The 57,671-nt window shown below is 49.3% G+C and carries 49 protein-coding genes and 1 rRNA gene (1 of these 50 running past the window's edge); 7 read left to right on the top strand and 43 right to left on the bottom strand.

Annotated features, from left to right (window positions below):
* Window positions 1-71 (bottom strand): 16S ribosomal RNA (locus tag D3P08_RS03245); the annotation flags it as partial.
* 454 nt (window positions 72-525) lie between these two features.
* Here D3P08_RS03245 and D3P08_RS03250 point away from each other — a divergent pair.
* A complete protein-coding gene (locus D3P08_RS03250) occupies window positions 526-1,287 on the top strand; it encodes an SDR family oxidoreductase (RefSeq protein WP_119598558.1) in 762 nt (253 codons plus the stop codon).
* Window positions 1,288-1,430: 143 nt separating this feature from the next.
* Here the strand turns inward: D3P08_RS03250 and D3P08_RS03255 are convergent, their stop codons facing one another.
* From D3P08_RS03255 to D3P08_RS03300, 7 genes are all read right to left on the bottom strand, one after another.
* Complete coding sequence (locus D3P08_RS03255) at window positions 1,431-2,813, bottom strand: ABC transporter substrate-binding protein (protein ID WP_119598027.1); 1,383 nt, start codon at window positions 2,811-2,813, stop codon at window positions 1,431-1,433.
* Window positions 2,814-2,846: 33 nt separating this feature from the next.
* Entirely contained in the window at window positions 2,847-3,176 is a 330-nt protein-coding gene (locus D3P08_RS27635; protein ID WP_240647272.1) for an alpha/beta hydrolase, read from the bottom strand.
* A complete protein-coding gene (locus D3P08_RS27640) occupies window positions 3,173-3,637 on the bottom strand; it encodes an alpha/beta hydrolase (protein WP_240647274.1) in 465 nt (154 codons plus the stop codon). Before D3P08_RS27640 ends, D3P08_RS27635 begins: the two co-directional genes overlap by 4 nt.
* A 36-nt stretch (window positions 3,638-3,673) precedes the next feature.
* Complete coding sequence (locus tag D3P08_RS03265) at window positions 3,674-5,371, bottom strand: RICIN domain-containing protein (protein WP_119598028.1); 1,698 nt, start codon at window positions 5,369-5,371, stop codon at window positions 3,674-3,676.
* Window positions 5,372-5,513: 142 nt separating this feature from the next.
* Window positions 5,514-11,453 (bottom strand): family 43 glycosylhydrolase, encoded by a 5,940-nt coding sequence (locus tag D3P08_RS27645; RefSeq protein WP_240647276.1) that lies wholly within the window; start codon window positions 11,451-11,453, stop codon window positions 5,514-5,516.
* Between the two features lie 298 nt (window positions 11,454-11,751).
* Entirely contained in the window at window positions 11,752-13,263 is a 1,512-nt protein-coding gene (locus D3P08_RS03295) for a glycoside hydrolase family 43 protein (protein WP_119598029.1), read from the bottom strand.
* Entirely contained in the window at window positions 13,260-14,273 is a 1,014-nt protein-coding gene (locus D3P08_RS03300) for an endo-1,4-beta-xylanase (RefSeq protein WP_119598030.1), read from the bottom strand. Before D3P08_RS03300 ends, D3P08_RS03295 begins: the two co-directional genes overlap by 4 nt.
* A 212-nt stretch (window positions 14,274-14,485) precedes the next feature.
* Here D3P08_RS03300 and D3P08_RS03305 point away from each other — a divergent pair, with 212 nt between their 5' ends.
* Complete coding sequence (locus D3P08_RS03305; RefSeq protein WP_338068700.1) at window positions 14,486-15,700, top strand: SGNH/GDSL hydrolase family protein; 1,215 nt, start codon at window positions 14,486-14,488, stop codon at window positions 15,698-15,700.
* A gap of 138 nt (window positions 15,701-15,838) precedes the next feature.
* Here D3P08_RS03305 and D3P08_RS03310 read toward each other — a convergent pair whose 3' ends face one another.
* The 9 genes from D3P08_RS03310 to D3P08_RS03350 form a co-directional block, all read right to left on the bottom strand.
* Entirely contained in the window at window positions 15,839-17,365 is a 1,527-nt protein-coding gene (locus tag D3P08_RS03310) for a carboxylesterase/lipase family protein (protein ID WP_119598032.1), read from the bottom strand.
* Window positions 17,366-17,415: 50 nt separating this feature from the next.
* Complete coding sequence (locus tag D3P08_RS03315; protein WP_119598033.1) at window positions 17,416-19,056, bottom strand: helix-turn-helix domain-containing protein; 1,641 nt, start codon at window positions 19,054-19,056, stop codon at window positions 17,416-17,418.
* Complete coding sequence (locus tag D3P08_RS03320) at window positions 19,034-20,797, bottom strand: sensor histidine kinase (protein ID WP_119598034.1); 1,764 nt, start codon at window positions 20,795-20,797, stop codon at window positions 19,034-19,036. Before D3P08_RS03320 ends, D3P08_RS03315 begins: the two co-directional genes overlap by 23 nt.
* Window positions 20,798-20,864: 67 nt before the next feature.
* On the bottom strand, window positions 20,865-21,770 hold the full coding sequence (locus tag D3P08_RS03325; protein WP_119598035.1) for a carbohydrate ABC transporter permease: 906 nt from the start codon (window positions 21,768-21,770) through the stop codon (window positions 20,865-20,867).
* 11 nt (window positions 21,771-21,781) lie between these two features.
* Window positions 21,782-22,681 (bottom strand): ABC transporter permease, encoded by a 900-nt coding sequence (locus D3P08_RS03330; protein WP_119598036.1) that lies wholly within the window; start codon window positions 22,679-22,681, stop codon window positions 21,782-21,784.
* Window positions 22,682-22,762: 81 nt separating this feature from the next.
* A complete protein-coding gene (locus D3P08_RS03335) occupies window positions 22,763-24,511 on the bottom strand; it encodes an extracellular solute-binding protein (RefSeq protein WP_240647279.1) in 1,749 nt (582 codons plus the stop codon).
* 362 nt (window positions 24,512-24,873) lie between these two features.
* Complete coding sequence (locus D3P08_RS03340) at window positions 24,874-25,128, bottom strand: hypothetical protein (protein ID WP_119598037.1); 255 nt, start codon at window positions 25,126-25,128, stop codon at window positions 24,874-24,876.
* Between the two features lie 192 nt (window positions 25,129-25,320).
* A complete protein-coding gene (locus D3P08_RS03345; protein ID WP_119598038.1) occupies window positions 25,321-26,007 on the bottom strand; it encodes a DUF6199 family natural product biosynthesis protein in 687 nt (228 codons plus the stop codon).
* A 197-nt stretch (window positions 26,008-26,204) separates the two neighbouring features.
* Entirely contained in the window at window positions 26,205-26,576 is a 372-nt protein-coding gene (locus D3P08_RS03350; RefSeq protein WP_119598039.1) for a hypothetical protein, read from the bottom strand.
* A gap of 1,042 nt (window positions 26,577-27,618) precedes the next feature.
* On the opposite strand from D3P08_RS03350, the gene D3P08_RS03360 reads away from it, so the two are divergent.
* Together D3P08_RS03360 and D3P08_RS03365 are read left to right on the top strand one after the other, a co-directional pair.
* Window positions 27,619-28,575 carry a sigma-70 family RNA polymerase sigma factor gene (locus D3P08_RS03360; protein WP_119598041.1) on the top strand — a complete coding sequence of 319 codons (957 nt, stop codon included), beginning with the start codon at window positions 27,619-27,621 and terminating at the stop codon, window positions 28,573-28,575.
* 77 nt (window positions 28,576-28,652) lie between these two features.
* Window positions 28,653-29,078 (top strand): SRPBCC family protein, encoded by a 426-nt coding sequence (locus tag D3P08_RS03365; RefSeq protein ID WP_119598042.1) that lies wholly within the window; start codon window positions 28,653-28,655, stop codon window positions 29,076-29,078.
* Between the two features lie 75 nt (window positions 29,079-29,153).
* Here D3P08_RS03365 and D3P08_RS03370 read toward each other — a convergent pair whose 3' ends face one another.
* The 5 genes from D3P08_RS03370 to D3P08_RS03390 all read right to left on the bottom strand — a co-directional run bounded on the left by D3P08_RS03370 (window position 29,154) and on the right by D3P08_RS03390 (window position 32,875).
* A complete protein-coding gene (locus D3P08_RS03370) occupies window positions 29,154-29,585 on the bottom strand; it encodes a VOC family protein (RefSeq protein ID WP_119598043.1) in 432 nt (143 codons plus the stop codon).
* Between the two features lie 220 nt (window positions 29,586-29,805).
* Window positions 29,806-30,720 carry an alpha/beta hydrolase gene (locus tag D3P08_RS03375; protein WP_119598044.1) on the bottom strand — a complete coding sequence of 305 codons (915 nt, stop codon included), beginning with the start codon at window positions 30,718-30,720 and terminating at the stop codon, window positions 29,806-29,808.
* A gap of 103 nt (window positions 30,721-30,823) precedes the next feature.
* On the bottom strand, window positions 30,824-31,198 hold the full coding sequence (locus tag D3P08_RS03380; protein ID WP_119598045.1) for a YhfM domain-containing protein: 375 nt from the start codon (window positions 31,196-31,198) through the stop codon (window positions 30,824-30,826).
* 226 nt (window positions 31,199-31,424) lie between these two features.
* Entirely contained in the window at window positions 31,425-32,216 is a 792-nt protein-coding gene (locus tag D3P08_RS03385; RefSeq protein ID WP_119598046.1) for a class I SAM-dependent methyltransferase, read from the bottom strand.
* 299 nt (window positions 32,217-32,515) lie between these two features.
* Window positions 32,516-32,875: a winged helix-turn-helix transcriptional regulator gene (locus D3P08_RS03390; RefSeq protein WP_119598047.1), complete on the bottom strand. Its 360-nt coding sequence runs from the start codon at window positions 32,873-32,875 to the stop codon at window positions 32,516-32,518.
* A gap of 153 nt (window positions 32,876-33,028) precedes the next feature.
* Between D3P08_RS03390 and D3P08_RS03395 the strand changes: the two genes are divergently transcribed.
* Window positions 33,029-33,604, top strand: a complete 576-nt coding sequence (locus tag D3P08_RS03395) for an NAD(P)H oxidoreductase (RefSeq protein ID WP_119598561.1) — start codon at window positions 33,029-33,031, stop codon at window positions 33,602-33,604.
* Between the two features lie 300 nt (window positions 33,605-33,904).
* Here the strand turns inward: D3P08_RS03395 and D3P08_RS03405 are convergent, their stop codons facing one another.
* From D3P08_RS03405 to D3P08_RS03415, 3 genes are all read right to left on the bottom strand, one after another.
* On the bottom strand, window positions 33,905-35,062 hold the full coding sequence (locus D3P08_RS03405) for a winged helix DNA-binding domain-containing protein (protein WP_119598048.1): 1,158 nt from the start codon (window positions 35,060-35,062) through the stop codon (window positions 33,905-33,907).
* A gap of 307 nt (window positions 35,063-35,369) precedes the next feature.
* Entirely contained in the window at window positions 35,370-35,702 is a 333-nt protein-coding gene (gene csaA / locus D3P08_RS03410) for a chaperone CsaA (RefSeq protein WP_119598049.1), read from the bottom strand.
* Between the two features lie 87 nt (window positions 35,703-35,789).
* Window positions 35,790-36,230, bottom strand: coding sequence for a hypothetical protein (locus tag D3P08_RS03415; protein WP_119598050.1), 441 nt, complete (start codon window positions 36,228-36,230; stop codon window positions 35,790-35,792).
* 140 nt (window positions 36,231-36,370) lie between these two features.
* On the opposite strand from D3P08_RS03415, the gene D3P08_RS03420 reads away from it, so the two are divergent.
* Entirely contained in the window at window positions 36,371-37,618 is a 1,248-nt protein-coding gene (locus D3P08_RS03420) for a stalk domain-containing protein (protein ID WP_119598051.1), read from the top strand.
* 186 nt (window positions 37,619-37,804) lie between these two features.
* Here the strand turns inward: D3P08_RS03420 and D3P08_RS03425 are convergent, their stop codons facing one another.
* Window positions 37,805-38,419 (bottom strand): hypothetical protein, encoded by a 615-nt coding sequence (locus D3P08_RS03425; RefSeq protein WP_119598052.1) that lies wholly within the window; start codon window positions 38,417-38,419, stop codon window positions 37,805-37,807.
* A gap of 478 nt (window positions 38,420-38,897) precedes the next feature.
* Window positions 38,898-39,485, bottom strand: a complete 588-nt coding sequence (locus tag D3P08_RS03430; RefSeq protein WP_119598053.1) for a hypothetical protein — start codon at window positions 39,483-39,485, stop codon at window positions 38,898-38,900.
* A 195-nt stretch (window positions 39,486-39,680) separates the two neighbouring features.
* Between D3P08_RS03430 and D3P08_RS03435 the strand changes: the two genes are divergently transcribed.
* Window positions 39,681-40,037 carry an MmcQ/YjbR family DNA-binding protein gene (locus D3P08_RS03435; RefSeq protein WP_119598054.1) on the top strand — a complete coding sequence of 119 codons (357 nt, stop codon included), beginning with the start codon at window positions 39,681-39,683 and terminating at the stop codon, window positions 40,035-40,037.
* A gap of 40 nt (window positions 40,038-40,077) precedes the next feature.
* Here D3P08_RS03435 and D3P08_RS03440 read toward each other — a convergent pair whose 3' ends face one another.
* From D3P08_RS03440 to D3P08_RS03510, 16 genes are all read right to left on the bottom strand, one after another.
* The gene (locus D3P08_RS03440; protein WP_147381771.1) at window positions 40,078-40,674 is read right to left on the bottom strand and encodes a hypothetical protein; all 597 of its coding nucleotides are present in this window, start codon (window positions 40,672-40,674) and stop codon (window positions 40,078-40,080) included.
* 105 nt (window positions 40,675-40,779) lie between these two features.
* Window positions 40,780-41,406: a histidine phosphatase family protein gene (locus D3P08_RS03445; protein ID WP_162848347.1), complete on the bottom strand. Its 627-nt coding sequence runs from the start codon at window positions 41,404-41,406 to the stop codon at window positions 40,780-40,782.
* A gap of 249 nt (window positions 41,407-41,655) precedes the next feature.
* Window positions 41,656-42,144 (bottom strand): hypothetical protein, encoded by a 489-nt coding sequence (locus tag D3P08_RS03450; RefSeq protein ID WP_119598057.1) that lies wholly within the window; start codon window positions 42,142-42,144, stop codon window positions 41,656-41,658.
* 40 nt (window positions 42,145-42,184) lie between these two features.
* The gene (locus tag D3P08_RS03455; RefSeq protein ID WP_119598058.1) at window positions 42,185-42,664 is read right to left on the bottom strand and encodes a hypothetical protein; all 480 of its coding nucleotides are present in this window, start codon (window positions 42,662-42,664) and stop codon (window positions 42,185-42,187) included.
* 1,533 nt (window positions 42,665-44,197) lie between these two features.
* Window positions 44,198-44,524 carry a hypothetical protein gene (locus tag D3P08_RS03460; RefSeq protein WP_119598059.1) on the bottom strand — a complete coding sequence of 109 codons (327 nt, stop codon included), beginning with the start codon at window positions 44,522-44,524 and terminating at the stop codon, window positions 44,198-44,200.
* A gap of 41 nt (window positions 44,525-44,565) precedes the next feature.
* The gene (locus D3P08_RS03465; protein ID WP_119598060.1) at window positions 44,566-45,198 is read right to left on the bottom strand and encodes a hypothetical protein; all 633 of its coding nucleotides are present in this window, start codon (window positions 45,196-45,198) and stop codon (window positions 44,566-44,568) included.
* A 199-nt stretch (window positions 45,199-45,397) separates the two neighbouring features.
* Window positions 45,398-47,698, bottom strand: coding sequence for a glycoside hydrolase family 95 protein (locus D3P08_RS03470; RefSeq protein ID WP_119598061.1), 2,301 nt, complete (start codon window positions 47,696-47,698; stop codon window positions 45,398-45,400).
* Between the two features lie 40 nt (window positions 47,699-47,738).
* Complete coding sequence (locus tag D3P08_RS27835) at window positions 47,739-47,873, bottom strand: hypothetical protein (RefSeq protein WP_276311117.1); 135 nt, start codon at window positions 47,871-47,873, stop codon at window positions 47,739-47,741.
* Window positions 47,874-47,918: 45 nt separating this feature from the next.
* Window positions 47,919-48,689 carry a helix-turn-helix domain-containing protein gene (locus D3P08_RS03475; protein WP_119598062.1) on the bottom strand — a complete coding sequence of 257 codons (771 nt, stop codon included), beginning with the start codon at window positions 48,687-48,689 and terminating at the stop codon, window positions 47,919-47,921.
* Window positions 48,690-48,845: 156 nt separating this feature from the next.
* Entirely contained in the window at window positions 48,846-49,454 is a 609-nt protein-coding gene (locus D3P08_RS03480; RefSeq protein ID WP_119598063.1) for a methyltransferase domain-containing protein, read from the bottom strand.
* Window positions 49,455-49,509: 55 nt separating this feature from the next.
* The gene (locus D3P08_RS03485) at window positions 49,510-50,007 is read right to left on the bottom strand and encodes a DUF1854 domain-containing protein (protein ID WP_119598064.1); all 498 of its coding nucleotides are present in this window, start codon (window positions 50,005-50,007) and stop codon (window positions 49,510-49,512) included.
* On the bottom strand, window positions 50,007-52,199 hold the full coding sequence (locus D3P08_RS03490; protein WP_119598065.1) for an ABC transporter ATP-binding protein: 2,193 nt from the start codon (window positions 52,197-52,199) through the stop codon (window positions 50,007-50,009). The genes D3P08_RS03485 and D3P08_RS03490 overlap by 1 nt, the downstream gene beginning before the upstream one ends.
* A gap of 22 nt (window positions 52,200-52,221) precedes the next feature.
* A complete protein-coding gene (locus D3P08_RS03495) occupies window positions 52,222-53,511 on the bottom strand; it encodes an endo-1,4-beta-xylanase (protein ID WP_206098914.1) in 1,290 nt (429 codons plus the stop codon).
* A gap of 99 nt (window positions 53,512-53,610) precedes the next feature.
* Entirely contained in the window at window positions 53,611-54,558 is a 948-nt protein-coding gene (locus tag D3P08_RS03500; protein WP_119598066.1) for a carbohydrate ABC transporter permease, read from the bottom strand.
* Between the two features lie 16 nt (window positions 54,559-54,574).
* A complete protein-coding gene (locus tag D3P08_RS03505) occupies window positions 54,575-55,486 on the bottom strand; it encodes a carbohydrate ABC transporter permease (protein WP_119598067.1) in 912 nt (303 codons plus the stop codon).
* Window positions 55,483-57,671 carry the 3' portion of a DUF5696 domain-containing protein gene (locus tag D3P08_RS03510; RefSeq protein WP_119598068.1) on the bottom strand. The gene runs 367 nt beyond the window's last position, so 2,189 of the gene's 2,556 nt are visible here — the last part of the coding sequence; the start codon falls outside the window, past its right edge — the gene reads right to left on this strand; it ends in the stop codon at window positions 55,483-55,485. Before D3P08_RS03510 ends, D3P08_RS03505 begins: the two co-directional genes overlap by 4 nt.

Genomic DNA, 57,671 nt, shown 5'->3' on the forward strand with positions numbered 1-57,671 from the left:
CTCCGCTCGACTTGCATGTATTAGGCACGCCGCCAGCGTTCGTCCTGAGCCAGGATCAAACTCTCCATAAAGGTGTTTGATTGCTCATTCCGTTTGTTGCTTGAAGCTTTTCGCATCGGCTAAAGCCGAGTACGAAAACTTCTTATATCTATTAACTCGTTACCGAATTAACAGGGCAGTTTCGCTCGTTGTTCAGTTTTCAAAGAACAATCTTTTCTTTCGTTACCGACCGCCTATTTCGTGGCCGGACTAATAATGTATCACGAATCGTTATATGAAATCAACTGGAAATTGATGCCGTTCGATTCGTTTCTCATTTCCGAACCGCTTGTCTCGCGGCCGGTGTTATAATATATCATTCTGACTACCGAGGTGCAACAGGTAATATTTTCAAGGTAATCGAAAACTGCTTAACAATCGTTCCATTGTATGCTTACCACGACTAATACCCGGAGGAACAATTGGAAAAGCTACATAAGAGGAATCTTTATGCACCCGGGTAACAAGCGGAAGCGAGGAACTAGGATGAGACTTTCGGGCAATACCATTCTAATAACAGGCGGAAGCTCTGGAATTGGACTAGCTTTTGCTGAACGTTTTTTAAAAGCCGGAAACCAAGTTATTGTTACCGGACGACGCGACCAAGCGCTGCAGCTTGCAAAAGAAAAGCTCCCTGCTCTTATCACTCGTAAAAGTAATGTAGAAAGTGAACCGGAGCGCGCATCATTATTTGATTGGGTCACAGTTCACTATCCAGAAGTGAATGTGTTAGTAAACAATGCCGGGATTCAACAACGCTTTCATATTTTAAAAGCAGATGCCAAAAACGATTGGGATTATTATAGAAAAGAGATCGCAGTCAATTTGGAAGCCCCTTTCCATCTCTCCATGCTGTTTGCTCCGTTTTTTGCGGCAAAAGAAGAGGCGGCAATCCTTAACGTAACATCTGGATTAGCTTTTACACCGCTTGCCATTGCCCCGATCTATTCCGCGACGAAAGCAGCCCTTCATTCCTTCTCAATAAGTCTCCGGCACCAGCTGGCGGACACATCGGTAGAAGTCATTGAAATTGCCCCGCCTGCGGTAAATACTAACTTAGGAGGAGTAGGACTTCATTCAAATGGCGAGCCGTTAGATAACTTTGCGGATGGAATCTTTAAGGAGCTGGAAGAAGGAAAAGAGGAAATCGGATATGGCACTTCCGTAAACCGCTTGCGTATGTCGCGAGATGAAATGGATGAGCACGTAACTAAAATGTATAATGCGATGAGACACACAATCGAATAGCTAAAACATAAAAGAAAAACTCGCCGTATATCGACGAGTTTTCTTTTTATGCAAAATGTATATTGATATATGATAGTAAGGCGGTGACATGGGACTGACTCTTCTAAACATTCAACCAGAGGAACCGATTATCTATGAAACATCTACTTTTTCCAAACCTCGTCGATCGCTGCCTGGAATGGCTCTTTATACTTTTCGATCACCGTCGATACCGAAACCCCTTCTAAAATTTCACCGGTGAACTCATAATAAGGCATCGTTGGATACCCGTCGATGGTATCGATGATCTTAATGCTTTCGCCGGCGATTCTCGCATTGTTCAGATCGTCCTCATTACTGAAAAACGTCTCAAATCGGGATTGTTTCGGGTAATCGTACATCGATTCAATATCGTTAATCTTTTCGTAAATATAGACTAGCTGCTCTGGATTCTCGATAGCGCTTGGAATCGTCAAGTAGTTTGGAATCGTATTGTGAGAATGATACTGCGTAGCGCTCGGTCCTTTCGGGAACGGCAGGAAACCGATGTCATAGTCCGGCATATCCTTCTTCAAGTTTTCGATTTCGTAATCGCTGTTTGCCCACATCAGCGTATTGCCTTGGCGGAAAAATTGTCCCGGCTCCGTCCAGTCTCCGCCTTCCGTAGGTCTGCCAACAGCTTCGGTCGCGAGTCTCGACAGGAAATTCAACACTTCCAGCGTTTTCGGATCCTCTAGATTTTGTTTGTCTTCAGCGACTAGATTGGCTTCGTTCGAAGCCATAGCCTGCACGAGAATGGAAGAGCTTGCAAGTCCCCAAATATCCAGCTTGCCGTCATTATTCGTGTCTTTATTCGCTTCCTTCGCTACTTGAATGAAGGTCTCCCAATTCCAGTTGTCCTCGTTCACGTACTCCTGCAAAGGCTTTATGCCCAATTGATTCATCAGGGTTCGATTATAAAAGATGCCCGAGGATGCGCCGTTAATCCCCGCTCTAAATCCATAACCTCTGCCTTCGTATTGCGAGTATTCGTTCGTATATTGCTGAATGAACACTTTTTCGTTTTTCGTGTATTCATCAACCGGAGAGAACAACCCTTGCGAGACAAGCGACGGAATCATCCAGGGTCTCGCTAGACGGATAATATCGCCGATCGGCTCTCCCGCAACTAACGAGGCGGTAACCTTGTCGCGCAGCTCGGCGTAATCGACAACCACATATTCCATCTTGAAATTATGTTTTTCCATCAATGCGTCCAGGTTTTCCTTCATTTTAATGCTGTCTGGGTTGTCTTCCTTAATCGACTCATCATACCACGATACCCATTTAATTGTCCTGCCGCCCATGTCAAACTCCATTTCTGGCGTGCCGCTCGGTTCATCCTCGACGGTGTCGTTCCCGGTTTCCGCCGCATCCGTCGCCACGGGTGCATTCGTCGCATTGCCTGGTCCATTCGTGTCTGAGCCTACCCCTGAATTCGAGCTGCATGCCGCCATGAGCAGCAGCATGATACTGCAAAGCAATAGCAATGTCTTACGCTTCCACATTTAAATTACCCCCTATAATCATTGATTTTTTGTTTAATTAACCTTCGTGCTAAGGCTCCATTCCAACGCATCGCCGATGTGCTCGTTCCAGAAATCCCAAGTATGCGCCCCCGGGTTCTCCTTATACGTGTGCTCAACTCCCTCATCCTCCAAGAAACGCTGGAAACGCTGATTGACGTCAAGCAAAAAATCTTCGGTTCCGCAGGCTAAATAAATCGATGGAATGGGGAGTCCTTCTTTTTTTAAATGGCGAATCAGCTCCTCAGGATCCTTGTCGCTTCCCAGCACGTTATCCAAGTCTCCGAAAACCTTACGGTAATAGCCGTAGCCTGCAATGCCGTTATGGTAACCCGGCTGAATCAAGGCAGCAGCGCGGACGATAAAGCGATGATTCCTCCGAAAGTGTCCGAATAACGGAGACCGTTTCGAATGGCGCCATAACCGCCCATGGACAATCCGCCGATCATCGTGTCCTCCCGCAAACGCGATACCGGAAACATGCGCCGGGTGAATGCCACCAGCTCCTGTCCGACATACTCGCCCATTCTTTCGTCGCTTTCTTCGTCGTCCAAATAAAAACGATTCTCTCCGGCCGGCATAAACACCGCGATGCGATGCCGGTCCGAAAGCTCCCGAATGCGCGAGAAACTGATCCAGTCCGTATGGCTGCCGCAATAGCCGTGCAGCAAATAAAGAGACTTCAGCGGCTTGACGGACTCGCCCTCCGTATGCGGAGACTCCGGCTGGTCCAGCGGCAGCAGCGCGTTAAACGTTACCTCTCTCTTCATACATGCCGAAAAAAAATGAATCTGCATCATAGCCATGTGTACATTACTCCTCTGATGAGTGACATCGGTTCATTAATTGATCTTCACCAGCTGCCATTGCTGGTTCAAATCACCGCGGTACTGGTTCTGCTGGAGCTTCGCGCCGTCTGCCGTCGACGCTCCCGCTACCTCAACCGCTTTGTTGCTGTTGACATTCAGGATGCAATAAAAGCCGTTGCTCAGCTTGATGATACGGAAGCGCTGGGCGGTATTCGCATAGTCCTGCATTAGCTGAATCGCTTCCCCGTTGTTTTTTGAGCCATTGCGAACATCCATCACTTTGCCGTCACTGGAGCTTAAGCTTTTGATTCGATATTGATTGTTATAGGTGCCCATATCATCCACGACCCACTGCTGAGCGGTTGCATTATTGGTCTGCCATTGCTGAAGCTGCAGAGCGTTCGTGTTCTGTCCGCCAGGGACATCGATCGCCTTACCGGAAGCGCGGTTAATGAATGTGTACGTCGCCCCGTTCGTCAGACCGTTCCAGATTCCATTCCAAGGCAGCAGCTGCGCCCGCTCGTAATACCATTCGAATATAAAACGCGCCATGCCGTCCCTTGCCGTGTTGCCGTCGAACAGCAATCCCGCCGTCGGATCAGCGAATGAGCTTCTAGGGCCAGGCTGCAACAGGAAGCCGTTCATATGAACCGCAATGCTGACATTTCCTGCCGCCGTAAAAATCGCTTTTGTGTTTTTGCCGAAACCGGCATTGGTCCCGTCGAACAGCTTCCAATATTCGGAGTCACCCTGCTGCCATTTGAACCAGGTTGTCTCCGTAATGTTGATCGGATAGTTGTCGGCGCATGGCTTAATGTTTGTATCCCATTGCTGCTGCAGCGTCGCATAGTTGTCGTTTGCGCCGTAGCCCGGGTACCAATGAACCGAATACCCGACATTGTTTAACGGGTCGGAAAGCGGATGCGTAGCGCATAGCTGATAGTATTGATCCCAGCCGAGACCTGCCGCCCATATCACATTGTCTGCGCCTTGATTCCGAATCGTCGCAATCATGGCGTTTTGGAAGCTGCGAAGCGCGTTCCAATGCGCGACAAAATCAGGACTGGAAGGATGTCCTCCCCAGGTTCCGTTCGCGTACGCAAGAACGGGCTCGTTCACAAGCTCGAACATGACGTTGTCCGCGCTTTTGATACCGGGCCGGGATGCGAGATAGCCCCATATTTGATTAAATTTGTCCAGATTGGCCTGCGTTGTCGCCTGATTGTTCTGCAGCGTGAAGTCTAACCCAAGCGTGACGTATAGGCCTTTGGTTTTGGCGTATTCGATATACGGAATAATCACGTTTTGCGTGACAGCCTGTAAGCCGGCGAAATTGTAGGTTCCCGCCGCTACGTCGCCCATGTCCTCCCTGTCGATAAACAGGCGGACCTGGTTCATGTACCAGCCATGGTCGTTGCCATACTTTGGCGATGTGCTGGTGAAGGTATCCGTAATGTCCTTCAAATAAGCAAGTCTCGCGGCGTAACTGTTCCCTCCGTGCAAGTTCAAATAATAGTTGCTGTTCTGGTACGTCCAGTAGGAGCCCGTTGGCTGATGCCACCCGCTAAGAAGCACCGGCTGTCCGCTGCTGTTGACCAGCTGGTTGCCGCTGACATGCAGTTTCGTAGGGGTGATGCCCGACCAAGCGTTAGCTGAATTGCCGTTCGCCAAAAGCGGCGACAGCAGAAGCGCCACTAGCAGCAGCTTCATGGTCCAGCTCAATCTTTTCATTACTTACATCTCCTTTCAGTTCGAATGTTGTATGTGAATTCATGGTCGTACGGAATAACAGATGCGCCCTTTCCTCAATCACTTATCGATGGATAGGGCGCACCTCGCCGTTTGTTCTAAGCTGTTAATTGCCCTGCTGCCTTCATGTAATCCATTCAGACTGCTGAAGCAGCCGGTGCAAGATTTTCGCAGCCTCTGCTCTGGATATGTCCGCTTTCGGCGCCAGCGTATTGCCGCCTCGTCCGGCGATAATCTCCGCCGCTATACCCGCTGCAAAAGCTTCCTTCGCCCACACTGAAATGTCTCCTTCATCGAAAAACGGGGATAGGACGGCTATGCCTGCTTCGTCACTGACCGATTCGTATAAGCCCGTAAGCTTCATCGCGTTCGCCAGAATAACCATTGCCTGCTCCCTCGAAATGATGGCTGCAGGACGGAAGGTTCCGTCATCGAAGCCGTTAATTAATCCCGTTTCATAAGCCGTTAAGACATAGCTGCTGTACCAGTCTCCTGTCTCCACATCCGTAAAAGGAGACTTGCCGGAATCCGGCTTTAAGCCAAGCGCCCTCACCGCGATTTCGGCAAATTCGGCGCGGGTAATGGAATCATCCGGATAAAATAACCCGTCATCAGAACCTGTAATGACCATGCGCGAACCAAGATCGTTAACATAGGTCTTCGCCCAATGGTTTTCAGTATCGGGGAAAGCTGCCTCATGCTTTATGACAGCGTATATGCTATTCGTCAAACTATTTGCTTTGGCATAGTAGCTTCCGCCAACAACGACCACTGCGGACGGGATGTGGCGGACGGCGCCGTCAGGCTCGATAACAATGACCGTCGTTACCTTCCCTGGCTCCACATGTTCCGGTATAGGGATGAGCTTCTCCACGTAGCTGTCAAAACTAGCGATTTCCTCGCTTCTCGCTCCGGCAGATGCCGTCACCGTGAAGCGTACGGGCGGCGCGATCAACTCGAAGCTTTCGTTTTCGGCTGCTTCTTCCGCCGAGCTGAGCTGCTCCGTCGTGGGAGCGGCGATTTCTATACCAATTGTTAATTCATGAAGCTCTGAGCGTCCGCCAAGCACCTTGGTAATCTCGTGAAGATTGAGCGCCTTGGCGGGCAGCCTGTAAATGCCACGTTCGGTTCGAAGCTCCACTGCGGCTTCGGAAGCAATAAGCAGCTTCAGCAATTCACCGTTAAACTGCCCGACAACCCTATCGCTGCCACTCTGATCCGGGATGACGATTACCGAGCCTTTGCCGGCAGTAGCCAACCGTTTCTCAAGCTTGATCTCATCCAGCTCAATCGTTGTTATTGTTTGCCCGTTCCTTTCGGACTTCCATGCCGTTGCTCCAAGCCCGATGCTGCCATTTACTTCAATCTCGACATCCGTTCTACTGCTCGTTGCAGGCGGAACCGGCGTTGGCTGCCATGTCGGTGTTGGTGTTGGTGTTGGCGTCGGTGTTGGCGTTGGTGTCGGCGTTGGCTCCGTCCCTGGATCCGCTTCCGTGAACGACCAATAATCGATATCCATGATCGCCTCCTCCCCCGTTCCTTTGAACGTAAAGAAAAGATGGCGCACACCGCTAACCTCAGCTAATTCAGCGCTTACAACCTTCCAATCCGATTCGCTTTCGGATGGATCAATCTTCATCTCGCCGATTACCGTTCCGTTCGGGCTGTCCAATCGCATTTCCAGCGTGCCGCCGGCAGCAGCCCTGACGCTCGCCTCGAAAGCCTTGGCTCCGTTATTGCCGAAATCGACGTTGGCCGCCGCGAACCAGTCACCGTTTTGAATATCCGTCACATAAAGATTTACCGGCTGATCCACATTCGCCGGAGCATTCAACGCCGATGTGCGAATTCCCGCATTCCACGCAATCGTCTCCGCTTCATTTCTTTGGTAAGGATTCAAATTCGCGACCGGAGAGACACCTTCCATATCCGCTTTAATGCTGCGAATATGGCCGCTTTCGTAGATGTCCACTTTGTTGATATGGGTGGAGCGATAGCCTTTGCCGTCTCCCAATGCTGCTTTGCTTACGGTCTGGGCATGGTACGCAATATACCATTCGCCATGGAATTCGAAGATCGAATGATGATTATTGCCCCCTACTCCGAAGAATGTGCTTGGATTTTTTAAGATGGGAGCCGCGTATGTGAACGGGCCCATCGGGCTGTCGCTCACCATATAGGCGATTTCTCCGGGCGGCGGCGTGCCTTCCGGGTGAACCCCCGCAAAGTTCGAGCAATACGAATAGTAATATTTGCCGTTAAATTTGTGGATGCCGGAATCCTCGAACATGTAAGGAGCATCGATTGTCACCGCCGAGCCAACCGTCTCGATCATATTATCCGCAAGCTCGATGACCCGGCTTGTTTTCGGATTCGAAATTTGCGATGGGGAAGGATTGCCGCCACCCGGCAAGCCGCCGCCGAAGTACAGATAGCCTTTGCCGTCGTCATCGACCAGCACAGCCGGATCGAAGAGCCACACGACACCGTTCACGCCAGGCGTTGACCAGGAAATGAGCGGTTTACCGATCGGATCGGTCCATGGACCGACGGGACTGTCTGCGGTCAACACGCCGATGCCGCTGGCGTTGTTGGCGAAGTAAAGGAAAAACTTGTCTTTGCCGTCGATCACTTTATGCGCCGCTGCAGGCGCCCAAGAGTTGTTCGCCCATTTGGCCGCGCCGTTTGGACCCGCCACCGGAATCGCCCCGTGGTCCGTCCAATTCACCATGTCGGAGGACGAAATCACCGTAATCGTATTGATTTTGCCGTACGTATTGTTCACGATATTGCCGCTGGCGTCATATTCGTATTCGTCATTCGTCATGTACACGTATACTCTTCCGTCATACACCATGGCGAATGGATCGGCGCCGAACTTATGGCTGACAAGCGGATTATGATAACCCGGAACCTTCGCGAGCGCTCCCGTATTCAACGTTTTGAGGCCGATATTGGCTATTGCTCGATGGACGTTATAGACTGCGCTTCCGCCCTCAGCCTGAATATAGTCGGTTCGTATGACGACCGTGCGGTCGGTTGGCGCAAAATCCGCAACCTTCAAATGAATTGTCGCGAACAGATCGGATTCATGGTGGACGAAGCTCACCGCTTCGCCGCTAACTTGAAGCAACAGCCTATTGCCCTGAGCGCTGAATGCCGCTGCTCCTTTGAGATTCTCTTCATTGAACGTAACGCCGGTAACCTCAAGGGCATCCGGAATGTTGAAGGAAGCGGTTAGCGAATCATAATCGCCTGCAGGCAATTCATCCATGCGAATCGGAACGTCAAGCTCGATGTTCGGAACGCCGGTCACCTCGGATACATCGCCAAGCTCAGCTTGCAGGGTTACAGGCGCAAGCTCTCCGGTCAATTCGTCTCCGATTCGGTAATAATCGAAGTCGACGCTGCCTCCTACAGCAGCCGTAGCGTAGTTGAATAACGCGAAGCGGTAGCCCATAAAGTGAGGCAACGTATACCGCATTTGCAGCGTATCGCCGATTTTCGTCCAGCTCGTGCCGTCCAGACTGTAATAGAAGCTCGCCTTGTCGGTCTGATTCCGGAAATCCGCTTCGGCCTTGAAATAAACCCGGTCCTGCGTCAGCGGAATCGATGCCGCTTCGACGGCTGTGCCCGTGCTGCCGTTCACCATAACGATCGATTTGGCATTGCCGGACATCTTGACGCCGACATAGCCGTATTCCTTCTGCAGAAGAGCGAGTCCCGCATAATCGCCGTTTTTCATTTGGCCGACCTCGAGGGCGGTGCTCGCCGAGCTGACAGGTCCGAACGTTCTCTGCGTCAGCGTGTTTCTCGCGTCAAGCAAGCTTGTGCTTTTCTTGCCCGTCGTCAGGCGCAGATAGCCGGGGCGCTCCGTTAGCGACCAGTTGCGGTTATCCGGGTTATGGTTCCATTGCCAAGCTAACGCCAGATTGGAGCCGTTATGATCGTATTCGCCCGGCTGCGGCTTATCTAATCCGCCTGGAGGCGTTACATCGATGAAAGAAACGTCGTCCACGTAGAAATCCATTCGGTCCTTGACAGGGTCTTGCGCCGAAGTCCAGGACGTCTCAATGAAGATTAGCGGGTTGTTAAGCGCGGCATCAGCAGGAATGGTGTATTTCCCTTGGATGGTGGCCCACTGCCCTTTCGTCGCCGTTACAGATCCCATTACTTTGATGGTCTGCCAGTCGCCGTCTTGATAGGCGATATTGAACACCCGCGCAGCAGGTAACGTTTCGTCGCCATCGTACAGGACCTTAGCGGAAAATTCGTACACGCCTCCCGCCTTCGCTTTACCGGTAATAAATTGCTGCGGACCAGCGCCTGTAGCGGGACGGTTGCTGACGAACAGGCTGCTCGTGCCGCTGTAAGCCCGATCCGTCGTAACCGACACTGCCGCATTCTCGTGACCGGTCCATGGCGCAACCCCCTCCTCGAAGCCTCCATTCACCAGCAGGTTGGCATCAGGCGTCATATCGCGTATCGAAATATCGTCAACGTAAAAGTCCATGAGATCAAGGACCGGGTCTTGCGCCGATGTCCAAGACGTTTCTAGGAAGATGAGCGGATTATTCAAAGGCGCATCGCTCGGAATGGTGTACGAGCCTTGAATGGTCCCCCACTCGCCCTTCGTAATGGTCGCCGAGCCCATCACCTTAATCGTTTGCCAATCTCCGTCCTGGTACGCGATATTGAACACCCTCGTGGCAGGCAGCGTATCCTCACCGTCGTACATGACCTTCGCGGAAAATTGATACGTGACGCCGGCCTTCACCTTACCGGCCAGCAGCTGCTGGGGACCGGAGCCCGTTCCTTCGCGGCCGCTAACGAACAAGCTGCTCGTGCCGCTGAATTTCTGGTCCGTCGTCACGGCAACCGTCGCGTTTTGGTGTCCTGTCCACGGTTCTAAACCGCTTTCAAAACCGCCGTTCGCAATAATCTCTTTGCCCGAACCCGAACCAGCTGCAAGCGGCTGGACGGCCGACTCATCGGAAGCTGCTGCCGGCGTTAAAGCGTAATCGACATCCAGCTGGGATGAGCCGACTCGGGCAGCCGAGTTGTAAAATTCGTCGGAGCTTACCCAGTTATTCTCCGATGCGACTCCTTCTACAGGAATTGCCATCTGCTGCGGAACTTTCCCGTCTTCGCCGAATATCGGCCAGTTATCCTCCCATGTAACGGGAACCAGATACGGGATACGGCCTACGGAGCCTCGGTCGCCGAACAGCATCGCGTACCATTTGCCGTCCCGCGTATCGACCAGCCCGCCTTGGGCGATGCCGGCATCCTTTAACGCCACCTTGCCGGTGTAGGTCCCGTCGATTTTGTCAGAGCGGTGCACAATTTGCGTACGCATGCCTCCGCTTGGCCAAGTGATGTTGAATACGTAGTAATAACCGTTTATTTTCTGAATATGAGTGCCTTCCGCCTTAAGTCCAACGTTTTCCCCCGCAACCAGGCTCGCGTTCGGAATGATGACCTTGTCGAGCCCGCCCGGTTTGATCGCGGTCGCATCGGCGGTAAGCTCAATAATCCGGATATCGCCCCCGCCGTATGCCATATACACCCGTCCGTCATCGTCGAATAAGAGCGACATGTCGTGGTATACGCCGGCTAGCTCGGCATGCGTCCACGGCCCCTGTTCGATATCCGTTGTCTGGTAAATATAAGTTTTGCCCGTGTCATAAGAAGCGAATGCGAGGTAGAACTTGCCGCCATGGTATCTCAAGCTGCTTGCCCATGAGCCTTGACCGTAGTTGCTTTTACCGTTGCGAAGCGCTTGCTCGTCATTGTCGGCCAAAATGTCGTAAACGTAGTTCACGATTTCCCAGTGTACAAGGTCGTATGACTTCATAATCGGGACACCCGGATTCATATGCATCGTCGTACTGGACATATAGTATGCGTCCCCGACCCGGATAACGTCGGGGTCCGGTACGTCCGCCCATAGGAGCGGGTTCTCGAACATGACCGTCTCCTGCTCCGCCTGAAGCGAAGAGCGCGGCATTAGCGTCAACAGCATTGAAAACGCTAACAAAACTATGGATACTTTTTTAAACATAACTAATTTTTCCTCCTCTTATGTTTTTTGTAATGCAATTCGATTGTAAGTTATGGATAATAATTTCTCGATGTGATTTTTTATTTGAAAAGTATTATTTTTTGTGGATTTTTGAGGATGGAATGCGGATAATTTATCACAAAAAGTGTACACTTGATTACTCTTGCAAACAACCTGTTAATCCATACCACTATGACCTGTCAAAAGATAGTTGTTGGCATATCAAAGTCCGCTTTAAAATAACCGGGATACAAAAAAAGAACCAGCAGCGCAGCTGGTCCTTCTCGAAAACAACTATTTAGCAATATCTCTGGTAACGGAAATAATCGAAATCCGCGCAACCCCCGATTTCGCGTGTGGCGTACTGGTAGAGCCCTATTCGATAGCCCATAAAATGATCAAGCGTATATTTCATCTGGAGCGGTTCGCCGATTGCCGCCCATTCTGTTCCGTCCATAGAATAGTAGAAGACTGCTTGATCGATGCTGTCCTCGAAGTCAAAATGTATCTTCAAATGAACGACGCTGCCGTCGAATGGACAAGCCTCCAAAACCTTCTCTTCGCCAGCTCCTCCATTGACGCACATCGTGATGAACTTCTCGCCATTATCCGCCACTGCGACACCGACCGTGCCGTAATGGCTTTGCAGAGCAACAAGGCCGGCGCGGTCGCCAGGCTTCATGTGAGCCGTATCCAGCAAGGTCTCGCCCGTGCATGCGGGGCCTTCCGTTCGCTGCGTCAGCGTATTGCGCGCCTGAACGACGCTGTCTGCCAAGCTGCCGGTTCGCAATCGAAGATAACCGGGACGTTCCGTTACCGACCATAGCCGGTTGTCCGGATTATGATTCCATTGCCAATTTCGTGCAAGCCGGTCGCTCTGATAGTCAAATTCGTCGCTGATAACGAGCGGCATGGACTCCGACTCAGGCAGCCCTACCTCGAATTGTTCGGGAACCTTGCCGTCGATGCCGAACACCGGCCAATCGTCCTCCCAAGCAACAGGCACAAGACAGGGGATTCTCCCGACGGCGTCATGATCCTGGAACAGCATCGCGTACCACTCGCCATTCGGCGTATCCAATAGTCCCCCTTGGGCGACGCCCTTGTTATGATAGCCAAGGTCATCATCCAAGACGATCCTGCGTTCGTACGGGCCGAGCAGTTCTTTTGAACGGTAACAAATTTGCCGGCGGCGCATGTTCCCTGTCCGCGGCCATTCGATGAACAACAAATAGTAATAGCCGTTCAGCCGATAGGCATGACAGCCTTCGCACCGCAGACCAATGTCCTCCCGCTCCGTCTCGAATAACAGCTGATCAATTCCGCCGGGCTTCACGGCGGTTGCGTCAGCTGTCAGCTCGGTTATGTAAATACTGCCGTTACCCGAGAAAACGAACACGCGGCCTTCGTCGAACAGTAAACCGGGATCATGCCGCAAACCGTCGATGACGGAACGTTCCCACGGTCCGTTCACGACATCCTTCGTTCGGTACACATAGAAGCGCCGCGTATCGTTGCTCGAGAAGCAAACATAGAACGTATCGTTATGATGGCGCAGACTAGCTGCCCACGAGCCCTTTCCGTATATGTTTTTCCCGTTTTCTAGACGATGCGCTTCGTTATCCTCGAACGTGTCGTACACGTAGCTGACGATTTCCCAATGCTTTAAATCGGTCGATCTCATGATCGGGCAACCGGGCATGGAGTGCATGCTTGTGCTGACCATGTAATAACAGCTCCCGACCCGAATCGGATCCACATCGGGCACATCCGCCCACATGATCGGATTGGTTATGAGCGTTTTGTTCATTGCGCAGCCTCCAGCACGGTCTGGAAGGCAGCCTTCGGCTGATGCTGCGCGTCGAAGAGGAACGGCCAGTTTTTGCGGCCCCGCACCGGAAAATGGTCCAGCCACGTGTAATCGTCCGCGGCCCCCCAGAAGGTAACGGAAGTGAGATGCTCGCTATACTCTTTAAATAGCTTGAAGAAAGCCCCGTACCTCTCCGCTTGCCGTTCCAGCATTTCGGGCGTAGGAGCGATCAGATCGGTGCGCCTGTCTTCATGCGCGAAGACGGACACGTCCAGCTCCGTGATGTGCAGCTTGACGCCGAGGCTGGCATACCGTTCGATGGCTTCGCGGATATGATCCAGCGTCGGATGCTCCAGATTCCAGTGCGCCTGCAGGCCAACGCCGTGAATCGGCACCTCTCTCTCAGTGAGCGACTTGACGAGGGAATAGATTTTGTCCCTCTTCGCGGGTACGGACTCGTTGTAATCGTTATAGAACAACAGCGCGTCCGGATCAGCCGCATGCGCGAATTCAAAAGCTTTTGCGATAAAATCTTCGCCTGCAATTTCCAGCCATTTGGAAGGCCTCAGAAGCTGGTCCCCGCTGTCGGTCACCGCTTCGTTCACGACATCCCAAGCGTAAATGCGCCCTTTATAGCGACCGACCACTTCGTCGATATGCGATTTCATGCGGGACAGCAGCGTCTCGCGATCGGCAGCTCCGCCTGAACGGTTCTCGAAAACCCAGTCTGGCGTTTGATTATGCCACACAAGCGTATGGCCTCTTACCGCCATGTTGTTCTCCTTCGCGAAATCGATCAACCGATCCGCTTCTTCGAACGTATACCGCCCCTCTTCCGGATGGACGCTTACAAATTTCATCTCATTCTCCGCCGTTAAGCTATTGAAATGTCTCGTCAGCAAATCCTTCTGCGTTACGAGCGTTCTTGGATTAACGGCAGCTCCAATATGAAAATGTTCTCCAAAAACCTCGCGAAGCCTAGGTAATTCATTCGCGCGTTGATCCGTCATCTTCGTTCGCCTCCACTTCATCGATCCCACATGGTCGCCGGACAGACTATTGTCCGATTCCCCCACAGTGTAGCTGTTGCGGCAATAAGCGGGCAACCCGTCGATTGGTGGATAATGGCGGTTTTTATTTTAAAACCCATGCTTAGACAGGTGTTCTTTCTCCCCCTTGTCTATTAAAATAAGAGATTATACTTAAAAAGAGGAGAATGCCAATGAGCGACCTGCTGCATCCTGCCGATACAATCATTCCCCGTACGAAGGCTTATCGCGAAATGATCGCCAAATCGCTGCTCAGTCGAGGCAACAATAAAAGACTAAAAGCAGCTATCGACAAGGCTAGAAGAGGCGAGGAGGTCACGCTAGCTTTCATTGGCGGATCCATCACACATGGCGCGGGTGCCGTCCCTCTTCACACGAATTGCTACGCTTACCAGACCTATATGAATTTCAAAGAAAAATTCACCAGCAACGGCGGCAGTCCCATCCGTCTTATTAAAGCAGGCGTTGGCGGAACGCCTTCCGAGCTTGGCATGATACGTTACGAGCGGGATGTTCTGCGCAACGGCACCGTCCAGCCGGACATCATCGTCATCGAATTTGCGGTCAACGACGCGGATGACGAAACAAACGGCGTTTGCTATGAAAGCTTGGTCTTAAAGGCGCTGACCGCGGCTCATGAACCAGCTGTCATTCTGCTGTTCAGCGTTTTTGAAAGCGATTGGAATTTACAGGACCGCCTCTCCCCTGTCGGCATGCATTACGGACTTCCGATGGTGAGCATTAAGGACGCCGTAACGGAACAATTCCGCAAGACGCCTGTTGAAGGAGGCATTATCTCCAAAAAGCAATTTTTCGCGGACATCTATCATCCGACAAATGCGGGACATATGATAATGGCCGATTGCTTGACGTGGCTGTTCACCGAAACCGATCGTTCCGCTCCGGATCAAGAAACGATTCGCCTCGATCTGCCGCCGGTTATCGGAAACGACTTTGCCGGCGTGCGATTGCTGGACCGAGCTAGCAGGACAAGTATAGCTTTCATTGAGGAAGGCGGCTTCGGAAAGGTCGACGCCGAGCTGCAATTCGCCGAAATGGACGACCATCCGTACGGCACTGCGCAATTCCCTCATAACTGGATGCATACGGGCGATTCCGGCAGCGAGAGCTTTAAGATGACCATCCGCTGCAAAAGTCTTCTCCTCGTTTTTAAAAACTCGGGCAGCGACGATTTCGGCAATGCCGAAGTGAGGGTCGACGGGAAGCTTGTGAGGACGGCGGAATCTCATGCCGTGAACTGGACGCGCTGCCACGCCGTCATCCTGCTCCGGTCAGAGCAGTCGGAAGAGCATACCATCGAAATCCGAATGGCGGCCGGGCACGAGTCTAAACGTTTTACGATTCTAGGCTTTGGATACGTGGAATAGATGAAGCGCAGCAAAGTCCGTACCGATTCGGACAACATAAAAAGGGCCGTCCCTTTCGCTAAGCTCGACGCGAGGGGGACGGCCCTTTTTCCGGCACAGCGGGCTGCATTCAAGCGGCACCGCAAGTCAAATTTCAAATCAGTCCGCGCTAGTTTTAAAAAATTGTCTCGTTAGAAATTGCATGATCTCGCTCGGCTGTTCTCTGGCAAACTCTGCCCGGTCTGCGAACAGCATTCCGTAAGGCGCATCAGGCGTGTAAGGCTCCCAATGGGGCAGCTTCTCCCCTGTAGAATCCAGTCCGTTCGGGTCTCCGGTACAAATGAAATTCGCCCAGTAATTGCACATTTGGCGCGCCAAATCGTAGTGCTTGCCAACAAACGGCCTCCAGCACTTGGCAAGCGTCTCGAAGAAAAACCACAGATCCACCGAATGGAAGGTTCCAGGGTTATCCCAGCCCGGAATCTCGGCGTCGAAATTATAATAGTACATGGGGACTCCGGCCCCCGAATCGGCGTTAGCTTGCGCGGCTATCCGGATCGCGTATTCGATGCCGCTTACCGCGGCCTTCTTCTTGGCCTCCTCCAAGCTGCCTGACTGCGCGTTGCACAGGTTCAGGAACGTTTCGGCCTCCTCGCCGAACATCTCGTCAGCCATCCGCTTGAATTCATCGAGCGTGCTGACGCTCGGTACGCTAAAGAATTCGGTGGAGGTATGGCCAAGCATAATCGGCACCTTCCAGCCCTTATTCTGCAGGAACAACTCGAACGGAACGCCTACATTAAAGACGCCGTCTTCGACGGTGCCCCAGAATCCTCGATACTCCACCGCCTTATCCCGCAGATAGACCGCATCAAGCTGCCGGGCCTCCGCAAGCGTAGTAACACCTAAAAACTCGAAAAAAGCAACGCCTTCCTGCTCGGCTTCCGCAAGACGTCTCCAGAACCTAGGCATCCCGCTTGCCGGATAAAGCTTCGTGAATATTCCGCTTTGCACGATCGCTCTCTGAAAAAGCCCTTCGTTCTGCGGGGATACGAGCTGACTCATAACGCTCCCGCCGCCTGCGGACTGTCCGCCAATGGTTATTTGATTCGGGTCGCCGCCAAATGCCTCAATATTGCGCTTCACCCATCTGGTCGCGGCCTGCTGGTCGAGATGACCGAAGTTGGCGGGAGCTTCCGGCGCTTCCGCCGTAATCTCAGGATGACACAAAAACCCGAATGCGTTCAAACGATAATTGATCGTAACGACTACGATGCCTCGCCGCGCGATTCGTTCGCCGTCAAACTCCATCTCGGCCGTATGGCCGACCTGAAGTCCTCCGCCGAAATACCATACGTACACCGGCAGTTTCTCGCCAACGCGCTTGGCAGGCGTCCAGATGTTCAAGTATAGGCAATCCTCGTCCATGGCAATATCCGGCTCGACGGCCCATTCCCTGGTATAGATGTTGTTATCGTCCAGCTCTTGTCTCACTTGCATGGAGATCGGCGCGAACTCATACGCTTTCAGGACGCCGTCCCAGTCTTTTGCCGGCTGCGGAGCGCGCCAACGGTTTGCGCCGACCGGCGGCGCAGCGAATGGGATTCCCTTAAAGCTTGTAATTCGGGGGTCAGCCGCAGGCAGCCCCTGTACGATTCCGTTTTCAACTTTTGTTATCCTCAGCACGATGTTACGCCTCCTTTTAATAGGGTCTGGCTGCTTCCATGATCGATTGACTACTGAGCCGCCTCTCTACTGGACTCGCGAAATTCCTGCGGCGTCATTCCGGTCGCTTTCTTAAAAAATCGGGTGAAGGAATGCGGCGATTCGTACCCGACCCGCGCGCCGACTTCATGGACGCGAAGCTCGCCTGAAGCAAGAAGCCGCTTGGCGTTGCGTATCCTTGCCTCTTCAATATAATCGGACAAGTTCTGACCGCTGCCCTGCTTGAACAATCTCGATAAGTAAGCCGGATTGAAGTGGAACCGGCTCGCTAGACGAACAACGGATAAATCTTCATCGATGTGATCCTCGACATAGGAGCAAATCCCTTGAATCACGGTCTTCGCTCGACTGTACTCGCTTGTCCGTCTTAGCATGAACAGATGATCCGCGGTGCGAGATAAAAAGGCGAACGCATCCTGCCATGAGGCATGCCCCTCGAAACGCATAAGCTCGATTGCTGATATTTGATCGCTTAGCTTTCTACGATTGACGTAGGAGAGCAGCATCATTGCTATCGTATAGTAAAGCTCCATGACTTGTATCGCATCAACCGATGGGTCCCCCAAAACTTCGTCAGACAAATCGCCGAGCGTTTCCACGAATGCATCTCTTCGCCCCGCTTCCAGCAGTCCTGCAAGCGGCTCAAGCTTCTCCGCCCGCAGCCCTTCCCGCGTCTGCCTTGTCATGTCAACCGACTCGGACTGTATGGTCACGACCATGCTGCTGCCATCGCCGGCTCTAAGATGCTGCATCTGTCTAAGCCGGTCATAAGCGCCCGGAAGAGCTTCCCAATTAAACGGCGTACTGCAGATCGTAAACGTCGTCTCAATGCCCAGCGAATCGAGACACGCTCCCGATATAAGGTCCAGCGTCCCTTCAAGGAACCGAACAACGCCCTCGAACGAATCTCCGGCTTCCTGTTTATCCGCATACGGTTGGATCATCCAGAACAAATCGCCGTACCGGTCGATGATGCCGACGCATCTCGTCTTCTCGTGGAAATAGGTGTCTCCTAGCAGCTTAACCGCAAGGGCCGCTTCACGCCTTCCGGAATAGGAGGTATCGGATCCGGAATGTACCAGGTTTCCTAAGACGAGCATGACCGGCATTGCCGGATCGAGCGGAACGTTCAGCTTCCGGAAATCCTCCTGTAAACTTTCCGCCGTGCCGATTCCCGTGCCTAAAAGCAAATGCCGAAAATACTCGCCCTGCGCCAGCGTCTCCAGCGTATTGCGCTGTTCCCTCGCCTGTTGCAGCAACACCTCGGTCCGATGTCCTTCGTCCAGCTCACGGAGCGCCTCCTTCACTTCGGAAATAACTTTGTCGTAGCCTTCGGTCTTCAGCAAATACCGAACGCCCCATACCTGGATGGCTTGGTAGACCGAATCGAAGTCGTTATACCCCGTGAGGAAGATAACCCGGCAGCGCGGCCAGCCGCTACGGATAACCTCTAATAGCTCGAGTCCGTTGAGCTCGGGCATGCGAATGTCGGAGAGAACGATATCGATGCGCGTACTGTTCAGCCAATCAAGCGCCTCCCCGCCTGAATAGGCCTTGCAAATTTCGAGCCCTGGCAAGCCAAGTCTTCCAAATATTTCTGCAAGCCCGTCGGTGATAATCGCTTCGTCGTCAACGATTAGCAATCGCCGCATCTGCCGTTCCCTCCTTAAGCGGAATTCGTATCGTCACCTTTAGGCCGCCAAGGTCTCCTCGCGAGACGCGGATTCCGCTGCCCTCGCCGCATGAGATGACCAAACGGCGGTGAATATTGACAATACCGGTTGTTTCTGAAAACTCATCCTCTGAACCAAGCTTCTGCTCAATTGTCTTCAACAGGTCATCAGACAAGCTGTCGCCGTTATCTTCAACGATGATGCACAAGGAGGCTCCGCAGCGTTCGAAGCGAACCTCAATTCGTCCATTCCTCGCTTTTTTCTCCAGGCTGTGCTCGAAAGCATTCTCGATAATCGGCTGCACGATTAGACGCGGAACCATCAGCCGTTCGAACGCCTCCGGCAATTCTTCAAAATAAACCTCGATCCGCTTGTAGAACCGCAATTCCTGAATATCGGCGTACGTTCTGGCATGATGCACCTCTTGCTTAAGCGTGACATCGTCAGACGCATTGCGGGTCACAAACTGGAAATAATCCCCTAAAAGCGTCGTAAACATCTCAATCCGTTCCGTATCGCCTGTCTTGGCCATCGTGTTCATAATAAAAAAGCTGTTGTATAAAAAATGCGGATTAATCTGCGACTGAAGCTGCTTCAGCTCGGCGCGCTGCATAAGCACCTTCTGCCTCCAGGCCTGATCGATCAGCGTCCGCAATTTGACAACCATCTGATTAAAGCGCTCATAAATGTAACGGAATTCATCGTTCGCGTCGTGGGCAATCGCTTGTTCAAGGTCGCCGCTCTCTAGACGGCGGAACCCCTTGACCAGCTTGAGCAGCGGCTTGTGAATAAACTTGTAGGTGGACAGCGCATAAATCCCCATCATGATTAAAGCGCCAGCCGCGAAAAGCCATGCCCGCGCGTAGAACTTATCAAGCGGTTTGCGGATAACATCCTCCGGAATAAACCGGTAGATGGACGTATCAAGCCGTTCCGAATAGGCGTGCGATACGAAGTAACGCTGCTCCTCCAAAGCGATTGTGCCGGAACTGCCGCTTGCGATCAGGCCGAGCTTATTCTGCGTCCCTTCATCCAGCGTCTGTAAGAGCTTGCTGCCGATTAAGAAGCCCGTATGTCTCACCTTCATAATCGAACCGCTGCCTGTGTACGTATTGAATTGCTGGAGCGCCTCCTCCAGCTTGCGGCTGTCAAGCTCAATCTCAATAATGAACAGCGGCCCCTTCTCTTTCAAGCCGCTCTGTTTAGCCGCGCTTAGATAGATATTCCCGTTCCATACAATCGGCTTCGTTCCGTATTCTTCAATAGCTGCGCGCAGCGCCTCATACCGGTCGGCTTTAAAGACTCCCGCCCCGCTTAGAGATGACAGCGTTTTTTGAATCGGCCTTATGTGAACGCTTACATCCCGAATATAATGACTGCTGTTTTGAAGCGTGAAGGCGCGGTTCAGCACCAGCGTAATGCTTTCCATACGTTCAATGTCGCCCATCGTCTCCCACGTGAGGGCGAGCTTGTTCAAATCGGCGTCTTCAAGAAACCCATATTGGAGCAGCTTCATCCGCTCGATCTCGTTCTCAAGGTCATTCAAATAAAACGAAATTTGCGAGACGGCCGTCTTCGAAATGTCATTGCTCGCAGTCCGGATGCTCCATTGGTAGATGGAGACGCCAACCGTCACGATCGGCAGCATGATAAGCGTAAATGTGACGACCAAACGCAAAAAAATCGTATTGCGCAATGAATAATCCCGGCGCATGAACATCGCAGTCTCCTCCGGCCTTTTTCTCTACTATACACCACGCGCCTGCGCCGCTAACTAACAATTTTTTTTAACCCTTCACGCTGCCAAGCACAATGCCTTTCACGAAGTATTTCTGAAGGAACGGATATGCGCAAAGAATCGGCAGCGAGGCAAGGAAAATTTGCGACGATCTCAGCGTTCGGTCCGATATTTGGGCCAGGTTCATAATATCCTCGCGCGACACAGCCGTGAAGTTCTGTTGAATGACGATGGTCTGAATATAGCTCTGCAGCGGGTAGTTTGAAGGGTCACCCATCAAGATCAGCCCGTCAAACCAGCTGTTCCAATTCTCGACCATCGAGAAGAGCGCAAGCGTCGCGATCGCCGGCATGGAGATCGGCACATAGATCCGCCACAGCGTCATCCACTGGCCTGCACCGTCAATGATAGCAGCTTCCTCCAGTTCCTTTGGCACTTCACGGAAAAAGTTGAGCAGCAGGACGATACTGAATACCGGAACCGCGCCGGGAAGGACGAGCGCCCAGATTGTGTCCAATAGCCCCAATTCCTTGATCGTGATATACCAGGGGATCAAACCGCCGTTAAACAGCATCGTCAGGAAAAAAATCCAAGCATAGACGATGCGGAACCGGAACTGCTTCGATTCCTTGGAGAGCGGATACGCTACCAGAATCGTAAGGAGCAAATTCAGCGGCGTTCCGAGCGCAATCCGCTTCAGCGACGTGAGCATCGACAGCCAGAAACCATCTCGGCCAGCCGTGAACTCGTATGAGGCTAGCGTGAAGTCGACCGGCCATAGCTTGACATAACCTGCGGCCGCAGCGGTGCTCGAGCTGAAGGACACGGCGACAATATGAATAAGAGGCAAAATGCACACCAGCGCGACGATGATCAGAAACGTTGTATTAACGGCAGCAAACCAATCGATCGGCTTGCGGGAGGACGGGGCTGCTGCCGCCGGTTTATTGGACATGGTGTACCCTCCTAGAAGATTCTGTATCTGGCAAATCGATACGCGAAGAAATAAGAACCCGCGATGAGCACGAAGGAGACAATGGACTTGAAGAAACCGACAGCTGTAGCGACGCCGTATTGCGCATCGAGCAGACCGATTCGGTAGACGAACGTGTCCAAAATATCGCCGCTCTCATAAACTTGCGGACTATAAAGATTAAATACTTGGTCGAAGCCGGCGTTGAGCAGCTGGCCAAGGCTGAGCACGGAAAGCAGCACAATCACCATGCGCATGCCGGGCAGCGTAATATGCCATGCCTTCTTCCAGCGATTCGCGCCGTCGATCGTCGCCGCCTCGTACAAGCCTGGGTCTATACCCGTAATAGCGGCTAGATAGACAATCGTTCCGTACCCGAAGTTTTTCCAAATATCCGAACCGACCAATGTAGCGGGGAACCAGTTGTTGTCGCCTAGGAAGAAGACGGGCTCCAAGCCAAGTGAAGTCAAGAGACCGTTGACGATGCCGCCCGATGGCGACAGCAAATCAATGAGTATGCCGCCTAATACAACCCATGACAGGAAGTAAGGCAAATAAATGGCCGTCTGGATGGAGCGCTTGACCATTTCGTTTTTCAGCTCGTTTAGCAGAATCGCGAATATAATCGGCACGATAAGCCCGAGCACCAGTTTCATGCTGGCAATGGAAAGCGTATTCCAAAATACCTGCGAGAAGCTGGGCAAATCCATTACATAATTGAAATTGTCCCAGCCGACCCATTTTTGATCGCCGAACAACCCCTTTGCCGGGATGAACTTCTGGAAGGCGATCACGATGCCCGCCATAGGCACATAAGAGAATATTGCGATGAACAACAAGCCAGGTAAAATCATGAAGTGCAGCGGGAGCTCCCTTCGCCACTTTCCGCCCATTGGTCAATCCCCTTTCAGTCTCTGTGTGGAAAGAAACAGGGGAAATAGGTGCCGTTGGCGCCCTCTCCCCTGCTCCTGCTGCTACTTCGTTGATGCGTACCACTCATTCACTTCTTGCGTCATCTGATCGCCGCCAAGCTTCTTCCAATCCTCCACGAACTTGTCGAAGGAATCGATCGGGTCGCCGAGAATAATCTTGACGAACGTCTCGTCCTGCAGCTTCTCGAGCGTCGATTTCCGCTCGACCATTGTCGGCGTAGGAGCCGCAACGAACTTGTCGATCAGGAACTGATTGTTCTTATCGTACTGGTCGGTAATACCCATGGAGCCTTCCGGTCCGTAGATGCGCTCCCAGCCCCATACCGCGAAGCCTTCTTCAGAGCCGGAATTGTACAGATCGATCTTTTCTTGAATCGTCTTGGCTTCGCCCTTCAGCGCCTGGAAGTCGCCCGCTTTGCGCGCCGCGTCGATCTCGCGGTAAGCCGTCACGTTCTTCTTCGGCGGTGCCGGCTGTACCGGCGACAGCTGCCACACGCTTTCCGCTTCCTTCGGCGCATAGTAGACGTCGAACTCGGCTGTCTCTCCCCAGTTTTTCTCCAAATGCAGATTGAACAGCTTGATCACCGCTTCCGGATGCTCCGCGCCTTTTCGTACGACAAAAAACTTCGTTGTACTGAATTTCTGCGGAACCTTAGGCAGTTCACCGCTTTCCGATACGATAGGGAATGCCTGCCACTGAGCGTCTGGTTCATTATTTTTGTTCAGCTGGAGCGGCCAAATGGAATTCCACTGTTCGCCGTATTCCATGCCGATCTTGCCTGCCGTAATATCTTCTGCTACCTTCCCGCCATCCTTAATGCCGAATTCCTTGTCAATTTGGCCGTTTTTGAACATGTCCTGGAGCGCTTGAAGCGCTTGCTTGACTTCCGGCTGAATGCTGCCGAACACGAGCTTGCCCGATGCGTCTTCAACCCATAAATTCGGATAGGCCTTGTAGCCCGCCATAAAGCCCTCCAGTCCGTTGGCTCCGCCCCACAGATCCTTCGTTACGCCAAGACCAAATGTATCCGGCTTGCCGTCGCCGTCCGGATCGTCTTCGGTAAACGCTTTCGAAATCGCGAGCACGTCCGCCATCGTCTTCGGCGGCTGCAAGCCAAGCTTGTTAAGCCAATCCGTTCGTATCCAGACAAACATGGAGCGTTCGATTGACGGCTCGACTTGCGGAATCGCCATCAGCTTTCCGTCGAACGTCGCGGCGTCAAATGGACCCGTCCCTTCTTGAGACAAAATGTCCTTTGTAAGCGGTGACGCATATTTCTCGTACAGCTCCGTCATATCCTCGATCAAGTCGGACTCTGTCAGCTGCTTCAGCTGGACAGCATTCACTGACAGAAAGTCTGGCAGTTCGCCCGATGCGAGGGTGACATTCATCTTCTGAACGTATTGGTCCGAGTCCGGATTGCCTTTCACGACCCACTCGTTCCGAATTTTGATCCCGAGCTGCTCCTCGTATACCCGAGTCCATCTGTTGTCTTCGAACGTTTCGCCCTCCAAAACGCCGAGCACGTTATTTTCGACGACATCGCTCAAATTCCGGACTGTCGTGACTTCAATCGGCGGATCATATTTGCCGAGAGGGTCTTCCGAAGCGCCGCTGTCTGCATTTGCCCCATCGTTGCCTTCGGTTGCTTCTTGCTTCACTGGAACGTTAGTATTGCCGTTTCCTTTATTGCCGCCTTCATTGTTGTTGCTGCAAGCGGCCAGCACCATACCCGCCGCGATAAGCAGCACCATGATCATTGCGAATGACTTCTTGCCTGAGCCTCTCATACCTTCGCCCCCTTCTATCAGAATCGAGACAATGCCGCATGCGATGTCTGTGCTTTCATTATAAAAATCAGGGGCTTCCTGCAACAATGTCCATCTCTTTACTTTTTTTAACTAAAAGCCACCATTTTGTAAGCGTTTTTATAAAATGAATTTATCGCCTGACTAACCGATCGAATCTTAACGCAACGGTCGCTTCTCCTAAAGAAAATAGAAGACGTGGCTGAGCCGATCTTTAACCGCGACCGGAAATTCAATACCACGTCTTGCCATTATCGCCATCATATTTACACGAACGTAAAAAAAGCGACTTCCTGCTTTATCCGGACAGCCGAACGTAAGACCCGGAACGGACTCAAGTACCATTAATCCTTCTTGAAGTATTCAATCGCTAAAATAATTGAGCCAAGAACAATCAGAAGAAGACCTGCTGTGAATGGAACACCCAGAAATAAACTTTGCTCAGACTCCATATCAATCGCGCCAAAAATTGCGAACCAAAGCTTAGAGCCCCTCCAAGTATTAATTTCCGGTACATATTGAGCCGCGGAAATAAGAATGGCTAAAGCAATCAAAATTCCGGAAAGAAATGCTACGCTTCCTATCAATGTCCTTTTCATAAAATGTTCCCTTCTTGTCATGGACGTGAAAATAAAGTCGCCAGACTCTCCATTAGATCAATTTCCAGGAGCCGAAGTCTCCGATAACAGTATACCTATCGATACCGCGCTGCCTGATTACGTCAACCGCCTATCTACGCCCGAGCCGCCGGGCGGTAAATAAGCGGCAGCAGAAGCAGCAGAGCACATGCCCTAGTACGCTTTGAAAGCAACGAAAATCGAACCGATCATCACGATAATGCCTCCGACCTTGCTCATAAAATAATAGAAGTCGCTCGGCTCGGGGTTCTCGTACATGAGCCGCTGAGGAGATAAACGGAACATTAAGTCCTGGAAGGCTTGGTACCGAAAGCTGCACCAGCCAAAGATCAGCAAGCCGAGGGCAAGAAACAGAAACCCCGGTATGCCTCGTTTGACATGGTAATCGGGGTAAGCCGCACTTACGAGCGCCGACGGCGGAAAAGCTTCTTCCCCTTCCTGCTTGATCCGCTCGCCGTTAGCGTACATCTGAATAGTCATAACGATATTCCCTTTGTCATCGTAGCTCAAGAGCAAGCCATTGTTATCCTCGACGCTGTAGACATGGCCGTTCGGATAGGTCACGTAAAACTTGGTCGAGTAAGGGACGCTTTTGTCCGCAATCGCATAGGACTGCCCGTCAATGATCAAAGTGCGGTGCTTCTCGTCGTCGGTGCGTACTTGGACGGGACCAGCCGTGCTGCTATGATAGGTGACAAGACGGTCTTGCTCGCTGGCGAATTTGTACGTATCCTCGTACAGATAGAAGACGCGGTCCGTGAAATAGGGCTTCGACAAGACGCCCGTCAAGATGGACACGAGGAGCACGGAGACGAAGAAAATAGAACTAGGCGTTTTCATTTTTCCGAATAATGCCGCTCGGGTAGAAATAGGTGCTCATCCTTTCTGCTTTATCCCTTTTACGTCCTAATGAAAGAGGCGGTTGCATGCATTTATGCAAGGATATAACGTGCTGATGATTTACAACCAAGCTTAAGGCAACTGACCATCATGCCAGTTGCATCTTAAGCTAACGTTCTCCGTTACTTTAATACAGTTTAAAGCACACTTGCGGCGGAGATAAGATTGGTTACGTTTATATCGTTATATTCGCGGTCTCCATCGCTCACCGTCAGGTAGACGCCGACCGCTTCGTTATAGAAACTACTTGTGTCCTCTTGGCTCTTGGCGATTTTCAGCTTATAACCCGTGCCTGCTTTGGTGGTAAACGCCCACATGGCGCCTGTTGTGTTTCCTATGTCCACCCAAGCTGATGTTCGCTCAAAGGTATACTCACCTTGATTCCTATAAATTTCCCCCATGGCATAGAAGGATTGATTTTGCTTCACCAATACTACAGAATCACCTGTGGTCAGCATGAGTTCAAGATACGTCTCATCCACTCGTGGTAGCTGCTCTTTGTAATGCAAAAGCGCCTCTTCCTTGGTAGCTGACCAATGCACGGATTGCGTACTTGCGGTCTTTTGGCATCCTGCTAAGACGAGCAGGATGCTTAGTAATAGAAGAGGGAAGCAATTACGAATAAAAATCACTCCTTTACATTCCTATAGTACCACCTATTGCAACTTAACTGCCCTTTAGCTTAACGAAAATGGAGCAGCTGCCAGTACGCAAACTGCCCCATGATGCATTGAATCAAAGTTCTCCGTTAGCATTTTGTTTGATGCGAATAACAGGGATCAATACGAATAGAACTCCAACTAAGAAAAAGGATATTCCATAGGTATGTAAGTGAAAATCTGTCGCTGGAATGAAGAGGTTATCAAACAATCTACGTATTCCCATACTACCGTCGGGACTTCTGGCGGTGAATGTATAAATGGAATACCCATCATAAATAAGAAACAACCCTAACATTACGGATAGAAGCTTAAATGCCAGTTTCAATGTCATCCCCCTTTTTCTAACACATACCACTCAATCCATATAGTGTAAACGTTTTGAATGGGATGTTTGTTGCAGTAAACTGCCAGTTAACGTAATGATGCTGCCAATCGGCTTCTGACAGTTACGAACTGCGTAACCCCCGGGTTTTAAATGAATGATTTTCGACATTCATCCTTTCTTGGTGTAGTCCTAGGATGCAGCCAGCATGACTATAGAGGTGAGTGGGATCTAGGCCATTGCAGAAGTAATTAACTTTTTTTCGAAACATATCCATAATAGCTTGATTCGTTGAACGAGTAATGCCTAAATCATCTCACCTGGTTAAACCAGTGGACAAAGTCGCTCAATTCCAGCGCACATTGCTCCATTTTCCTGTCCAACTTGGTGTAGACGATCCATCATTTAAATAAGAAGAAGGCGAAGCGCACAAAGCCGCCGTCTCAATAATGGCACACGGAAAAGCTTCAAGCTGCCGCCTATGAATTCAATTGAGGTCTCCGCTAGCTTGAATTATAATGAATGAAATGTACCGCCCTTCGGGGAGACGCTTAAGGGAGGCCCGCGATGAACGAGACCGCATTTGACGAACCTTTATTTGCAAGCTTAAAGCCGGGCTTATTGTCGTTCTGTTACCGGATGCTGGGCTCTATGGACGATGCGGACGATGCCGTTCAGGAGACGAGTATTCGGGTCTGGCAGAGCGGGAGCACGTTCAGACAGGAATCTTCGTTCAAAACGTGGGTCTATCGGATCGCATCAAATATTTGCTTGGACAAGCTGAGACAATCCAAGCGCCGCGCGCTTCCCGTTGACTTATTCGATCCGGCCGCAGCCATCGTCGAGCCGCGCAATACGCGGCCGGACGCCTCGTGGATCTGGCCGTCTCCCGACTTTGGAGGCAATCCGGAGGATCGGCTCGTCCGCAAGGATACGCTTCAACTTTGCTTCATCGCTCTCTTGCAGACCTTGCCTCCGCGGCAACGTGCGGTACTCATTTTGAAGGATGTATTTGAATGGTCCTCCAAGCAAATCGCGGATACGTTGGCGATGTCGCCCGCAGCGGTGAACAGCGCCTTGCAGAGAGCGCGAGAGACGATGGGCCGGGCTCAGCTTCGATCCGATGAACTCAGCCGGATGGACACCCAGCCGGAGCCGCAGCTTCTGTCCCGATACGTGGAGGCCTTCGAACGATTCGATATTGCTGCGCTTGTCGCGCTGTTTCACGAGGAAGGCTGCATGTCGATGCCCCCTTTCGAGATGTGGGTTCGCGGCAAGAACGATTTATCCGCCTTCTATTCGCTTACGCGCTGGCATTGTGAGGGTTCGCGATTTGTGCCCGTTACGGTGAATGGCGGTTATCCGGCATTGGCCCAATATATGCCGGGCAAGGATAACGCCAGCTTGGTCCCTTGGGGCATTCACGTCATCGAAACCAAAGAAAATCAAATCCTGCACGTTCAAAACTTCATCAGCGCCGAATTATTTTCACGATTTGGGCTGCCTGAGCGACTCGACCGATGAATTTCGCGGCTAGCTTTCGTCTATATCATGAAGAATAAATCAAACGACGAAAATTACGAAAGAGGTGTCCATTTAAAATGGAAACGAATCAACCGACGAAAGTAACCGTGCAAGCCATCATTCAAGCCCCTGTCGAGAAGGTATGGCGCTATTGGACCGAGCCGGAACATATTACGAAGTGGAACCACGCGTCCGAGGACTGGCATTCGCCGAGAGCCGAAAACGATCTGCGGGTCAACGGCAAGTTCTCGACGCGGATGGAAGCGAAGGATGGCAGCATGGGTTTTGATTTTGCAGGCGTCTACGACATCGTGAACCGCCACGAGGCGATCGGCTATACCCTCGGAGACGAGAGAAGAGTAGATATTGCATTCATCGATCAAGGCAGCGTGACGATGGTCATCGAAACGTTTGACGCGGACAACAGCCACCCCGTCGAGCTCCAGCAAGCAGGCTGGCAAGCGATTATGGACAACTTCAAAGCCTATACCGAACACTCTTGATCCGTTGGTAGAGGAATGATAAAGACGCCGGGCCATTGTGCCCAGCGTCTTTTTTAAAGCGGCATTTTACCGTTATTACGCCTCGTTGGACTGTACTTCCGAGGGATTGTTGTTTATGTAGTTGATAGCCCACAAATGGCCATCTAAATCTACGAAACCCCAATGATACATGAACCCATAATCCTCAGGATCTTCGTGTATTTTCCCGCCAAGGGAGACCGCTGTATTTACGATTTCATCGACCTTTTCCCTGCTCTCGAAGGCCAACGCGATCGTCAACTGCGCATACTTGTCCGTATCGACCGTTTCCTTCTGTGTGAGGGTATTAAAGAATGGTTGGGAGATCAGCATGACCTGCAGGTTGTCGCCGACCACGATGGCTGCCGACTTGTCCTTTTGGGAGAACTGCGGATCGAACGCAAAGCCGAGTCCGGTGAAGAAATCCTTCGATTGTTCTACGTTTTTTACTGGCAGGTTGAAGCTCGTGAATAAGGACTTTAATGCCATTTTCATACACTCCTTCGTTAAATGAATATCGTTGTCATGGATGCCCTCGTTTAATTAGACGACAGCTGAATCGCAAATTCATCGGTCTAGCTGCGTGGGAAGCGTGAGTTTAAATAATAATTTGGTATGAACAGCGTATCAAAGGATTCTCTAACTATTTGTCTAGGTAAAGGAAGGGTAATTACTCGTGCTCCCGCTGTGGAGAGTTTTTTAGTTTATATTAATTAAAATTCTCTTTAACAAAGTCAATGAGTAGAGACTTCAACTTATCACCCTGCTCCCCCTTATGGTACATATCTGTTCCGTGATATCCGCTCTCATCCACGATCAGCTCTTTATCAGTTGCTCCAGACGCTTGATATAATTTACGCACTTCTTTTTCAATCGAGCCTCCATAATCACCAGGTGAAAAAACAAACAGGGACGGCGCCTTAATCTCTTTCACACTTGGAATTGCATCAAGAGATCCGCATTGTGCAGGGGAGGAAAGAATAATCAACCCCTCAATAGGCAACTCTTGACTAACGCCTGCAATGATAGCTGTTGAACCGCCGCATGATGCTCCTGCCAAAAACACTTTTTGTGCACCCAATCGTTTAAGCTCACCTAATGCTGCTTCTGCATCACGGTCTATTGATTGATTATCCTCTTCGGTCTGTGAGGCACCGTGATTACGATATTCAGGAATAATGACTAAATATCCGCTATCTGCCAACTCCGTTCCCATGTCGAGAAAAGAGCAAATGTTATAGCCTTGTTCGTGTGCAAGCAGAACACCTTTATTTCCGCTGCCAAGCACAAGTGCCGACAGGTACACTCCATCACTTGTTGTCAATGTAGTTGCTTTATCGCGCAGCTCATCTGGAACACAACTATTCACAAGATGCCCTTTAGAAGACTTCACTGTTCGATCCGGCCAGGATGGGGTATATTCAACCGGGGGATTTGACGGTGTGTTCGTTACTTCGGGAAGTGGTGTTTCAGTTACAATCTCGGTTACGGGGTCCGTACTCTGAAGCGGATTGGATTGATTTTCACTTGAAGATACAGGCATTTTTGTGGTGCATCCTGTAATTGTGACTAACAAAATAAGCACTACAAATACCATTCTTGGTTCTTTTAAAGATATGTTCATAAACTTTCTATACCTCCAGCTTTTGCAGCGTTTACAACAGTGTTTATTGTTGTCTATAGAAAATAAGCGATAGCAAGCCGAAAAAGTGATAGCCAAGGAAGAGTTAGTAACTTCTTACAAGCTGATAAATCTCCCTAGCTGACTTCTCTGATAATGAGTAAGTTGTATGTGTATCCTTGATGTTCTCAATCGTTCCAGAGTTTTCTGCTATCCAAAGAAAATATGTTTCCGTTCCCAATTCAACTTTATAATGTGGATCTGCCATATCCGCAATACCTGAGTTTTTTACTGCAAGCTTAAAAGCTGAGACAATTACGGAAATATCCGTTGTGTCCGTAATCTCTTTTAATGAATCATTTTTCGTCTCTTGAAAACTTTCCATTTCATAAATATTAATTTTATCAATTTGCCTGTTTGTACAACCTATTAGTGATGAGATAAGGAGGATAGCGGTGCAATGTGCAATAAATTTTCTCATAATAAACACCTCACATCCTTAGACGCTCAACAAGAAAATATTGTTTCAAATGTTACTTTACGAAAACTGCCCTTTCGATCAATGAAAAAGAAGCAGCTGCCGCTCGGGCAAACTGCTTTTTGATGGGTCCAACTTACGTTCCATGTTTAGTTGGATGCGAATTGCGCAGACAAATCAAAATTCATCGGAGCTGACGCAAGGTAAGATCCTTCCCTAGCGGGCCTGTTCAACGAACCGTCGTCGGCTTCCCTTTTCTTGCGGTAACAATCGGCTGATAATATCCCGAATCTGCCGGCATGTGCCAATCAATGTTGTCAAAACCAGCAGCGCTTAATATTTGACTGAATTCGTCTCTGAGCAGAGCTCTGTAAGTTGTTCGTTGAACACTTGTATTCCATTTGCCCTCAGATTCAATCAAGATAAAATGATTTACCGTGTAAGTTTTGTAATCATTCGACCAATCCCACACCTGAAAAACGACACGTTTGCCATCATCGAACACGCGGGGGATGGTAGCACGCTCCTTTTGCTGAACATGATGGTCATAGTCTCTAATGGTAACGATCAGTAAACCGCCTTCAGATAGCTTCGCATGCATATTACGGCAAGCCGCTGCCAGATCTTCATCGGTTAGCAGATGAGGAATAGCATTGTCAGCTGATAGTACTATTGAAAACTCTCCTTCAACGTCTTCCTGCAAAGTACGAAAATCTGCTACGCCAAAATGGATCGCAACTCCCGCCTTTTCCGCTTCTTTTACGCCACGGGCAACTGATTGCGGGCTAATATCGGTTGCAGTTACATTATAACCAAGGCGAGCCAATCCAATGGCTTGAGTTCCGATCCCGCACGAAGCGTCCAGAAGTGTTTTTGATTTGTTGTCGAATTGGACACGAGGGGAACAAATAAACTGATCCAGAATTTGACCTTGTTGCAATACAGTTTGATACCAATCGTCGAAAATAAGATGATACTCTTCCGAGAGTTCATCATAAAAACTTATGGTTGAATCTTTCATTTCAAGTCCCCTTATAAATATAGTTTGTGTCACTGGTCTTGCAGTGAACAAGATTATTACCTTATTAAAACTGCTTTCCTCAATGACTTCTTATGGATTCCTCAACCTCGGCTAGTTTAGCAGGTAGGTACTCCGAACCGCCGCATCCACAAGAATGATAAATAAATAAACTGGCGATTGGTTCGAGGATAGCTCATTCGTAAACCTTGATCATCATCCATAGACACACATGGAGGCAGCCAACAAAATCGATTGGCTGCCTTTGCTAAAGATTTGTGAGCACAATGGGTATCAAAGAGTTATTCTTCCTTGCAGTTCTCGTATTTCATATTCCGCCGGTTATTCATGTAATTCTCGCCCCACTCGCCTAATTGATCTAGAATCGGCTTCAAAGAAAGTCCTAATTCGCTCATTTCATAGACAACTTTCGGTGGTATCTGATTATAGACAGTTCGTTTAATGATGCCGTCCGCTTCCAACTCCCGAAGATGCTGAGTTAACATTTTTTGTGTAATATTCGGAATTTCTTTTCTAAACTCACTCGTTCTCATTGGCCCGCAGTTCAAATAACATAAAATCAATAGCTTCCATTTCCCCCCTAGAACCTCTAATGTTGCTTCGGCAGGGATATTATAGACACGAATAGTATCGTTTTCCATGCGATTGCCAGCCTTTCTTTTGATATTTTCTAATTGTTACTTTTCAGTGCCTATAGCACCACTTCGTTACTGAGGAACAAAAAAGTGCGTTATTCCTTGTTTTCACCTGATATTGCATAATTCTAGTATAAAGCGATTGAAAGGTGATGAATGATGAAAGTATTAACTGTAGTATCCCACCCAAGATTGAATTCCCTAACCTTTTCCGTTGCGGCTAGGTTCACTCAAGGTCTAGCAGATGCCGGCCACGAAACAGAAATCCTGGATTTGCATCGCATCGGATTTAACCCTGTGCTTTGGGAAGCGGATGAGCCGGATTGGTCAACAGACCAAAAAATATACTCTCCCGAAGTTCAGAGGGAAATGGAACGAATGCAACATTTCGACGGTCTGGCTTATATCTTTCCCGTATGGTGGTATAGTTTGCCTGCTATGCTGAAGGGATATATCGATCGGGTGTGGAACAACGGATTTGCGTATGGTTCTAGGAAACTTCACCATAAACAAGTGCTCTGGTTAGGGCTCGCTGCCGATTCGAAAGAACACATGGCCAAGAGACAATATGAACAGATGATGAACCAGCAGCTGAACGTTGCTATCGCCAGTTATTGCGGAATCTCCAATAGCAAGGTTGAGCTGCTATATAACACATTGGACTCGACTCCGGAAACTCACGATAAAATACTGTCGCAAGCCTACCAGCTCGGATTATATTATGAAAACAAATGAGAAATATCGAATTTGAATCGCATGCCTCCAAAACGTATTAGCAGCTTCCATATGCTAAATATTGTACCTGTTCGCTTAATAAAAACAAGGAGCAGCTGCTCCTTGTTCGTTATCGCTAAGGATTAACTTTGGTGATTCGTTTTGCCAACCACCTTACATTCGGGAGTGAAAATTCAGTTCGCTCTTTCACGATATCGGACTTACCCTGCATTCCGAAGTGAAGACAAACGATTTGAAGTCGATGGGGCTAATGCTGCCCGTGATTTTCTTAAAAGCCGCGACACGCTTTCTTCAAAGGCTTTAATGATCCTTATAATGAAAAATAATTTCAGACGCAGCCTCATTCGAAACTGCGAAATGAAGCAGACGAGTTCCCTCCTCAGTCAGAGCATCCCGTTCTATTTTGGAAAGTATCCGAAATGGTTCGATATGCAGAACGGAACGGCCACGCTGGCTCAGCAGCTTCCAGGTTCCGGTGACGAAGCCGTCAACGAGAATGGTCGCGCGAATGATTCCGTTCACGGTGAACACACGTTTGCGGTATGTCTCATCCATCATTCGGCTACGGTCTGCATAGGACAGCAGCATATTATCGAACTCGCCGAGGAAGCGCGGTACAGATGGCGTATCGGCATCCGGCCGAGGAGCATCCGGCAAATCGAACAACTCCTCGCCTTTTTCGTTTCGAAATGTGATCAGATGTGGACGAAGTGCTCTTATCTCTTCAAGAATACGTGTAAGCCCTGACCAAACCTGTATATCCTTGACTGTGGCCGGTCCGAACGCAGACAAATAACGCCGAATGAGCCATTCCGGTTCGGGAGGCGAGGACATCGGTTGACCAAGCCATGCCTCAACAGACGTATACACAGCCTGCCCGCTTTCCCCCCACATGCCCCGAGGCGGTATTTGCACTAACGGTACCTTATTCCGAACCACTGCTCCTGCAGCCTCCGGATCGAGCCCTGGCCAATATTCGCTTAGTCGCTTGCCTAATTCATTTAATGTCATGGGCTCTTTTTCGACCCACTCCCTCCCGGCAGCAGCAAGCGTTTCTTGATCGATTCCAATAAGCTGCTTGCCAAATGCTCCCTTCAGGCTGCGGTCCATGACAGGCTGCAGCAAAGGGCGCAGACGCAAAGCGTCACGAGCGGAGACCAGGTGCAATGTGGACCGCATCAAAGGCATACGGACAGCCTCACGATCCCGCAAAAGCCCGGAAAGCTCTTCTTGACAAAAATCTTTTATCCGAGACCACAAGCCGAAGTACGGAGCGTTCGACGACTGTGCCTGCATCCCCATCAGCTTTTCGATGGTCTCCAAGACAGGGAGTTTCTCACGAGTTAGCAGCATTTGCCTTGCTAGCAACGCGCGATTCAATTCACGGTTACTGAGGGTTTTACCGGTCTCTTTATCGACCGCCGTTTCCCGGACTTGCGTTCTTTTCACTTCTTTCATGACTACAGCTCCCATCTTTATACCTTATTGCCGTCTAGATTTTTGCGGGATCTCCAGATATCGCTATACATTTTTTCAACTTTGAAATAAGCCGATCGTTATAATGACACTACCAATTATAAAACGAGCACCCTGACATCATGATGTCAGAGTGCTCAAAGGGGGAAAATTCTTTTTCTATCGAGAAAGGAATAACGTTCAGTCCCGTTCTGTACGGTCCAATGCTTAAACCTCCAGAAGGAATTATTATCATGATCTCCTGGTCAAGTTTTCCCACTCACCTAAATAACCGCTTTTGTCTAGCATATTACCCAATAGGTGTTCCATTCGGTAATGGACTGTCTGGTTTGAGGAGAACGACGTCCCCCTTTTCCGGCACTCCGCCAAGAACTAATACTTCCGATTTGAAACCGGCTATGCGTCTGGCAGGAAAGTTAACGACAGCCACGATTTGTTTTCCTATAATCTCCTCAGCCTTATACCGTTTCGTAATCTGTGCGCTCGATGTTTTCATTCCGATCTCCGGACCGAAGTCAATTTCAAGCTTAATAGCAGGTAATTTGGCTTCTGCAAAAAACTCCGATTTCGTAATTGTACCAATTCGTATATCGAGCTTCAAGAAATCATCAATTGTTGCCACTTTTCAGTCCCCTTTCCACTATTCATACACAATATTAACATTTACATAATGACATAGAGGGGAATAAAAAATTATAACTAAACTATCCTACGACCCGATAGCTTTTATGACAATGGAGGCGTATTCATTCACAAGAGATTTCCCCAAAATGTCCTCCAGCGCGTTCAACAATTTTTCATTTTGGCCAAAATAACTGATAACCAGTTCGTCTTTGGTGTATAAATGCGGTATGCCTGTAAAATCGATTACGGGACTCGTATATATAGGGAGCTTTTCTTCAATTGAATTCTCCGCGTCCTCAGGAATTTCTATGTAGATCCGCTCACTTTCCTCCACTAACCAAACCAAGGTTTTATTTTCATCTACATTTGGCATTTCTGCTTTCACTTCTTTCGTAATATCCCTCACTTTAAGGTCCTTAGCCTCAAGTTCCCTTATCAACTTTGCTGCGTTAGAATTCTCGGCGCTCGAACATCCAGTAACAACCGCCACAGCCAACAGAATAGCAATTAACAAGAGACTTCTCATCAACGATTCCCCCTAGAATAGGTAGTAACAAGCCCGATGCTGCCACGATAAAATCGAATGGCTTCATTCCTAACGAATTGCAACATTTTCCAATTTCTATGGTCTATATATGTATAAAATAATTCAAAGGTGGTTATTGGATGGTCTGCTTGGTGAAAAGCCGGTTAGCATGGCTAGTGAACATACTTATGATCGTTTTTTTATGCTCTTTGTTCGCAGCGGAGACGGAAATTCATGCTAAGAAGTCAAGCGTGTATTTCGAAAGCACAAAACTCGAAAGGATCGTAAGATCGGCATTGCAGAAGCCGGAAGGTGCAATTACCCCAGAAGATATGGCAAAGCTTAACGCGGTAGCAGGGTACGGGGTTACGAGTATGAAAGGACTGGAGTATGCCGTCAATTTGAAAGAGCTTCGTATGATGAACGGTGAGATTAGCGATCTAAGCCCCATATCAGGTCTTCGCCAATTACAGAATATTGCTTTGAATGACAATAATATATCAGATCTAAGCCCGTTACGCGATCTAGCCAATGTTGAACATCTTGACTTATCCCTGAATAAAATAACCGACTTAGAACCGTTACAATCGATGGAGACCCTTCGAACGTTGAAGCTTTCGGTGAATTTCATAACGAACCCGATGCCGTTGAACGCTTTACGGAAGCTGGAGAGCTTGGAACTGAACGACAATTTCATCCCGGATTTTAGCGGTTTGCATGATTTGACTAGGCTTGAATACCTGGATGTAACCGGGAATCTAATCACGGATTTATCCCCGTTCAGACATCTTGAAGCATTGTATTCTCTTGATGTGACAAACAACAAAGTGAAGGACCTGACACCTGTGCGGGAGCTGAAGCTACTGGCAATTGAAATCTCCAATACGGATATCACGGATCTGTCTCCTTTGGAGGAGATGAGCACACTTAAGGTGATTTACGGCGTGAACACATTGCGTTTAAACGAGCGATCCCAAGCGTTTATTAAAAGATTTGTAGCAACCGAAGGGAACGCGGTATTTCCGGATAGCTCCTATTCGTCTCCAAAAGTGTTTATTAATCAAGAAGTCCAACAATTCCCGGTTCGTCCAGTGCAATATAATGGTAGAGTCATGGTGCCGCTGCGCGGGCTATTGGAGTGGATCGGCGCTGAATTTGAATGGGATGGGAAGGCAAAGCAGGTTATTTTAAGCTATAAGGGCTCGAAAATCATTCTGACCATCGATTCTGATGAAATGTTCATTAACGGCAAAAGGCAGCGAATAGACGCCAAACCTTATATTGAGGATGGATACACGATGGTTCCTATTCGATTCATTGTCGAATCATTCGGGTTCCACTTGGATTGGGACAGCAAGCGGCGATGGGTCATGTTGACAACGGAATAGTGATTACCCGACATTCACATTCTTACGGACATGAGAGTCTCTCTAAAATATCAAAATGAAAAACAATGCTGCCACAATGAGTATGGCGGCATTGTTTTTAGGCTTCACTTTTCTTCTTCATGTACTGTATATTTCTTCCACACGGTCCCTTCATGTCTTATGGCTCCGGATAACTCCGACAGCTTCTTAGGCATCGGTGGCCGCCAATTTAAAAATAACCGCCCAATCGGTCAGCTTCAGCTGCTCTGGCGAAAAATCCATCGTACGCAATGCATTCAGATTGGTGGCTTGCAGTCCCCAGATTGCCACCTCACCCTCTTCGGGCGAAACCCGTTGCTCTTGATACAACGGGATATGACCAAACGCGGTGTGAGCTTCATCGGCATCAAACGTATATCCGTAACCGACATGTCCGCTTCCCTCATAAAAAACGCTCTTCGCCGCATATTGGCTGTAGCCCTCAACATTCTCAGTCATCTCTAACGAAATAATAACTTCACCATTCCACTCTCTTGAACCGTTACCCGTTTCCTTGGTTAGAAACCCGCCTATTTGTGGATGAATATCCTGGAGCTCACCGTTCACCCAAACCTCAGCCAGCAGGCGAATCGATTCCTTATCTCCTCTATACTGAACTTTTACCGCTCCGGCATTTTCTATAAAGGGCTTAAATTTCATAGCGTCTCCCGCAAATAAGTCCGTTGGCGTCACCTGAAAAACAGGTTCTCGATTTTCTGTCGAACAACTTAGCAAACTGATGCTGAACAGCAGCAATAGGGTTAGGCTCAATATTTTTTTCATTTCCCCTCCAAAGGTCGATAATTCATTTTACATGCCAGATCTAGTTATCCCGGCTTTTCCATCCATAGTTCTTTTCTCACTTTGGTGATCAGACTTCTCAAAAAGGAATAACCTAACCTGTATCTTTTAATCCATTCGATTCAGCCTCTACGATCCAATTGGTTACTTTACATAACAGGGTTCCACGTACGTTCAATCCCACGAAAGTATTTGGCGAATATGGGGAATGACATCGTTTAATAGCGCCGCGGCTTCAATAAATGTCTGTGGGTCAAGCTCAGATCAGATATCTGCTATCGAACCTAACAACAGCGTATGAAGCTGCTGACGGTAAGTCATGTATGTTTTAGTTCATGTTCATTCAATGAGAAGCATTTTAAAACCTCATGTCCGGCTTTGTTAACAATAGCTGTAACTTCACCCTACATCCCCTCCCGAAATGAACCATATTAATAACTTACTAAATCTTTTGGAATGATTACGGCCTCAAGATGTCCTTGACTGGATACCATTTCAAATCTTCTTGCCGTATAAAGCTTGTTTCGGGATAACGGTAATCAAAAAGCAACTTTCCATTTTTATCGAATGCCTTTGGAGAAAGTCTGTCTGTTTGGATTGATTCTTCCCAAGAAAAGGTTAATGGTTCTCCAATTTGCACATGTTTTATGATTCTGTTTTCACCAGGCCCCGCTTCTATGTAGGATATATTCGAATCGTTCACTAGAACACATAGTATTGTTGCCTTTTTGCCTGATTCATTGAATGTTGCACTACCGATTGTTTTTATCGAATCATTATGATGGAACTGCCACACTGACGATTTGGAAGTCCATAGTAATCCAAACTTTTTAGTGCTGATGGCCGTTACTGGCTTCTCAGAAGAGTCGAAAACATAAATTCCACCCCAACTAAACATAACTTCATCGATCAATACAGAGTCTTTAGGTACTAATGTATTTGCTCTTGCTGCGCTAAGACCATCTAACCTATACCCAGACGCGTACCCAAAAATAGACAAAATAATTAAGGCTGCTGTAGCTATCGATAGCTTAGGGAACTTATTCATTATGATAGTACTCCCCCCGCTTCACAATCTTTTCCAATTCTTCTCTTTAAACGTTAGAATAAAGGTCCTTGTTGCGTTCAAAACCTGTTAATGTTGATATTTGTTACTAGTCCGAAGTCCTGATATAATCACAATAAGAACAGGCGTTCCGAATTGTGGTCAGAATGGCAACAAGGTTTTTCCGGAGGTGATTTTATGATAGATAGAGAAGAAATTTTCTCTTATGTAAAGGAAAAATTTAATACAGAGCCAGACTATCCTTGGTTCAAGTATCCGAATTATGCGGTTTTAAGACATGACCGTGATGGCAAGTGGTATGGAGTGATAATGAATGTACCGAGAGTGAAATTAGGTTTACCAGGGGAAGGCAGAGTTGATATTATTAACTTGAAGGGCGACCCGGAATTTATTAGCATATTAAGGAGTCAACAAGGGATTTTGCCCGCGTACCATATGAATAAGGAACATTGGATTACAATTGTTCTGGATAGTCCTTATCCTAAAGCTGAAATCTTCGATTTAATAAATTGGAGTTACAAATTAACAAAATAGATAGAGGTGCAGGCGAGTTGTTGATCAAGAAGACCGCGTTCTAATCAAGCTCCAATGTCTCTAAGATTGATGCGTAATGATGATCTATAATCATCATTTGGTCGGTTAGGGAGTCAATCACAAGTTCCGGATGTTCGGATTTATTCTTTACTGCCTCATGTATTTTTTTATATGTAGTAACAACAGCCTTTAATTTTTCTACTTCTTCATTGTTTATGGAATAAGATCTTTGTTCTAGGAAATTAAAATTTAGACCGTGTAAAAAATCATCAATACGCAGTAAGCTATACTGTAATAAGCTCCACCTGGGGGCCAGTTCCTCCATATCCTGTGGACTCACTCTACCTAAATAAAAACGGATACTTTGGCTTTCCCCGAGAACCACTCTCCATGAGTTATCCAGTATTTCTTTTACTTCCTCATTATCGGCTTCATGTGAATGTTGGAGAAAATCCTCTAGCCTTTTAGCTAAATTCTCACCACTAACGGAAATAGACCATAAATCAGTTTGATTTTGACTTTGTTTTTGATGTATAAAGTGATTGAATTTATGGTGCATATATAAATTAGAGGCAATAGCAATGACTAGAAGTAGTAATAGGAGACTTTTTATCTTAGGTTTTTTCAATAATTTCATCCTCTCTATTCAATGCTAACATCCTTTCGTGTAATGTGCGCCATGTTTACTTCATAATGTATACGCCTTGAATGTGGGGTTTGTCGCACTAAATTTCCAGTTACTTCAATAAAAAACAGCCGATCCTTCTAAATGTCGGGCATCATTATACTTTATAAGCGACCAAGTCTCATCTTCTTCCTTCGACCAGTGCGTAATGGACGTATGTTCAGTATGAAATCCAACCTTCGGCATTTCAAAGGCGTTTAATCCGAAAAAAAACTGAAATGAGCAATCGATGACACCACCATGACACACGATTGCAACGGTCTTTCCCTCATATTGATGAAAAATTCGTTCTAGAGCTGTTCCTACACGCAAAACAAATTGAGGCCAATTCTCGGCTTCGGGAGCTATACTGGAAAACGGGTTCCGCCTTGGGTTATGCAAGGCCAGTAGTTCGTCCAAGCTCTCTTTGTTCATGCCGAGGGCTTGACCAGGTCGCATCTCTTGAAAATCATCATCCAGAATAATAGAAACCTTTAGCCCCTCGGCAATGATCTCAGCGGTTTGCTTCGCCCGAAGATATGAGCTTGAGATCCAAACATCCGCCTGAATTTCCCCTGAACTAACTAGCCGATCCCTAAGTTTTCTAGCTTGCGCCACCCCCAACTCTGTCAGTCCATAATCATTAACAATTCCGTCCTTTAAAATACAAGCCTCACCATGTCTTATTAGGAAAAGCTGCGTCATTGACCTCATCGCTCCATTTATAATTAATAACGATCTTTTATTGTACACGTGGGTGGATTCCAAAAAAAATCCCTGGCAAATAATAAGTCTAACTTATTTCAATCCGTTATAATTTCTTCACCATTATGTAGAAGTAGGAACTTCTTATAGTCTGCCAGTGACGTAAGCCCTGTTTGTCGCTCAAAATCTTCTACTTTAAGTAATTAATAGCTATTTCACACACAGTAACTTTCTCCTATGTTCCTATACTCATCTTGATTTACTGTAAATCACCTCATCCTTGGCATTAATGACGGAAATATTTTGTACCGTGGCATGACTAAAGCTAGATAGTAATAAGCCCTTCTTGTCGCTAATCCCCCTTGATTCAATCTTCCCATCCGAATATTCTACATTAAGATACGCAGCCCCAATATCCATCAAATCATCACCTATAATAATTGCTATATAGGGTATTCCGTTTCCTACAGTAATTATTTCTTTATTGTTTGATGCCCAGGTTATCTTTTGATCGTATAACTTTTCATTCTGATCCGAATACAATGTTATGAAAGAATTTTTCAGCAATATTAAAGCACTGTCCTTTATCCAAATGCTATCTAGAACCTCCAAATTATTGCTAGTTACATACATTGTGATCTGTTCGCTGGTTGGTGCAGAGTAAATCAAATTAGGCTCTTTAGAACATCCTGTGACGAAAATTAATGCTAAAATATACGTAATCAGTTGCAGCTTCATTAAAAACTCCTCTCCTCGGGCAAGTTTGGTGACGCCTAAGCTAATTCTCATTTTGGATTAGGCTACTGAGGTGTAGAGTTTCTGTTTTTCCGCTGTATTTGATCGTGAGTGTAAACACACCATCTTTGTTGGGCTCAAAAGAAAAAATGTCTGCATTTGCCTCAGATGATGTGTGAAAACTTCTAACTCCTTTTAGTTCTTGAGAATATTGACTTTCAAACTTAAATCCATCGCCAACGAGAGAATATTCAATTGGCCCGATGCTCTCATCTCTGTTTTTCCCAATATACTGGATATAAAGTGAATCAAATAATGAATTATTTACTTTGAATACTGAATAGGTGGCGAGCCATACTTCTCCCTTTCCAAAATAAACCGTCCCCTGCTCGTTCTCTTTCATAGAATTATTATTAGGAACGTTATTTGTACAACTTAAAAGAATGATAGGTGCGGTTAATAAAAGCACCAATAAAAAACGTAATTTTATATATATCCCCCCGATTTGATTGATTCTACCCAAAAAATGGCTAATGGTTCATACATTGTCAATACTCCCCCGCTCCTTAGGCCTCTCCACAATCGTTCAGGCTATTTACGTGTAAATAATTACAACTTCTTAAATCGAAAAACTCCAGTGGTTGAATCCTTTTCCTTGTATTTAAAATATAAATAATTATCTTCTGCTTGATATCCCAGCACATATTCATCAAATCCAGCATCAGATTTACCTTCAAAATCAGGCTTCCCTAGCACCTCTTTCACCTTGTCTGCCGTAAAATTGATTATTATATCTATAGCGCCGATCTTATTTTCATCCCAAATATAGAAATAGCAGTTATCGTATTTTAAATATTCTGCATTATAAAACCCCGTTTCATCGGGTTTTCCATATGATTCTTCTAGTGTACTTTTTAAATAAGATAAATCTACATGAATACCTTTAAGATGGCCCTTCTTGGCAGTCTCTAGTAAATCAGTATCAAGTGTTAATTGACACGAGTTTACATTAACCGTCTCTTTCTGTTTCTAACCTTCGATAGTACTGCAAGCTGAAAAAATCAAAAAACCAAATAGAATCCATATACCAGTCATTATTTTACTTCTCATCGATTCACCCCCAACGCTGAAAACAAAAATGGCTGCCCTCTGATCGTTCATTTCACCTCCAAATGAATTACAATTTCCACAATGGTATGACGTTATCCGCGGCTCCCGTTTTATTAACGTTTTCTGAAAAACTTATTAAATATGAACAAAGCTGCAACGATGACGCCTACCCAAAATAAGAAAATCCACGCAATGCCAGATAATATTCGCAAAGTATCCATGTTCAGCCTCCCGATTCTCCATATTAATCCTTCTCCTCTTAGAACGTTTGATCTATAGCTCTTGTTGCGGTCAACTGTCAGCCTCAACGAACAAACGAATTATTATTGAAGCCGTTTTTGTGCCGTTTGCCGTAATGATTCGTTAGGCTATCTGTCTGAGTTCAGACAATCTAATACCCTTCGTTAAATGCAGTGCAGTATTTCTCGCTCGGCGGTCGTTTCAGAAAAGTCAATCGGAAACATTCATTCCAATCAGCAGATTCTGTTCACAATATAGAGCCGAACCAAATGACGATTTCACTGAACATGTCGGCTGTCCAAGATTTGCTGAATAAAAACAGAGTCACAAGTCGCTTCATCCAAAAAAGCGAACGATGAGTTAATACGACTATCGGATTTATCGAGGACGCTGCAGGAGAAATTTGTGCGCTTACGAGAGGTTTGGGCTAATATTAGCTGCAGGCGTGCTCTTGCTAATTGGTGCATCGCCGGAATGAGCGACCCGGTAAGGCGGCGCGGACAAGCCTTCGCTAGCGGACATAGTCGGTTGATACGGCGAGAAGTCCGCCTTCATAGCCAGTAGCGCCGAGGCTGGGATGCGAAATCTTGTTTAAATTGATGTTCCTATTGTAATGGGGATGGCCTTCCCTTCATTACCGGTTTTCGGCTATCCCCAATTTGTTACACTTTGGAGTCCGCCCTCAGAGGTTTGGTCGATAGCATTATTAGCTCAAATCAAATGTAGTCCAACCTGCCTCTATTATCTTCATCTGAAAGTGTCTAAATTTTTTCTTCGCTCGTAAACCATTGAATTCTATTTTCGTGTAGGGCTCCGTGAAAAAGGTAAAATAACATGGTTTTGCGCAGATATCGCGTTGGCCGATACAATTACTTTTTTTTCGAAACTCCTGCGCCTCCTCATCTGACCATCTATTCCTGGTTTTTTGATAACGAATCCAGTTTTCGTTGCATTGTTTAAAATCTACTACTGTGTGCTTACCATCCTTGTCAATAAAACGAAAACCCTCTGTGGTTACCTCCATTATTTTCATAGAATCACCCCCCCTAACGGTAAACAGGTTGAACGATTTTCTTATTTCTTTATTGTACCGATCCAAACATCCCCAACTTGAACGCTGTACGTTTTATCCGTATCCCCATCCGAAAGATGAATGGTTTCGACTTTGTAAGCTTTCCCTTTAATCGCTTCAATTTCCTTTTCACTCATCCATCCCCGCTGAACATTGTCCAACAGTTCGCATTCTGTAAAAACGTCGCAATCGATATGTTGACACCAATCAAACCTTTCCAGCTTTTCTCTCAGGTAGTCGAACTTATAGAAAGGAAACTGCTTTTCCTGACTTCCAACGTCAAAAGCTTTGTCGTAGAAGTGAAGACTGTTTCTATACGCGGCTACCACTTGGGAATGGATAAAATGCGGGTCGTAAATCCATAACTTTAGATAATAGTCTTCACCCGTATCAGTTAGCTTTTCATTCCAATTTAAATGAACATCCAGCATGGCCTCAAGGAGAAATCGATTGTACCAAGCAGGAGGATTTCTGCGCGGGATAGCGTAAAATGGATGGATCCAAAGCTTTGCATAATCCCTATGGTATTGATTAAAATGCTCGATATCGAAATCAATCACTCGTCGTTTCCACTTATCAATTTTCCTAATCTGTCTTTTCCAGCCTCTAATTTTCTTCTTCTGGTTAATGAACACCTACAACCCTCCCGGCCGATCGCCTTTCTCCTAGCATAGCACATACCTCCCCCAACTTAGTTTAGCAAAATTACCGATAAACGCAGGCGAATGGTATGTTACCCAGTCCAAAAAAGTGACGGTTGGATTTGCATTTCATTTACAGAAATAACCTCAATAAGGCACAGCTCATCACGAGCTGTGCCTCACAATGCGAACATCAGGGCCGAATGGTCACTCTATACGAATGCCCCGCGACTGTCTCAAAGCTAGTCATATCACTTTCCAAATCAATACCCGCAATCGTACCGGATTCCGTTGCTAACGATAGCTTCTGACCATCCAACCGAACCCGGCATTTCCCGCCATAGAGTGAACGGATTATCGCTTGCCGCAGCTTTCCTTCACCCCACTCGATGTCCACCTCGAAGCCGCCTCTCGCCCGCAAGCCTGTGATGGAACCCGTCGGCCATGCTGTCGGGAGAGCTGGGAGCAGGTCGAGCACGCCTTCGTGGCTCTGCAGCAGCATCTCCGCGATACCGGCGGTCCCGCCGAAATTGCCGTCGATTTGGAAAGGCGGATGGTTATCCAGCAGGTTAGGCAGCGTCGAATCGCGCAGGAGCGCAGCGAGGTTATGATAGGCCTCCTCACCGTCGCGAAGGCGCGCCCACATATTAATGATCCAAGCCCGGCTCCAGCCGGTATGGCCGCCGCCGTGCGCAAGCCTCCTTGTCAGCGTTGCCCTTGCCGCCGCAGCCAGCTCTGGAGTGCTTCGCGGCGTGATGCTGGAGCCCGGATGCAGGGCGAATAAATGCGAGATGTGCCGATGTCCCGGCTCCGCCTCCTCATAGTCTTCCATCCATTCCAGCAGCTGGCCATGACGCCCGATCCTCGGCTGAGGCAAACGCGACCGCGCTTCCGTTAATCGCTCTCGGAACGAGTCGTCAAGCTCAAGCAGCTTCGACGATTCGATGCAAGCGCCAAATAGATGGTCAAGGATCTGGGTGTCCATCGAAGGACCGGCGCATAGCGCCCCCGTCTCCCCGTTCGGCAGCCGGTACGTATTCTCCGGCGAGACGGATGGCGAAATAACTAGCTTCCCATCCGGAGTCTCTATCAAATAATCAAGGAAAAATAATGCCGATTCCTTCATCGTTTCATACGCCTTCGCTAGAAATACCCGATCCTGCGTATAAGCAAAATGCTCCCATAAGTGAAGACACAGCCATGCCGCTCCCATCGGCCATACCGTAGATGGAATCCAGATGTCTTGCGGCGCCGTGTCGCCCCACAAATCGGTATTATGATGAGCGACGAAGCCTTCGCAGCCGTACATTCGCCGCGCCGTCTCCCGTCCATTCGGCCGCATACGCTCGATCAAGTCAAATAGAGGCTCATGGCATTCGGACAAATTGCAGCTTTCCGCCGGCCAATAGTTCATCTGCGTATTAATGTTAATTGTATATTTTGAATCCCAAGGCGGCGTGAAATGCTCGTTCCAGACGCCCTGCAGATTAGCCGGCAGCGAGCCCGGGCGGCTGCTTGCAAGAAGCAGATAACGTCCGTATTGGAAATAGAGCGTCTCAAGTTCGCGATCTTCAGTCCCTTCCCGGAGCGCGGCAAGCCGCACGTCTGTCGGTCGCTCCATGATGGCAGCGTCTGATTCGCCCAAAGTGAGAGACACTCTTCCGAACAATCGGCGGTAGTCGGCGGCATGCCTCGCCCGCAGCTCCTCGTAACCGTTACGCCGTGCCGCAAGTATGATCTCCCGGCAATATGCTTCCGGATCCTCATGCCGATAAGTAGTTCCCGCGCTTACAAGGATGACCGCTTCATCAGCCTGGTCAACGACAAGAAACTCCCCGAACTTCGCGACCGTTCCCCCGCTCGTCTGAATGCTCACCACCGAACTGACTTGAATCCCATCCGGACCGCCAATACCGGTATTCATTACAAGTAAGCCGTCCGGTTCGGTTCGTAGACGGTCAATGAAGCGCTGTCCCCCACGCGTGAAACGAAGCCTGACGGATACCGCTCCGCCGCGGTTTGCCGATAAACGTATGGCAATGACGCTGTCGGGATAACTCGCGAAGTGCTCCCTCTCGTACCGAGTTCCCCTCCAATGATAGGTAACGAAGGACGATCCGTTACTCAGATCAAGCTCCCTCCGATAACCCGATACTTCCGATTCGTTATGGCCGAATTCGAGCAGCAGGTCGCCGAGCGGCTCATAATGCCGCTGGCTCTCCGGCGTGCCGGATAAAGCCATAGCGGCCAGCCTTTGCGCCTCTGCGAGGCGCCCTTCCGTCAACAGCCGCCGTACTTCAGGCAGCTGTTCAAGCGCATCCGGATTGTTCCGATCCATCGGCCCGCCGGACCATACGGAATCCTCATTCAATTGGATACGTTCCTGGCCGGTTCTGCCGAACAGCATCGCGCCCATGCGGCCGTTGCCGATCGGAAGCGCCTCATTCCAGCTATTCGCCGGCTTGTCATACCACAGCATCAATGAGTTTGTCATGGACACCTTTCCTTCTGTCGTTATTTTCCAAATCGCCGCTTCACCAGTACGCGAACCCCAATTTGTAAGCCTCGGAAATCTGCCATAACGATACGGACATGCTCGTTGTCGGGATGTACGGCGGCTGCAGCGATGACGAATACAAAACGCGGGTCCAATAGTTCGATTCGATCATTCCATTTGCCAGCTCGACATATCCGTTGTTCGGACCAAAGGAGCGCTAAGGTCTCCCCACCGTCACATTCATCGTCCCCCGTTTGTTGACGGATTGATGAATGATGGCTAATAATCGAACCGCAAGATCTCCCTTGACATTTAACCGGTAACCGCCTCGTACCCGATCTACAAAGCCGAGTTCAATACAATTCGTAAGAACATCCTCGAAATTTTCGGAATGAGCCATCAGAGAACGTAACGTAACTTCATCTACCGCATAATCCGGCTTTAAATCATCCATATTCCTCAATAGGGCTAGCAAGATCGTGCGAGTCTCTTCAGACAGAAGGGTAAGCGGAAAATCCGCTTCCCCCCTTAACGTTTCAATCGCTTCCTGTAGAAAGGTAGTCGTGGCGATACAGACCAACCGATCCTTTGCCCAGAGACCGATCCCGACTGGCCCCAGTTGAACGTGCACTAGTGAGGGATGACTGTCGGATTCCAATGGAGGTGAAGGCAAAGGCATTTCTGTTAACGTAATAATATCGCCAAGAAACGCGATTTTTTGATCTGCCGTCATCGTTACAAACGTTTCGCGAATGTGGGGGAGCAGCGAATCGAGTCCACCTTCGCGTCCCAATAAATAATCGGTCGTACAATTAAAAATCCCCGCCAGCTCAACGATGAGCGGAAGATCAGGCAAGGAATCCCCGTTTTCCCATTTCGATACGGCTTGGGCAGAAACAGCTAAACGTTTTCCCAGTTCCTCCTGTGTTAAGCCCTCCGACTTCCGGAGTCGTGTAATTTTTACACCAATATCGCTTAATCCTGCCATCTAATGAGAACCTCCTCTAATTGGTATATCCCTACAATAACGAGTTTTCTGCTCGGTGAGTATCGAGCCGAATGAGGGAATCCAACCGCTGGTTGAAGAACGGATATCTAAGTTGAATTAATGTCAAATTCATCGGTAACTGGATTTGTTTTAGTTTCATGAAGTCTTATTTTTAATTTTGCATATGTAAAACGGGTATTCGGGATAATCTTCGTATTTCTTATTGTGTTCTACCTGAAACGCTGTTTCTCTAATGTAAATTTCTAACATTTCCAGAGAGCCGTTATTTAAGCCTGCCATCAACATGAGGTACCCTTCTTGTTTTAATAAGCTAAAACATGAATCCAAGCATCTTTTGAAATCACCAGACTCGTTGATTGCAGAACCTATTAAAGTTACAATATCAAATTGCCCTTTAGGCAAACCGGGATCAAAAATGCTTTTACATAAAACTTTAGAAGGATTGGGATGCTGTTCGCATTTTTGCCTATAAGCAAATATTTCACAAATTTCTTTGTTTATATCAATACTTGTTAACCACCCCATCCCTTTAAGCCAGTAACCAAGGTAGTCATCCCAATCCCCAGTTCCAATTCCAACGTTGCAAACTTGAATTCCTTCATTGAGTTTGAATGATTTTCGTATATAGTTTCTTGTTACCATTTCTGCATGCAGACATTGCGGAGAACAATTCCATTCGCCTGCTTCAGGACCTTTCAGTTCAAGATAATAACGAAATAACTTTTCATCCATATCCGTATCCATCGAGAATCCTCCAGCACCTATTTGACCAAATGAAATTTTTGGTTATAGACAATCCTCAAACAATTTCCTCAAGCTGCTTCCGGCTATGCGAATCCAGCGCCTGCCAATCGGTAATTTCGCAGCGCTTGCCGTTCAAATCCGTCAAAATGATCCTGCCGCCGCCCGGATATTGGATATGCTCGTGAAGATTGCGCATCGCCAGCCGGGTCGGCCCTAGGTGGGTTTGCAGCTCCCACAGCCATAAGCCCGATTTGTTCTTCACACGGTCTACGCGCGTTACTTTCGGCAGGAAATACCGGAGCTGCAGCTCCTTCTCGAGCTCGGCCGCGCTCTCCGGATCGAGCTCCCCGATGTCGCGAACGATCCCGAGCTCCACGTCCTTGGCATCCCGAATCGAGAGATAGCTCGACTCATATTGGAAAGGGAAGCAGCGGTACACGATCAGCTCTTCGTGACGCTTCCCGCATACCATTCCTTGAAGCACGCCGCCCTTGTTGCGTGTTAAGGCAATTTCAGTTTTCATTAGCATTCGAATATCGAATTGTTGCTCCATTACACGCTGACCCCCCTGATTTGCGACATTTCCTGCTGCGCATCCACCAGCTTGCGGTAGACGCCGTCCGTTTTCTCCAGCAGCTGCTCATGGGTGCCGACCTCAACGATTTTGCCCCGGTCGAGCACGACCAGGCGGTCCGCATTCCGAAGCGTAGACAGCCGGTGAGCAATGGCGAATGTCGTCCTCCCTTTGACCAGCCGCGAGATGGCTTCCTGAATTTGACGCTCCGTCTCGGTATCGACGGATGCGGTCGCTTCGTCCAGGATTAAAATTCGCGGATCGTGAATAATCGCCCGCGCGATCGCCACGCGCTGCTTCTCGCCGCCGGACAGCTTATGTCCGCGTTCCCCGACCTTCGTATCGTAACCGTCCGGCAATCTGACGATAAAATCGTGCGCGTTCGCGATTTTTGCCGCGCGCATAATCTCCTCCGGCGTCGCGTCCGGTTTGGAATACGCGATGTTGTCGGCAATCGATCCGTCGAACAGGAACGTCTCCTGAAGCACAACCCCGATTTGCCGTCTCAGGTCGGATTGGCTGATTTGCCGGATCGGCACGCCGTCGATAAGGATGGAGCCTTCGTCCGTATCATAGAAGCGGCAGAGCAGATTGATGAAGGTAGATTTGCCTGCCCCGGAATGACCGACAAGACCGATCATCTCGCCCGCCTGAACGCGAAGGCTCACTCCTTTCAGTACGGGATGATGTTTTTCATAGCCGTAGGTAACGCCTTCGAAAACCACGCTTCCTTGGATTTTTCCAAGCGGCGCCGGCCGGTCTGCATCGGGAACCTCGGAAGGCGTATCCATGATTTCGAATATACGATGAGCCGCGGCAATCGCGTTGCTCGCCCAGTTGACCATTTGGCTGACCCATTGCAATGGCCCGAACAACATGCCCAAGTAAGCGACGAGCGCCATAAGCACCCCCAGCTGAATCTCGTTGCCGAGCACCTTGCCGCCGCCGTAATACCAGATCAGCAGCGTCCCTATGCCTGCAATAAGATGGAAGGCCGGGAAGATGAACTGCCACAGTCCTTCCGTCTTAATGTTGTTGCGTACGACTTCGGCGTTAGCGCCATCATAACGGGACATCTCCTCGTTCTCGCGGCCGAACGCCTTCACGACGCGAATCCCCTGCATCGACTCGCCTACCATTGTGTTCAGCCGGAAGATAGAGCGCCATTGCTGATACAATCGGCGCCCGACCTTCGGCCAGATCGTAACGGATGCGACGATCATGAACGGCACAGGGAGAAGAGCGAGCAAGGACAACTGCCAATCGAGACTGAAAATAATAACGCTGATCGCCACGATCCGCAGCAGCTCGCCGGTAACATAGATGACGCCATCCGTCAGAAACTGGCGCATCGATTCGGCGTCGCTGTTGACGCGCCCGATGAATTGGGACGTCTGCCGCCTATCGAAGTAAGCTAGCGACAGTCTCATCAGCGACCCGTAAATATCGCCCCTGATATCGCCCATCAGCTTGGAGCCGACCCATATCCCGATATATCCCCGCACGGTTTGCATGACCGCCATCAGAACGGTCGTGACGCCAAGCGCAACGACAAAAATGAGCAGAGCAGAGCCTGCGGCCTTTGGCTGAAGCACGTCATCGATAATGAGCTTCGTAATATAAGGCGGCACCAATTCGATGAGAGTGGTTAGGATGAGCAGGAAAGCCGCGGTTGCCATCTGGCGCTTATAAGGCTTGGCATAACGAAGCACGCGCGCGGCGGCTTTCCCTTTGTTCATGCAAAATTGGCACACCTGCGTGCCTTCGCCGAGCGGATGCCCGCAGGTAGGGCAGTATCTCGGGAGATCCCGCTCGGAGATGACCGGCAGCTCCTCCTGTTTGGCAAGAGCTCCGATAAGCTTCGCCGCGAATCCGAACATGGAAGCTAGCGCGGCTGTATACCGGGCAAGCACAACGGGGCCCTCATAGGTCTCGATGATCAGCGAGCCGCCGCCGATGCCTCCCGATACCCTGGCATCGCTCAATGTCAGGACGGAAAACTTAGCTTTGGGCCGGTCTTCCTGTTCCCAGACGGTAATCGCTTCTTCCGTAACCGCCATCCATTGCTCCCCGAAGCTGCCGTCTAGCAGCAGATCGGTTCGGCAGCAGAACAGCGGCGCGGACGTTAATTGCTCCCGGAATCGATCCGGAAGATGGTCCATGATGGTCATAAATACCTCCACATTAGTTGGTCTATTCCAGCGAATCAATGACGGACCAGAATGCCGGCTTCGCTTGGTATTGCCTGTCGAACAGGAGCGGCGCGTTGGTGCGTTTCACCGGGAAGCCGTCCAGCCAGGAATGATCGTCCGCGATGCCCCAGAATACGACGCCGCTTACAATCTCTTTATTCTCCCGGAAAGCCCGGAACAGCTCCCCGTAACGGTCCGCTTGCTTCGTCAGAATATCCTCCGGGATGTCCGCGCCGTAATCTCTGCGGTCGTTCCAGCTATAGATGCTCATATCCAGCTCGGTGACGATGTTATCCAATCCTAATTCCGCAAACTTCTGCATCGACGCCATGATGTTTTCAATGGAAGGCCCGTATACGTCAATGTGCGTCTGATGGCCGACGCCGTCGATAGGAACGCCCTCATCCAGCAGCCCCTTTACCAGCTCATACAGCCGGTCGCGCTTTTTCGGGTCGTCGGTCCCATAATCGTTAATATACAGCTTAATATCCGGCCCTCCCGCTTCGCGCGCCGCGCGGAAAGCCGTAGCAATATAATCGGCGCCCGCGATTTTGTACCAGTCGCTGGCCCGCATGCCGTCCGGATCGGCCGGCTCAATGACTTCATTGACAACATCCCAGGAGGCGATATCGTCCTTATAACGGTCTACAATCGTGCGGACATGCCGGTCAAGCCTCTCCAGCAGCAGCTTCTTATTCGCCTCCCGCTTCGCCGGGTCGGTCTCGTCGGTCATCAGGTTTCCTTCCGGATCCTTGAAGAACCAGGCGCCGACCTGCGTATGCCACACCAGCGTATGGAACCGCAGCTCCATGCCGTTCTCCTTGGCGAAAGCGACGATCCGGTCCGCATTCGTCCAATTGTATTGATCCTCCGCAGGATGGATCGCGTCGGGCTTCATGACGTTTTCGGCAACCAGCCAATTGACGTGTTTCTTCAGCAGCTCGGCCTTCAACCCTTCGGTTTGGAACGGCTCAATGGCGGCTCCAATCGGGAAAAATTCCGCGTACGTCTCCGCAAGCGAAGGAATGTCCGTCTGCACCGAAGGCTCCGCAGGAGTCGGCACTGGCGATGCGGAAGGAGCCGCAGAACGCTCAGCCCCGTCCTTCTCATCCGGCTTGCCTGCCGGTTCATTCTCGGCTGCCGGAGCATCTGCGCTTAATTCAGTCTGCGTGCTGTCCGGCATCTCTCCAGAGCCATTCCCTTCATAACGATTCGTAACGAACAGCAGAATGACAAGCAGTACCACACCAATGACTGTGTATAAAGCCGCCTTTGTAGATTTCTTGCTCATTTGCTTCAATCGACTCCCTCATTTCCAAGAACAAAAGAAGCGCCTTGCCGATAAGTTCGGCTTTTGCAAGGCGCTTTCCTTCCACTCTATTCCATTTTTTTAACCAACAATTCCCGTTCGTTCAATGCTTTCGACGAAATACCGCTGTACAAACAAATAAATGATGATCAGCGGCAGAATCGCGAGCAAAATGCCTGTATCCTGAACCATGCTCAAGTAGAACGGATCGGCTTTGGATGCGTCCCCTCCCGATAGCTCGATCGCAAGATTATAGGGCAACGAAGACAATTGGGTCGACATCACCTTGCTTGAGGTGAGATAGGTCGTCGTGAAAAAGCTGTCGTTCCACTGCCACACGAACGAAAACAGCGTTGTCGTAATGATGGCCGGAATTGCATTCGGCAGCATGATCCGCGTAAACGTTCTGCCTACGCCCGCGCCGTCGATGTACGCCGCTTCCTCCACTTCCTTCGGAATGCCTCTGAAGAACTGCCGGAATATAAAAATGTATAACCCGGCTTTGAGCGAGTTCGCCGTGAGGGATGTCAGAATAAACGGCCAATACGAGTTCAACAGATTGACGGGCTTGCCGGTAAGCAAAGGAATAATGCCCATCAGCGTAAAATCCTTCAAATTCAAATAAATCGGGATAAGAATCGTTGTCGGCGGCACCAATATCGTCAGAATTACACCGGCAAACAACAGGTTGCTTCCTTTAAACTTGAGCCTGGCAAAGCCGTAACCCGCCAGCGCGCAGGAAACTGCGGTCAGTATGGTCGTCATGGCCGATAAAGAAAACGTATTAAGCAGCGTCTCCCAATAATCCATAATTTCGATCGCGTTCCGGAAATTGTCGAGCGTGAATGTCTCAGGAATCCAGACGACGATAGGCGAATAGAGATCCGACTGGTGCTTGATGGCCGTTGCTATTTTTTGCAGAATCGGGTACAGGATGACGAATGACAAACCAGCGATCAACGTCAGCCTTACGATCGTCCACAGCCAGCGCTTCCAGCTTTCGATCGATAACAACCGGGTAAGAATCATCGCTTGCACCTTCCTCCTATTCATGATAAAAGACTTTCCGGGATACCAGATACGTGCTGATCAGAAGGATGACAGCGATCGCAACGAAATAGATCCAAGCCATAGCCGAGCTAAGCCCGAAATTGAAATTGACGAAGCCCGTATCGCGGATGAGATCCGTCAGCGCGTTGCGCGAGAACGAATCGATGATCGTATAAATCATATTGACCAGAATGAGCGGGCTGACCATGGGAAACGTGATCTTCCAGAACGCTTCGTAGCCGGTCGCGCCTTCAATTTTGGATGCTTCGTACAGCTGAGGCGAAATGGTCTGAATGCCCGCCAGAAAAATCAGAATCTGGACGCCGGATTGGCTGACGATTTGATAAATGCGGTCAACGGCCCCCGTCAAGTAGTCGACGATCGTTTCGCTGACACCGGCTTGCAGCATCATCCGCGCAAGCTCAAAGCTGCCGAAGCCGCTTAGAACGCCTGAGCTTTCGCTCTGGTCATTGATGGCCTGCACCAAACTTGTGCTCTCCAGGCTCATAATGACGCCGGAGGCGAGAATAACCGGCAGGAAGAAAATGGACCGCGCCACCGACCGGCCTACAAATTTCTGATTAAGCAAGACGGCCAGGAACAAGCTGAAAATAACGATGAGCGGCACATTGACCACCATATTGACAATGGATTCCGTCAGCGTGCGGTTAAAGCTCGTGTTGACGGTTAAAGCCTCGACGTAATTTTTCCAACCGGCGAACGATATTAAGATGCCGCTGGATTTGGCCTCGATCGTACTGAAGCTGTACCGTAAAGACGTCAGCAGCGGGACAAGGAAGAAGAAGATGAACCCAAGCAGCCACGGCAGGACATAGAGGAATCCCCAGAAAGCTTTCTGCTGCGCGTACGTTCGCCCTTTGAATCCGAGCTTCAAAAAGGATTTCATGATTGCACACCACCCGTCACATAGCTCTCGGCTTCGATCGTCCGCCCGTCTACCGTCACGGCGGACCGGTTATAATTCACGATGATGAACATGCCGTTTCCGTACTCCGTTCGGAATACGCCGTCTTCCAGCTTCTCGTGATCCGTAATCGGTTCGTGCCGCACATTCTTCAATATCGCGTTCACTTCACGGTAAATGTCTGCCGCCTCATCGATCCAAAGCTCGTAATTCACCGCGTACAGATGGTTGTCGTCCGTATCCTTGACCTTAAAGTTAGGCTCATAAATCCATTCGAAATAGACGCCCGCGCCGTACTCCAGACATTTCAAAATGTACGGCTTTACATCGGTGTAGGTGGACAAATTGTATGGCGCGCCAACGTAATCGACATACCCGCGCACAACCATTTGGTAGAACGGAACCTCTTCATCTTCGATTTTGAATTTGCTGCTCGACATCGGCGCGTTCGTAATATCGGTCAGGAACGGCAGCGCATATGCATTCCCGCCCTCAGCCATCACATTCATGCCCGATTCTTTCATCTTGTTCAAGGACTGTACGGACAGACGCTCGGATTCCGCGCGGTCAATCAGCTTGTTTTTGCGGAAATCGCTGTTCAGCTGATCCGCCAGGTCCCGAAGCGAAATGCCGCCCGTTTCGAATGCCGCAAAATCATCGAGCAAACCGTCCACGTATCCGGCTGCCTTCTTAGGCGAGACGATATAAGACGGACTTTTACTTCGGTCACGGCGATTAAGCGCCAAATCAATAGGATAGATCGTTGCGGGATCCCCGCGAAGCGTCCTGGCCGCTTCCTTTGCTTCATTAAATCCGGAACCGGAATTGGCCATCAGGACGGCGACATCCGGATAGAGCTCGACGTTCTGCTCCTTGGCGAACGCAGCGAAGGCTTTCATTCCCCTGCTGCCTCCGATTTCCTTATCGACCGATATGTTATCCGGCACCTTATGGTCGAGTCCTTCATTGAACCAGCCGGCATATCGCAGCTTAATATCGCGGATCTCCAGCTGCTGCAGCTGCTTGACGATGTCCTCCGCCTGCTCGAACGTCGTCAGAGGCTCCAGCGCCCGGTAAGGAATGCCCGCGAAATGCTTCTGCTTGGAGATGCTGCCGATCAGCTGCAGATAGAACGGCATATTGCCCGCTTTCTCTTCGGCTTGCGCAGGTTCCGGAAGCCCGTTGCTTTGAATTAAATACTGCTGATAATAGTGCGCCATCCCTTTCAAGGATGCTTGTTCCCCGCCGAGGAACGCATAACGGACCGAAAAATCGGTCGACATCGGGCGCTTCTGGAATGCCGGAATCGAACGCTGCTGGTCATTCGCGTTAAGGGTCATATCGGCTTTGTTCAGGACGGTAAAGCTTGGATACACGTAATTGTAGCTATTGATTTTGCCGCTAATATCGGCGTTTACGGTCGCGGCCGACGCGCCTTGCTCGATGATGCCGAGCATCGCGCCTCCTTCCTTCAAGAGGCCGAACACGGGGAGGCGGATCTCCTGCGTATTCACCGCGTCTTCGGTGCGGTCCATCGTTTTATCCGAGCCGTACACCGGCTGCTGATAGGCCGGATATTGCGTTTTGCCATTATTAAAGCGGATTAGCGCGCCAGAGCCGTCCGGCACGAAGATCGAGCCTTCCTCCTCCGTTCCACCGGCGCCGAAGTAGCTAAGCAGCGACACCGTGCTTACGGGATACTCCTCCGGATAGCGGATGCTGTCCACGGGCACTTTGGCGACAAGACTGTCCCCATCCAGCGTGTATTCGATCGAGGCAAAAAACAATCGGGGCTCCGGCTTCGTCTGACTTAGGTTATTCTCCGCGATGTCGATCGCCAGCTCGTCTTCCGTATACCCGGCGTCTTCGAAAGCCTTGAGCGCCCGCTCCAGCTGGAGTCCCTTAAGCGCGCCATCGTTGCGCACGAACACGCCGCTTTCTTTCTCTTCCGTATAGACAAGCATCAACGCGCGCTGGCCCGCTTTGTCCAGCTTGCCGAGCAGCGCTTCGAAACGGGCGGCGCTCATCTTCTGCGGCATATCTTCAGCAGACTTGGCGCTCGTCCCGAATTGATAGTTCACTCTCACTCCGCTTGGAATAGGCTCAAAGCCGATTTGCTTGTGCACGACGGCATCCGTAAAGGAATTTACCGCGTTAATCTGTCCGA

The sequence above is a fragment of the Paenibacillus nanensis genome (assembly GCF_003583765.1).
Lineage (GTDB): Bacteria > Bacillota > Bacilli > Paenibacillales > Paenibacillaceae > Pristimantibacillus > Pristimantibacillus nanensis.

Excerpts from the sequence above, each read along its gene's own strand:
- D3P08_RS03250 (WP_119598558.1), top strand. The coding sequence starts at position 526 with ATGAGACTTTCGGGCAATACCATTCTAATAACAGGCGGAAGCTCTGGA.
- D3P08_RS03255 (WP_119598027.1), bottom strand. The coding sequence starts at position 2,813 with ATGTGGAAGCGTAAGACATTGCTATTGCTTTGCAGTATCATGCTGCTG.
- D3P08_RS27640 (WP_240647274.1), bottom strand. The coding sequence starts at position 3,637 with ATGGCTATGATGCAGATTCATTTTTTTTCGGCATGTATGAAGAGAGAG.
- D3P08_RS03265 (WP_119598028.1), bottom strand. The coding sequence starts at position 5,371 with ATGAAAAGATTGAGCTGGACCATGAAGCTGCTGCTAGTGGCGCTTCTG.
- D3P08_RS27645 (WP_240647276.1), bottom strand. The coding sequence starts at position 11,453 with ATGTTTAAAAAAGTATCCATAGTTTTGTTAGCGTTTTCAATGCTGTTG.
- D3P08_RS03295 (WP_119598029.1), bottom strand. The coding sequence starts at position 13,263 with ATGAACAAAACGCTCATAACCAATCCGATCATGTGGGCGGATGTGCCC.
- D3P08_RS03300 (WP_119598030.1), bottom strand. The coding sequence starts at position 14,273 with ATGACGGATCAACGCGCGAATGAATTACCTAGGCTTCGCGAGGTTTTT.
- D3P08_RS03305 (WP_338068700.1), top strand. The coding sequence starts at position 14,486 with ATGAGCGACCTGCTGCATCCTGCCGATACAATCATTCCCCGTACGAAG.
- D3P08_RS03315 (WP_119598033.1), bottom strand. The coding sequence starts at position 19,056 with ATGCGGCGATTGCTAATCGTTGACGACGAAGCGATTATCACCGACGGG.
- D3P08_RS03320 (WP_119598034.1), bottom strand. The coding sequence starts at position 20,797 with ATGTTCATGCGCCGGGATTATTCATTGCGCAATACGATTTTTTTGCGT.
- D3P08_RS03325 (WP_119598035.1), bottom strand. The coding sequence starts at position 21,770 with ATGTCCAATAAACCGGCGGCAGCAGCCCCGTCCTCCCGCAAGCCGATC.
- D3P08_RS03330 (WP_119598036.1), bottom strand. The coding sequence starts at position 22,681 with ATGGGCGGAAAGTGGCGAAGGGAGCTCCCGCTGCACTTCATGATTTTA.
- D3P08_RS03335 (WP_240647279.1), bottom strand. The coding sequence starts at position 24,511 with ATGAGAGGCTCAGGCAAGAAGTCATTCGCAATGATCATGGTGCTGCTT.
- D3P08_RS03340 (WP_119598037.1), bottom strand. The coding sequence starts at position 25,128 with ATGAAAAGGACATTGATAGGAAGCGTAGCATTTCTTTCCGGAATTTTG.
- D3P08_RS03345 (WP_119598038.1), bottom strand. The coding sequence starts at position 26,007 with ATGAAAACGCCTAGTTCTATTTTCTTCGTCTCCGTGCTCCTCGTGTCC.
- D3P08_RS03360 (WP_119598041.1), top strand. The coding sequence starts at position 27,619 with ATGAACGAGACCGCATTTGACGAACCTTTATTTGCAAGCTTAAAGCCG.
- D3P08_RS03365 (WP_119598042.1), top strand. The coding sequence starts at position 28,653 with ATGGAAACGAATCAACCGACGAAAGTAACCGTGCAAGCCATCATTCAA.
- D3P08_RS03370 (WP_119598043.1), bottom strand. The coding sequence starts at position 29,585 with ATGGCATTAAAGTCCTTATTCACGAGCTTCAACCTGCCAGTAAAAAAC.
- D3P08_RS03375 (WP_119598044.1), bottom strand. The coding sequence starts at position 30,720 with ATGAACATATCTTTAAAAGAACCAAGAATGGTATTTGTAGTGCTTATT.
- D3P08_RS03380 (WP_119598045.1), bottom strand. The coding sequence starts at position 31,198 with ATGAGAAAATTTATTGCACATTGCACCGCTATCCTCCTTATCTCATCA.
- D3P08_RS03385 (WP_119598046.1), bottom strand. The coding sequence starts at position 32,216 with ATGAAAGATTCAACCATAAGTTTTTATGATGAACTCTCGGAAGAGTAT.
- D3P08_RS03390 (WP_119598047.1), bottom strand. The coding sequence starts at position 32,875 with ATGGAAAACGATACTATTCGTGTCTATAATATCCCTGCCGAAGCAACA.
- D3P08_RS03395 (WP_119598561.1), top strand. The coding sequence starts at position 33,029 with ATGAAAGTATTAACTGTAGTATCCCACCCAAGATTGAATTCCCTAACC.
- D3P08_RS03405 (WP_119598048.1), bottom strand. The coding sequence starts at position 35,062 with ATGAAAGAAGTGAAAAGAACGCAAGTCCGGGAAACGGCGGTCGATAAA.
- D3P08_RS03415 (WP_119598050.1), bottom strand. The coding sequence starts at position 36,230 with ATGAGAAGTCTCTTGTTAATTGCTATTCTGTTGGCTGTGGCGGTTGTT.
- D3P08_RS03420 (WP_119598051.1), top strand. The coding sequence starts at position 36,371 with ATGGTCTGCTTGGTGAAAAGCCGGTTAGCATGGCTAGTGAACATACTT.
- D3P08_RS03425 (WP_119598052.1), bottom strand. The coding sequence starts at position 38,419 with ATGAAAAAAATATTGAGCCTAACCCTATTGCTGCTGTTCAGCATCAGT.
- D3P08_RS03430 (WP_119598053.1), bottom strand. The coding sequence starts at position 39,485 with ATGAATAAGTTCCCTAAGCTATCGATAGCTACAGCAGCCTTAATTATT.
- D3P08_RS03435 (WP_119598054.1), top strand. The coding sequence starts at position 39,681 with ATGATAGATAGAGAAGAAATTTTCTCTTATGTAAAGGAAAAATTTAAT.
- D3P08_RS03440 (WP_147381771.1), bottom strand. The coding sequence starts at position 40,674 with ATGAAATTATTGAAAAAACCTAAGATAAAAAGTCTCCTATTACTACTT.
- D3P08_RS03445 (WP_162848347.1), bottom strand. The coding sequence starts at position 41,406 with ATGACGCAGCTTTTCCTAATAAGACATGGTGAGGCTTGTATTTTAAAG.
- D3P08_RS03450 (WP_119598057.1), bottom strand. The coding sequence starts at position 42,144 with ATGAAGCTGCAACTGATTACGTATATTTTAGCATTAATTTTCGTCACA.
- D3P08_RS03460 (WP_119598059.1), bottom strand. The coding sequence starts at position 44,524 with ATGAAAATAATGGAGGTAACCACAGAGGGTTTTCGTTTTATTGACAAG.
- D3P08_RS03470 (WP_119598061.1), bottom strand. The coding sequence starts at position 47,698 with ATGACAAACTCATTGATGCTGTGGTATGACAAGCCGGCGAATAGCTGG.
- D3P08_RS27835 (WP_276311117.1), bottom strand. The coding sequence starts at position 47,873 with ATGATCGAATCGAACTATTGGACCCGCGTTTTGTATTCGTCATCGCTG.
- D3P08_RS03475 (WP_119598062.1), bottom strand. The coding sequence starts at position 48,689 with ATGGCAGGATTAAGCGATATTGGTGTAAAAATTACACGACTCCGGAAG.
- D3P08_RS03480 (WP_119598063.1), bottom strand. The coding sequence starts at position 49,454 with ATGGATACGGATATGGATGAAAAGTTATTTCGTTATTATCTTGAACTG.
- D3P08_RS03485 (WP_119598064.1), bottom strand. The coding sequence starts at position 50,007 with ATGGAGCAACAATTCGATATTCGAATGCTAATGAAAACTGAAATTGCC.
- D3P08_RS03490 (WP_119598065.1), bottom strand. The coding sequence starts at position 52,199 with ATGACCATCATGGACCATCTTCCGGATCGATTCCGGGAGCAATTAACG.
- D3P08_RS03495 (WP_206098914.1), bottom strand. The coding sequence starts at position 53,511 with ATGAGCAAGAAATCTACAAAGGCGGCTTTATACACAGTCATTGGTGTG.
- D3P08_RS03500 (WP_119598066.1), bottom strand. The coding sequence starts at position 54,558 with ATGATTCTTACCCGGTTGTTATCGATCGAAAGCTGGAAGCGCTGGCTG.
- D3P08_RS03505 (WP_119598067.1), bottom strand. The coding sequence starts at position 55,486 with ATGAAATCCTTTTTGAAGCTCGGATTCAAAGGGCGAACGTACGCGCAG.